Origin of the sequence: Neorhizobium galegae (assembly GCF_021391675.1) — a bacterium.
Lineage (GTDB): Bacteria > Pseudomonadota > Alphaproteobacteria > Rhizobiales > Rhizobiaceae > Neorhizobium > Neorhizobium galegae_B.
In genome coordinates this window covers 1,091,477-1,147,792 of the sequence record NZ_CP090096.1, presented here as the reverse complement: position 1 = coordinate 1,147,792, position 56,316 = coordinate 1,091,477, and the positions used below count along the sequence as shown (strand labels likewise).

Here is a 56,316-nt window from a genome sequence, read left to right as displayed (position 1 = left end):
GACCAGCTTCTTGTTGTAGTACATGGCAACCGTCGTCTGCTCGATGCCCGGCGAATAGACTTCGCCGTTATAGCTGTGCTCGGCCTTGGTGGCCGGCAGGATGTCGTCATCCCAACCCTTCTGGCAGGTATTTGGTGATCGGCAACAGGATGCCGGCAGCCGCGTAGGACTGGGTGTTCGGCCCGTCATAGACGATGATATCGGGCGGATTTGAGCTCGCTGCCTGAACCGAAATCGTGTCCGCGAGCTGCGGGAACGGGACTTCGTTGACTTCGAATTTGACGCAAGGATTATCCTTTTGCCAGGCCTCCATCGGCTTGGGATAGGGGTAGTTGCCAGGCGTGCGCAGGATGCGCAGGGTCACGGCTTCGCCGGTGCAGGAAGCCGCAGTCTGCGCCTGGGCGCCGGTCGCACTCAGCGCCGTGGCGCCGAGCAGGCCGGCAAAAACGATAGGATAGATCTTCATCAGCCGTTCTCCTTCTGGTGTTTTGTCCGGCGGCGTTTTCAGATGGTGCCGCCGGTATCGGGGTCGAAAAGCGACATGCGGTCATGTGCGATGCGGAGCGGCTGCTGACCTCCTTCGGGGAGCGCGTGCTGCGGCGCAAGCATGGCTGCGCAGGGCACGCCGGCAAGGGTGAAGTGAACCAGCGTCGTCGGCCCGAGCAGCTCGGCCATGTCCACGGGAACCGAAAAATCAGGCTCACCTTCGCCGGCCAGAAAGTGTTCCGGCCTCAACCCCACTTCGACGGTCTTCCCGACATACGGCAGAAGAGCATCTCTCCGGCCAGCTGGTGACGGCAGTGTAGTATCGTTGAATTTGAGCACGGGCTCCCCGCCTTCCAGCGCAACCTGTGCCGGCAGGAAATTCATCGAGGGGCTTCCGATGAAGCCGGCCACGAAGCGGGTGGCGGGACGTTCGTAGAGTTCCTGAGGCGTGCCCTGCTGCTCGATCTTGCCGTTGTTCAGCACCACGACGCGATCGGCGAGCGTCATTGCCTCGACCTGGTCGTGGGTCACGTAGACGGTGGTCGCCTTCAGGCGCTTGTGCAGCCGACGGATTTCCGTGCGCATCTGTCCGCGCAGTTTCGCATCCAGGTTGGAAAGCGGTTCGTCGAACAGGAAAACTGCCGGATCGCGAACCATGGCGCGCCCCATCGCGACACGCTGCCGCTGGCCGCCGGAAAGCTGCTTCGGTCGCCGATTGAGCAGCGCGGAAATCTCCAGCATCTTGGCGGCTTCTTCGACCTTGCGGCGAATTTCGGTCTTGTCCACCTTTGCCAGACGCAGGCCAAAGCTCATGTTCTGGGCGACTGTCATATGTGGATAGAGCGCGTAGTTCTGGAAAACCATGGCGATGTCGCGCTCGCGCGGATCGAGCTCGTCTACGCGGCGATCGCCGATCCAGATCTCGCCGCTGCTGACCTCTTCCAGGCCGGCGATCATGCGCAGCGTCGTGGACTTGCCGCAGCCCGAGGGGCCGACAAGCACCACGAATTCGCCGCTGCAAATATGCAGGTCAAGTCCATCGATCGTGGTTGCCGAAGCACTCTCGTAGGTCTTGCCCACCTTTTTAAGCTGAACATCTGCCATGCCGGCTTTGAGGCCTTTTGCTCTTGAAAATTCCAGAGACCTGCTGGTCCTGCCATCCGGACATTAAGGGACGGAACATGTATTCGTGCAAGAGATAAATGTATACGTATATTATTTTTTTATCGAGCGGCCCAATTCGCCTATTTAGTCGGCTGACTGCCTCTGCATTTTGCTTATATTGGCGGCATTTTGGAATAATGTAGCCATTAGTTCTCTTTCTGGGGTGGAAAATTTCGATATTCGGCAAAAATCCATGGACAGAGCGCAGAAATGGCGTATGCAAAAAAGAGAAATATGTATTCATCACAGGAGACGTAGGTGGAACTGAATCTTGCTGGCAAAACGGCCCTCATCACCGGAGCATCCCAGGGCATCGGCTACGCGATCGCCAAGGTTCTGGCCGCTGAAGGATGCCACCTCCACCTGGCCGCCCGCAACGGCGCGGCCATGCAGGCCCTTAAGAAGGAACTCGCCCAGTACCCGGTCAACGTCACGGTGCACGAGGCGGACCTGGGTACGACCGAAGCCATGGTCGCGCTCGACAAGGCCTGTGGCGACTATGATATCCTGATGAACAACGCGGGTGATATCCCCGCCGGTTCGATCGAGGATGTCACCGACGAAGCCATCCGCCGCGGTTTCGATCTCAAGGTCTTCGGCTACATTACCCTTTCCCGCGAATTCTGGAAGCGCCGCAAGGGCCGCGACGGTGTGATCATCAACGTCATCGGCAATTCCGGTGAAAACTGGGATGCCGCCTATTTTGCTGGCTCGACCGGTAACGCCGCCCTGATGAGCTTCACCAAGGCACTCGGCGGCCGCAGCCTCGATCAGGGCATCCGCGTTATCGGCGTCAATCCCGGGCCGGTCGATACCGCGCGCATGTTCAAGATCATGAAGCGCAAGGCGATCGACATGCTTGGTGATGAGAGCCGTTGGAAAGAACTCTACGACAAATATCCGGGCAAGCGTCCGGCCACGGCCGAAGAAGTCGCCGATCTCTGCGCCTTCCTCGCCTCGCCCAAGGCCGGCTACATCACCGGCACGGTCGTCACCATCGACGGCGGCATCGCCGCGCGTGGTTCGGTGATCTGACGATCATGAGCGACGCCCGTATTCGAAACCGCTATTTCGACGACCTGTTCTCGACGCCGGATCTGGCGTGGATGGGACAGAACACCAACCACATCCCCGCGCATCCCGCCGTGCGCGAGGCCATGATCTGCTCCATCGAGGCCGGCGAATTCAATGCCTATGCACCGCCGATGGGCTTCGAGGCGCTTCGAGCAGGGATCGTCGCCGATCTCGGCGTCCTGTCCGCAGAAGCGCTGGTGACGGAAGGCGGCGTCAATGCGCTGGCAATGATCTGCAAGGCGCGCGCCAAGCCCGGCACGACGCTGGTGACGACGGACCCGACCTGGAAATGGCCGTGCATGTTTGCCGAACAGGCCGGTGCCGAGGTCATCCAGATCCCGATCTATGACCCCGCGACCAAATACAAGCTGACGCCGGATGCCCTGCGGGCAGCCGTCGACGAGCGTTGCGCGATCATCTACATCGTCGATCCCAACAATCCGCTCGGCATCCGCTACGACCGCGAGGAAATCGAGGCCTTTGCCGAGATCGCCCGTTCGGTCGGCGCCTTGATGATCCACGATTGCACCTACAGGGATTTCGCCGACGGCCACACGCCTGTCCTGCAGGTCGCGCCGGAAGGCACCGTCGTTTCGCTGAGCTTTTCCAAGTGGTTGGGGCTGGCCGGCATGCGCATCGGCGCGCTTGTCGCATCCCCCGCACTGGTCGACGAGTTTTCGTCCGTCTCTACTTCGGTGCTCGGCGCTTCTGTCGTTGCGCAGCGCGCTGCCATGGCCGGACTTTCGGTCAAGGCCGAATGGATGAAGGACGTGCGCTCCATTGACCGTGCGAACAAGGCGATGATCGTCGCTGCCGCGGAAGCCGCCGGCATCACCGTGCCGGTCCAGCCGTCGCATGGCAATTTCCTTGTGCTGGAGACTGCGGCAACCGGCGTCTCGCCGGAAGCGATCGTTGAGGCTGCCCGCCGCGAGGGCGTGATGATCCGCCAGGGCCGCTACCACACGGCGCGTTTCGGCGACCGGTTCATCAAGGTCTCGACCTCGGTGCCATCAGCCTGGGCCGAACGCTTCTGCGAAGGGCTGCCCGGCTATATCGCGACCGCGCGCACGCTGAACGACGTGCCGGCCCTCTTCTAGGGCCGGCCCCAAGGGCCAAGTATATTACAGGGGAGAAGCCGATTCATGTTCGTGACCAGCAAGGATGGCATCAAGCTCTACTACGAAACGGCGGGCGAAACCGGAACGCCGATCCTGTTCATCCACGAGTTCGGCGGCAATTACGACGCCTGGGAGCCGCAGATGAGCTTTTTTCCCCGGCGCAACCGCTGCATCACCTATGCGGCCCGCGGTTATGCGCCGTCCGATATTCCGGCGGATGTCGAACAATATTCACAGGTGCTGGCAGCGGAAGATGCCCTGGCCGTACTTGACGGTCTCGGCATCGAGAAGGCGCATATCGTCGGCCTGTCGATGGGCGGCTTCGCGACGCTGCATTTCGGCCTGCGCTTCCCGGAGCGTGCGCTATCGCTGACGGTCGCCGGTGCCGGTTACGGCACGGAGCGCGCCACGGCCGATTATTTCCGCAATACGTCGCTGAAGGTCGCCGATAATTTCGAGAAGGATCCGGTCGGTTTCTCGAAGATCTATTCGCTCGGCGCAAGTCGCGTGCAGTTCCAGAACAAGGACCCACGCGGCTGGGCAGCTTTCGCGGAGCGGTTGTCGCGGCACTCTGCCGTGGGCGCCGCCAACACCATGCGCGGCGTACAGTGCCGCCGGCCGTCTTTCTGGGACCTGGAAGACGAACTGAAGAAGATGATGGTTCCGACCCTGATCATGTCGGGCGACGAGGACGATCATTGCCTCCAGCCGAGCATTTTCCTCAAGAAGACGCTTCCCGCCAGCGGCCTCGCGATCCTGCCGAAGACCGGCCATACGCTCAATCTCGAGGAGCCCGCTCTGTTCAATTCGCTGGTATCCGATTTTATCGCCCAGGTGGAAGCGGGTGCCTGGAACGTGCGCGATCCACGCGCCGATCCGGGACAGGTGATGCGGACGGAATAGCGCAATGACCGGCGTGGCCTCCATATCCCCGGAGCGGCTGTGGTCGCGGCTCATGGAACTTGGCAGGGATGGTGCCCTGCCCGAGAAGGGGGTCAATCGTCAGGCCCTCTCGGCCGAGGAAATTCTTAGCTGGCGGCGCATCATCGCATGGGGCGCCGAGGCAGGCTTGAAACCCTCCACGGACCCGGCCGGAAACCTTTTTCTGACACTCGAGGGTAAGTTTCCCCACCTGTCGCCCGTCGTCACTGGCAGTCATGTCGACAGCCAGCCGACGGGCGGTCTTTTTGATGGGGCATTCGGCACAGTGGCGGCGCTCGAAGCCGTAACGGCCATCGCCGAGGCGGGCATGATACCGGAGCGGCCGATCACGGTTGTCGCATGGATGAACGAAGAGGGCAGCCGGTTTGCGCCCGGAATGATGGGGTCCGAGCTTTTCGCCGGTAGGCGAACGATGGATGAGGTCATGGCGGTCAAGGACGCCGCCGGCATCTCCGTCGCCGAGGCGCTGGCCGCTGTGCATGCCGCCTTTCCGGATATAGAGCATCGGCCGCTCGGTTTTCCCGTCCACGCCTATATCGAACCGCATATCGAGCAGGCGGACGTGCTCGAACGCGCCGGTGCGGTAATCGGCGTGGTTTCCGGCATTCAGGGCAAGAAGACCTACGAGATCATCATATCCGGACGCGAAGCGCATGCCGGCACCGAGCCGATGGAGCGCCGGCAGGACGCGTTGCAGGCGTTTGTGCGCATGGCGTTGCGCATGCAGCAAGACATGGCGGTCGACGACGTGGTGAAATTCACCATCGGCCGGCTGGAAATCCGACCCAACGCGCCGTCGGTCGTGCCCTCCAGCGCAGTCTTCCGCATCGATCTCCGGCATCCGGACAATGCTGTGCTCGACCGGCTCGGCCTGCGCCTGGAAACGATCGTTACCGAAGAGGCGCATCCCTGCAGCTTCGATATCAAACGCCTGGTCGACGCCCCCTCGAACACGTTCGACGAAGGGCTTCGGGCAGCGATACGCCATTCCGCCGGCCGCCATGGCTATTCTGCGCTCGATTTGCTTTCGGCGGCAGGGCATGATGCCCGGCAGATGGCGCCGCTTGCTCCGAGTGCAATGATCTTTATCCCCTGTCGCGCTGGCCTCAGCCATCATCCCGACGAGTGGGCTGAACCGGAACACGTTGCGGCCGGCGCGGCTGTTCTTCTCGATCTGGTCCTGGAGCAGACAGGTCTTTCACGGAAATATGGAGACGCATCATGAGCACCGTCGACGACATGGCCGAAATGCCGGTCCAGCTGCCTCGCAATCCAGCCAATGCTGCCGAGGCGCGCAGCCGCTATTTCAACTCCGGCAATGCCTTCAACATCAAGCTTCCGCCGGTGCCGGGCAAGATCTTCACCGACGAACCGACCAGCGCTTTCGCGCTTGAAAAGACCGGTTTCATCAACTGCGATCTGTCCGCGGAAATGCAGTGCCCCTTTCCGGCGACAACCCCGTTGATGCTGGCCCGCTATGCGGTGATCAAGTCCGATGAAGTCCTGGATACGACGCTCACCAATACCGCGTCGATCTGGTACGTCATCAAGGGTAAGGCCACTCTCGTTGTAGGTGACGAAAAGGCTGTTCTGGGCAAGGCAGATGTCTTCCTTCTTCCCGGCGGCGTGCCTTCTGCCATCACTGCGAGCGAGGACAGCATCTTCTGGCTGGTAGGCAATGATCCGCAGCTGATGTTCGACGCGTCGGCACCGATCACCGGCGACAATGCGGCCGTCAACTTCGTGCACTACCCGGCAGGCGAGATCAGCCATCAGCTCGACGTGGTTTATGGGACCAACGCCAATGCCAGCACATCCGGCCATGCGCTGATCTTCTCGGCCGAAAAGACGCAAGCAAGCCGCAACATCGCAACGACGATGACCCTGTCGCTGAACACGCTGAAGCCGCGCAGTTTCCAGCCGCCGCACAAGCACAACTCCGCCGCGATCACGCTGGTGGTCAACGGTGATCCGGCCTATTCGATGGTGGCGGATGCCAAATGCGCATGGTCGCCATGGGCGACGCTGGTGACACCTCCGGCCGCCAAGCATAGCCACCACAATGACGGTGATAGCCGGGCCGAATTCCTGATCGTCCAGGACGGCGGTTTCCACTATCATGCCCGCACCATGGGTTTCGAGTTCTACTGATATGCGGCTGATCATAGACACCGATACGGCGGGCGACGACACCTATTCGCTCCTGCTCGCCATGCGCACGCCCGGCTCGACACTGGAGGCGGTTACTATCTGCGTCGGCAACGTGCCCTTCGACCAGCAGGTTGAAAACGCTCTGGCGACCATCGAGGCGGCCGGTTTCTCCGGAAAGGTGCCGGTCTATCTCGGTGCCCGCCGCCCCATGGTGAAACCCTGGGAAGCATCCACCATGCACGGCAACGATGGAATGAGCGGCGTTAACCTGCCGATCGCCCGTCAGCGGCCGGAAACCATGCATGCGGTCGATGCCATCATCGAACGGGTGATGGCTGAGCCGGGCGAGATCGATATCCTGGCCCAGGCGCCGCTCACCAATATCGCGCTGGCGGTCATGAAGGAGCCGCGGATCGCCAAGGCGGTGCGTCACCTCTGGATCATGGGCGGCACCGACAATGCGGTCGGCAACATCACGCCCTGCGCCGAATACAATTTCTTCATCGATCCGGAAGCCGCGCGCATCGTCTTCGAGGCGGGGTTCGACATCACGCTGTCCACCTGGACGCTGACCATGCGCTCCGGGCTTTTGGAGGGCGACCAGCTGGAAGAGATCTTCGCGATGCAGACCCCTCTTTCGGAGTTCTACCGGAAGGTTTCCGCCGTTCCGCGCGAAACGGCGGAAACGCGTTATGGCCGGCCGGTCAGCACCCACCCGGACTCGCTGACCTGCGCCTGCGCGCTCAATCCGGACCTGATCGAATCCTCGCGCGAGGCGGTGGTGCGCATCGAGACCGCCGGCGAAATTACCCGTGGTTTTTCCGCAATTCACCCGCCGAAGCTCGGCACGCGCTGGCCGGAGTTCAAGGTCAACGCCCGCGTCATCGAACAGGCGTCGACCGACGGCTTTCTCAAGATGATGAAACAGGCATTCGCCGAAAACTGAAGGCTTTCGGTTTCGGCGGGAGTGATCCCGCCGATCCGTTTCGATGTTGCGGCGTGGCTCAGGCCGCCGGCGCCAACACGCTGTCGAGTGCGTCGACATCGGCAGCCGTGGCATTCGATCGGATGATGACGATCGGCGGCATGTCCTTGCAGACCCTTTTGTAGCAGGCCGCCATAGCATCCAGCCAGACGCCCTGTTGGGGCAAATCTTCCACGGCAGCGATCACCACGTCATAGCCGTTCTTGCGGTAATCGATCAGGTCGCCTACGGAAACCTCGATCAGCCTTTCACAGCTTTCCGGGCTTGCCACATGCGGCGGCATCTTCATGATGCCCCAGCCGCGCTCCACCAGCGCATCCATGAAATCGGTCGGTGGGGCCTGTCGTTTGCCATAGAGTGCGGAGCCGGGATTGACGACGAAATCGGCGATGACCGCAATACGGCGGCTTCTCAGGTCTTCCCGGATCACGCGGCGTTCTCCTTGCCTTCGGTCAGAAACTGGTCGAGTTCGAGCATCGCCTTCTGGAGATCGAAATCCTGTGCATCCATCGCGACGCCCGTCGCGCGCGGGAATGCAAGGCTGCGTTCCTCGAACTCGAATTTCAGTTCTTCCATCCAGATGCCCATGCCGGGTCGGCGATCGCTCCCCCCGTGGACGGCGCCCTCCGGTCGGCCACCCCAGGATGCCTTGGTGCTGGTCAGACGGACGCCGCTTGACGGACTGCCGTCCAGGCCGATGATGACGACGTCGTAGCCGGCATCCTGATGCAGCATCACGAGATCCACGACGCTTTTCGCCAGGTTGCGGCAGTGGCGCCGGTAACCGGGTGTGTCGTACTGCTCGCGGGATGCCCACCACCGGACGGCTCCCATATGGCTCATCTCCGGACACGGTAATTGTTGGAGCTCGAAGCCGTTCTTGACCAAACGCTCGACCAGTGGAGAAAACACGCCGGCGCATTTGGCGAATTCGCTGACCTTGGCATTCTGGTTCATGAGACAGTGCGCCACATAGGCCACACGTCTTGGTTCATCCTGCATGATGTGGTTCTCCCGATGTTTCAAGCTGCCCGATAATAATTGAAGCCGCGCCGGCTTGCCGCGGCATGTTGGTGGGATATCGATGCAATCGCCATGCCACTATCCTTATGCCTGGTCGTTTCCAGCAAGCGGAACGCTGTGCCGGAATGCCTCCCCGCAAATTGCCGCAATAGCAGTCATTCTGCGTCCAAAATATGCGTGTTCTGTATTCATATTTCTGGTTATTGGATATCTTGGCTTCGATTTATCTCATGATAACATCTGGCAAGCCCGATACTGTCGGAAAAACCCAGAGATTGAAGGCATTCTTCTTCGAGGCAGAAAGGAAATGTATCTGGCACGATGCTTGCTTGCATCCTGAATGGTGATAATTGCATGCAAGGAGATGCCTACTCGATGACCGACATGTCGATCGCCTGGAGTGAGGACTACGCATGGGGACTGAATCCGGGAGCGCGCGGTCTCGCGGGCCTGTTGAGGCCGGTAAAGACCAAAGCCCTTGCAGCGCCCGTTGTGGAACCGGCCTGGACCGCATCGGGTGACAAGCCGCTCATCGAACTCCGCAAGGTGTCCAAGAGTTTTGGCCCCGTCATGGCGTTGGAGAACCTGGAGGCAACCATCCTTCCGGGTGAGCTGGTGACGGTGGTCGGCCCTTCCGGCTGCGGCAAGAGTACTCTTTTCAACATCCTCGCCGGCCTGGAAGAGCCGGATCCGGGCAATATCCTGCGTTTCCGCGGCAAGAGTTCCACGGCCTCGGAACTGCTCGGACAGGTTTCCTTCATGCCGCAAAGGGACCTGTTGCTGCCATGGCGAAACGTCATCGACAACGCAATCCTGGCGCTGGAGATCGAAGGAATGCCGCGGCCACAGGCCCGTGCGGAGGCACTGAAGATGCTGCCGGAATTTGGGCTTGCCGGGTTCGAAAAGCAATATCCCAACCAGCTTTCGGGCGGCATGCGCCAGCGCGTGGCTCTGATGCGCACTTTTCTCTTCACGCGCGATCTCATGCTGCTCGATGAACCGTTCGGGGCGCTGGACGCCCTGACGCGGACGATGATGCAGCGCTGGCTGCTCGACGTTTGGCAGAAACACCGGCGCACCGTGCTCTTCATCACCCACGACGTCGACGAGGCGATCTTCCTCGGCGACCGAGTGCTTGTCATGACCGCCCGGCCGGGCAAGGTGAAGCTTGAACAGAAGATCGACCTGCCGCGCCCCCGCAAGGCCGACATTGTCACGTCGCCCGAATTCATCGGGTTGAAGAAGACACTCCTCGACGCCATCGAGGAGGAAAGCATGAAGTCGTTCATGACTTCAGGACATTAGAATATGAGAGGAAACACGGTGGCCAGTGAATATTCCGAACGTCCCGCCCACATTCCCGAAGCCGAGTGGAAGGCGCGCGTCGATCTCGCCGCTTGCTACCGCATGGTCGCACGGCTGGGCCTGGATGACCTGATCTACAACCACATTTCCATGCGCGTACCGGGGCATGACGATCAGTTCCTGCTCAACCCCTACGGTTTCCTGTTTGGCGAGATAACTGCCTCCAGCCTTGTGCGCATCGATATCGACGGCAACAAGCTCGACGACACGCCCTATACGATCAACAAGGCCGCTTTCGTCATTCATGGCGCCATCCACAAGGCCGTGCATGATGCAGCCTGCGTTCTCCATACCCATTCCGATGCCAGCACCGCGATCTCCTGCCAGAAGGACGGACTTCTGCCACTGACGCAGTTTGCGATGCGCTTCTACCAACGCCAGGCCTTCCATGACTACGAAGGTGTGGCGATCGACATGGACGAACAGACCCGCCTCATCGCCGACATGGGCGACAACCGGGTGATGCTGATGCGCAACCACGGCATCATGACGCTCGGTCGCACGCCGGGCGAAGCCTTCATGCTGCTTTATTATTTCGAGCGCGCCGCGCGCATTCAGCTCGATCTGCAGGCTTCCGGCGCCGAGCTTCTGACCCCGCCGCACGAGGTCTGCGAAAAAGCGGCACGTCAGTTCTGGGAGAACAAGGGTGACATCCTGATTGCGGGGGAACGGGAATGGCCCGCCTTCCTTCGCCAGCTCGAACGGGAGGGATCGGATTACCGCCGATAGTCGGGAGGAGAACGACTAACGCTACCATAACCAACCAGGAATCGACAGAGAGGGACCATGCTTAAAAAACGACAGCTTCTGGCGGCGCTTGCCGCAACGTTCATCGGCATTCAGGGCTTGGGCTACAGCGCAACCCCGGCCGCTGCCCAGCAGACAGTCAACGCCAGCCTGCGTCTCAAATGGTTGACCCAGGCTCAGTTCGCCGGTTTCTACGTCGCGCTGGAGAAGGGGTATTACAAGGATGAGGGCATCAACCTCACTATCAACCCCGGCGGCCCTAATCTGCTGACGGAAAACCTGGTGGCCACCGGCGCCGACACGTTCGGCCTTTCGGGCGGTACCGACAGCGTCTTTAGCGCACGTGACAAGGGTCTGCCGATCGTCTGCATCGGTGTTGCCCATCAGGTGACGCCGTTCGTCTTCGTGACCTACAAGGACGGCCCGGTCAAAACCGTCCAGGATTTCAAAGGCAAGAAGGTGACGGCATGGTTCACCGGCGCAAACCACGTGCTCTCGGCCATGTTGGCAAAAGCGGGCATCAAGGCCGGCGAAGTCGATATACAGCCGCAGCAGGTCTCGATGACGCCGTTCATCGACAAGCAGGTCGATGTCGCGACCGCAACCCGCTACAACGAACTGCAGATCGTCGCACAGCGCGCCGGTATGGATAACCTGCGGATCTTCGTGCCCGAAGATAGCGGCGTTTCTTTCCCGCGAGACACATTGATCGTGTCGGAACAGACCGCCAAGGAAAAGCCGGAGCTGGTCGAGAAATTCCTGCGCGCCAGCATCAAGGGATGGAAATACGCCCTGACCAACGAAAAAGAAGCGATCGACATCGTCATGAAGGTGGCGCCGACTCTCGACCGCGCCCAGCAGGAAGTCATGCTCTCCGAGATCAAGAAGCTGATGGTCGCCGGCAAGGGCGGCACGGATGGCCTCTTCGCCATTGACAAAACAGCCGTCGGCTCTGCCAACAGCCTGCTCGCCGAATACAAGGTGATCTCCAAGCCCGTCGATCTCGACGCCGCGTTCAACGACAGCTTCCTGTCGAAGATCCCGGTCGCGGAAAAGCGCCTATGAGCCTCTCCGGCCTGTCCGGCGCATCCCTGTCCGCCGTAAAGGCGGGCAGATTTGTCTCGATCCTGAAGTCCCTGATCCGGATCGCCGCATTTCTGCTGGTGGTGGAGCTGATCGTCGTGGCGTTGGGAATCAGACCCTATTACCTGCCGCGGCCGAGCGCGATTGCGGCCGCGTTTCTGGCCACGCCGCAGGCTTATCTGCTGAGTATGTGGCGTACCCTGCTGGAAACCCTCATAGGCTTCCTCGCCGGCAGCCTGTTCGGCGTCGCCATGGGCGTGCTCTTTCATCGCTGGACTATCCTCCGCGAGCTGTTTTTCCCCCTCTTCGTGGTGTCCCAGACCATACCGGTCATCGCCTTCGGTGCGGTCGTCGTCCTTTGGTTCGGCAATACGCTGCTCGCCAAGGCCGTCATTTCCTTCTACATCAGCTTCCTGCCGGTCACGGTGAATGCCATTCTCGGCTTCGCGACGGTCGACCCGCGCCAGGTCGCGCTGCTGCGCAGCTTCGGGGCAAAAGAAGGCCAGATATTGCGCCGTCTCTACCTTCCGGCCGCGCTGCCGCAGATCTTCGTTGCCCTCAAGCTTGCCTCCTCGCTATCGCTGATCGGAGCCATCGTCGGCGAATGGTTCGGCGATACGACCGGCCTCGGTGTACTGCTGCTGCAGGCCATGTACAACGAAAACGTCGTCGGAATATGGGTCACCATCGTCGCCTCCGCCTGCCTGGGGATCGGCCTTTACGCTGCAGTCTCCGAGGCGGAACGGCGGATCGTCTTCTGGGGAGCGGAACAATGAGCCCCGTCACCGCAAGCAGTAACGCGCGCCGCATCAGCCGGGGCTTTGCCGGTGCATTCCTCCTTGCCGCAATCTGGGAACTGAGCGTCCGCGGGTTCAACCTGCCGGCCTATGTCCTGCCTTCCGTAAGCAGCATTATTGCCGGCATGTTCGCCGATGCGGGCAAGCTCGTCGCCGCCGCGGGCTTCACCGCAGCCGAAGCTCTCGCCGGTTATCTTCTGGGTTGCATCATCGGCATTGCCGCAGCCATCGCCGTCAGCATGGTCCCCCGCAGCCGCAGCACCGTGATGTCGGTTGCGACCGCCGTCAATTCCGTGCCGGTCGTCGCCTATTCGCCGCTTGTCCTGCTCTGGTTCGGCATCGGCATGACGTCCAAGATCGTCATGGTCGCCGTCGCGGTCAGCTTCACAATCTTCCTGAGCACCATCGCAGGGCTCGATCGCGTCGATCGGAAGTCGGTCGATCTGGTCCGCTCGTTCGGGGCAGGCCGCATGGCCGTTCTCTGGCGGCTCAGGCTCCCGACAGCGTTGCCGTTGATTATCGCCGGTATGCGGGTCTCCACCGTCCGCAGCGTCTTCGTCGCCATCGTTACGGAAATGCTGGGCGCTTATGGGGGGCTTGGCTGGGTAATCTACCAGGCCGTGCTGCAGATCGATTTCGTGCAGGTCTGGGCGGCCATCATCGTCGCGTCGGCGATCAGCCTCTGCTTCTTTGGTGTGATCAGCTTCATCGAGCAGCGTTACATTTTCTGGAGATGACCAATCTTATGACGCGCAGCATTCACTTCGGACTCTTTCTCCTTGGAACCGGCAGCCACGTAGCCGGATGGCGGGTACCGGGGGCGATAGACAGCTTTCAGGATATCGAGATGGTACGGCGCATTGCCGTGGAAGCGGAGCGTGGGCTATTCGATCTGATCTTCATGGGCGACAATCTCAATGCGGACCCCGGTGCGCATCCGTCCTACACGGCGCGGCTCGAACCGCTGACACTTCTCGCGGCGATTGCCGGCGCGACGCGCCATATCGGTCTCGGTGCCACGATGTCGACGACCTACAGCGATCCGTTCACGGTGGCCCGCGCATTTGCTTCACTCGACCATATCAGCGGTGGCCGCGCCGCCTGGAATGCGGTCACCACGGCCAATCCGGCGGCGGCGGCCAACTTCGGAACGATCCATCCGGACCATTCCAAACGATACGAGATCGCCGAGGAATTCCTGGCCGTGGTTCGCGGCCTGTGGGACTGTTGGGCCGATGATGCGATCCTCGCCGACCGGGAGAGCGGGGTCTATATCGACGCCGCAAAAGTCCGCGCGCTCGATCACGAAGGCACTCATTTTAAGGTCAAGGGACCGATCAACATCAGCCGCTCGCTCCAGGGGCAGCCGATCATCCTGCAGGCCGGCGGCTCCGGTCCGGGACAGGAACTCGCGGCCAAGTCCGCCGATGTGGTCTTCTCCGTCACCCAGGATCTCGATGAGGCGCGCTCTTTCTACGCCTCCGTCAAAGGGCGGCTTCCGAAATTTGGACGCTCCGCAGATTCGATGGTCATCCTGCCCGGCGTGATGCCGATCGTAGGGCGAACCGAGCGCGAGGCCCATGACAAGCTCGCGGAGTTGCAGGGCTTCATCAGCGAGACCAACGGGCTTTCCATTCTGAGCGACCGCTTCGGCGTGGACATGAGCCAGTTTGACCTCGATGGGCCGATCCCGGACATCGGCCCCTCAGACAATTATTATGCCTTTGCGCGGGTCATGCTGGACAAGGCAAGGCGGGAAAACATGCGCCTGCGTGATCTGTACAATCTGGTCGCTGCGGCACGCGGCCACTGGGTTCTCTGCGGCACGCCGGACTATGTGGCGGATACGCTGGAGACGTGGTTCACGACGGGTGCGGCGGATGGCTTCAACATCATGCCGTCCCACTTCCTGGGCGGATTGACGGATTTCATCGATATGGTGGTTCCGCTCCTGCAGGAGCGTGGACTGTACCGGACCAGCTACGAGGGGACGACATTGCGGGACATGATGGGCTTCGCAAGGCCGCCGCGGGTCGGGAGCGCGTGAGCGTCTATGTAAGCCAATGAGTAAATTTGCTGCTGGTTCGAATGTCCATAAGCGGCGAAAGCATTCCTTTTGTTGTTGGCAGGGAAACTGACGCCGCCAGGGGAGAGTATCGTAGTGCTCGGTGCTGGAACCCGCGCTCACAGATGGCCACCCTTAGGCGGCGGAAAGACGCTGCCATGCTTTTGGATCGAGATCACCGGCGATCTCCTGAGCTGTGCCGGCGACCGGAGGCTTGCCTGACCGGGAGCCGAAATGGTGGTCCGATTTAACCCCAAGAACGTAGCCTTTGCAGGCTCGGCGCAAGGTTCCTTCTGCGTCCCCGACGCCATACACCGCACATCTGCGGCCACCCATGAAAACGGCTCCTTGTAGGATTCGCAGTTTTCACCTGATCTCCCGCCGGTGTTTGCTCCACGGATTGGTCACTCGTCGCCAGGTACACCGTATGATGGAGCGGCCAGCGGGTTGAGTGCCCGTGTCACATAATCCATGGCCTGCGGCTTGTAGACGTCCCACGCCCGCGCCACCGCTGCGATCGGGCAGCCATCGTCCAGCCAGTCGATCCGCAGTTCGGCATAGGGCCAGGGCTCCTTGTTGACAATCAACAGCCCCGCCGACCGAACCGGGCCGGCTTCGCCGCCCGCATCAACAGCCGCTCGGAGCGCGGCGATGAGGCGGTCACCCAAAGTACCCGAAGTGGCCTCGAATGAGTCGATCATCACCTTCGGCACGCCGTCATTGGCCAGAAGGTTGCCGGCGGCAACACATTGATGACCGATGGCCGAGGTCCAGGTTCCAAGAGCGTTGCGGCCGGAATGGATAGCCGTCCCGCCGTGCGCATCCACCGCCAGCAACTGGCGATAGTCTGGAAAATCATCGCTCTGTTGCGCCACTGTCACGGCCTCTGCTGCGCTCGCTCCGCTTCCGAGTTCGCCAAGCATTTTGGGACCGAGTGCCGGATTGGTAACGTTCTGCGTTGCAACAGCGCCGATGCCGGCTCGAGCCCAGGCGCAACGTGCGGCCACTGCGGGAGAGGAAGACGAAATCGCCACACCGAACTGGCCGGTCTGCTCACAGCGAGCGACGATGGAGAAGGTCATGAGAGCTCCTGTGTCAGGACCGTGGATAAGTCCTCGGTCTGCAGCTTGCGCCGGTTGGTGAATGCCTGCCGAACGCTCGGAAATAATATCAGTCCGGAATGACGGCTGTCGCGTCGATCTCCACAAGCCATTCCGGCCGTGCCAACGCCACGACGACAAGCCCAGTGCAGACCGGGAAGACGCCTTGGATATATTCGCCCATAGTCCGGTAGACGGCCTCGCGGTGGCGAACGTCGGTCAGATAGACAACTAGCTTCGTCACATGTTCCATTTGGCCGCCGGATTCCTGCACCAGTTGGCGAATGTTCTGCATCACCTTGTGCGTCTGCTCCACCGGATCATGGCTCTCGATGTTCTTGGCGGTATCAAGATCCTGCGGGCACTGGCCACGCAGAAAGATCATCGTGCCGCGAGCGACAACCGCCTGGCAGAGGTCGTTGTCGAGCTTCTGCTCGGGATAGGTTTCCTTGGTGTTGAACTTGCGAATGCGCCTATGTGCCATTCTCTTCTCCATCGGATTGTTCATGCAGGATGCCGGCAGGTCTATGCCCGTCGATCAGGATTTCGGTGCGTAGGCGAGGTAATTGTCCTGGATGGCGATGTGGTCGGCCACGTGTTTGGCGTCGTGCCAGACACCCCAGATGAAGCTGGAGCCGCGGCCGGAGAGCCATGGAAGGCCGAGGAAATAGATGCCTTTTTCTGCCGAGACGCCGCGCTGGTGTTTGGGGCGACCGGCCACGTCGAAGGCATTGACCTTCAGCCAGCTATAGTCCGAGACAAAGCCCGTCGCCCAGATGATGGTGGTGACGCCGGCGTCGTGCAGGTTCAGTTCGCGCAGCGGGTTGATGACACAGTCGACCTCAGGCCCGAGGATACGCGCAGCCGGCTCCTGCGGAAGATCGAGACCGTTGCGGGCGACAAATGCGTCTGCCTCGTCGAGCAGCGACAGGTAATTCTGGTCGCCGCGATCGAGGTTGCGTGCAAGATCGTCGGCAAAGGAAACCGATCCCTCACGGTATGCGGCGGTCATGCCGGCAAGCACCATGCCCTGCGATGCCAGGCGGCGGAAGTCGATCGTCTTGCCGCCGTGTGCGCCGCTGACGGCAATGGTCACATGCTCCGAGCCAGAAGCCTGCGCCTGTGCGTCCCATTTGCCGAGAACACCGAGCCACCAGACGAAATCGCGGCTGCGATAGGCGCGGGGAGGGCGGTCATGCGGGCCGACGGATAGGTAGACCTTGCGGCCGGAAAGCAACAGCTCCTCGGCAATCTGGACGCCAGACGAACCGGCGCCGACGACCAGCACGGCGCCGTCTGCAAGCTGGGAGGGATTGTGGTACTCGCTCGAGTGTATCTGCGCGACCCTGGCATCCGCGGGCACGATCGGGGGAATGCTCGGGCTCTGGAACGGTCCGGTGGCGACGACGACATTGAGGGCTTCGATCGCGCCATCGGACGTTTCGACGCGGAAGCCGGGGCGGTCTTCAAGCCGTTCGACCTTGGTGACTTCGACACCGCAGCGGATCGGTGCCTTGTGCATGTCGGCATAGGCTTCGAAATAATCGGCGACGCCATCCTTGGACACGAACGCATCCGGATGGCCGGGAAATTCCATGCCGGGAAAACGGTCGTGCCAGGCGGGACCGTTGGCAACGAGCGAATCCCAGCGCATCGAACGCCAGCGTTCGGCAATGCGGCCGCGCTCCAGCACGATGTAGTCGACGCCGTTGCGGCTCAAGTGTTCGCTCATTGCCACACCTGCCTGGCCGGCTCCGACAACCAGCGTGTGGATTTTCTCGACTGACATGCACTCGCCCTTTTCTGTTTCGCCAGACCTGCCGATCGGCGTCAGCTATGGTTCCGCTCTAGCGAACGGTTGGCATTCGGAAAATTACGATTTGCTGCAGCACTGGTTAGGATTGCCGAAAGTAGTCAAGGCGGCGCGTTGAAACGCTGTCGCCAGGACCGGCAGCAGGAGAACATTTACATTTTGGAAAACCGCAAATAATAAGCTGGTCTCCATCCCTTCGCATTGGCATGGGCTTACCCGTCGGCCGTCGGGCGTGACATTTGGCATCGGGGCCTCAAATGCGCTTCACACTGCGTCAGCTCGAATATTTTATCGCCACCGCCGAGGCCGGTTCCATCACGCTCGCATCGGATCGCATCCGTGTTTCGCAACCCTCCATCTCCACCGCAATCTCTCAGCTGGAAATCGAGCTCAACACCCAGCTTTTCCTGAGGCGCCACGCGCAGGGTCTGTCGCTGACACCGGCCGGCCAGAAACTGCTGCTGCAGGCCAAGGCAGTGATCGAGCAGGCCCAGAACCTCTATACGGCAGCGTCCGAAGCGACGGATCAGATTCGCGGAACATTGTCGCTTGGGTGCCTTTTGACCTTTGCGCCTATGTTGCTGCCGGAAGTAAGCCAGAGCTTCAAGGCTGCCTATCCCGGCGTAACGGTCCGGCCGACTGTCGCGGATCATCGTACGCTGCTGACGCGGCTGGAGCGCGCCGAACTGGATATTGCACTCTCCTACGATCTGTCGGTCCCCGAGGGCTTCGAGTTTACGCCGCTTGCCGAACTGCCGCCTTATGTCCAGGTAGCCGAGACCGATCCACTGGCGGAGCGTTCAGCGATCTCGCTTGCCGAATTGGAAGAATACGAATTCATCTTGCTCGATCTGCCGCTGTCACGGGATTATTTCCTAGGGCTTTTTGCTGCTGCCGGTGCCAACCCGAATATTGTTGCTCAGATCCAGCATCAGGAAGTCATCCGCACGATGGTCGCCAGCCGGTATGGTTACACGCTCGCTAACGTCCGGCCCAAGAACAAGGCGGCGCTGGACGGCCGGGGGCTTGTCGGCCTCCGTCTGTCGGGTGATCACAAGCCGATGCGCATTGGTCTGATCCGCGTAGGCCAGCAGGTCTCCACCCGGCTAGTGCGGACCTTCGAAGAGCATTGCAGCCATCTGATTTCCGACAGTTACGTGCCCGGCATGGAAGCTCCGATCCTCAACCTGCGTCGGACGGGGCAGAGCTAGGCTCGCTTTTTTCAAAGCACCAGTTCCGAATATCCTATTTTTCTTTTTGACCGTCGGCTGACAGTGTGCGCGCCAAACGCCGCATGACCAGTGCGGTGGGTGCCGCATCACGGAGTCCAGCATGCCCGAGAAGAGCCAGTCCGCAGACCAGACGATAGCTTCCATTGTCGATAGGATGACCAACCAGGAAAAGGTCGATCTGCTTTCCGGCTTCGGAATGTGGAAAACTGCGGCGGTTCCCGCTTACGGCATCAAGCCGATCGTCATGACCGATGGCACCTATGGCGTACGTTATTCGATCCCGCAGATTGACAGTGATGAGCGCGGCGGCATGGATCTCGATGCCTTCCTGTCGGTAGTCAACCAGCGCGCCAGCGACGTCGCCATCGCCTGGGGCGAAATGAAGCCGGCGACCTGCTTCCCCAACGGTTCCGCCATGGGCAACAGCTGGGATGAGGATCTGATGCAGCGGCTTGGCGTGTTGCTCGGCCAGGAATGCCGCGCCATGGGCGTCCATATGCTGCTCGGCCCCGGCATCAACCTGCGCCGTACGCCGCTTGCCGGCCGTTCCTATGAATATTACTCGGAAGATCCACTGGTCACCGGCAAACTGTCGGCGGCGGTCATCGAGGGCATCCAGTCGCAGGGTGTCGGGACCTCGCTCAAACATTTCGCCTGCAACAATTCCGAAGTCGAGCGCACCACGATGGACAGCGTCGTTGAAGAACGGGCGCTGCGGGAAATCTACCTCAAGGGTTTCGAGATCGCCATCAGGCAGTCCAAACCCTGGACGATCATGTCCTCCTATAACCGCCTGAATGGTGTGCAGGCCTCGCAGGACCCCTGGCTCCTCAATGGGGTCCTGCGCGACGAATGGGGCTTTGACGGCGTGGTCGTTTCGGACTGGCACGGCATCAAGGACCGTCCGGTCTCGTTGATGGCTGGTGGTGATCTCGATATGCCGGAAAGCCCGCGTCGCAAGGCGGATCTTCTCGCGGCGCTCGACTGCGGCGCCGTTCCGGTCGAGGTGGCGAACCTGTCGTGCCGGCGCATGCTGGAGATGATCGAGCGCTGCAACGCAGGCGCAAGCCAACCGCTGCCGGTCTATACTGCCGAGGAACACCATGCCGAAGCGCGCGCGATGGCCGCGGCCTCGATGGTTCTCGTGCGCAACGAAGGTCTGCTGCCGATCCAGCCCGACATGATGAACATTCTGGTTGTCGGCCGCGATGCCGGCATTCCGGTCATCCAGGGTTCGGGTTGCGCCACGACGATCCCGACCATGGTCGACCAGCCGCTGGAGCAGCTGGAACAGGCTCTGGGAACGGACCACGTCCTGACGTTCCGCCAGGAAGCCGATGCCGAAACGCTGGCGCTCGCGGCCAAGGCGGATCTGGTTCTGGTCTACACCTCGACCGAAGGCGCATATGACGGTGAAGGCTCCGACCGCACCACGCTGGCGCTCGGCCCCGGTCAGGATGCGATGATCGCAGCCCTCGCGGCGGCCTCGGAAAAAGTGGCGGTGGTGATCGCCTGCCCGGATGCGGTGGAAATGCCGTGGGTCGATCAGGTCGGCGCGGTGCTCGTGACCTTCTATTCCGGACAGGCTATGGGTGGGGCGGTTGCCGACATTCTGACAGGCACGGTCAACCCGTCCGGTAAGCTCTCCGTCACCTTCCCGAAGCGTCTGGCAGACGTGCCCGGCTTCCTGCATTATCCAGGTGAAAACGGCCGGCACATCTATGGCGAGGGCATTCATGTCGGCTATCGCGCCTACGATCTGCGCGAAATCGAGCCGCTGTTCGCCTTCGGCCATGGCCTTAGCTATACCAGCTTTGCCTATTCCGACCTGGCGGTTTCATCGGCACAGATTGGGCTTCACGATGCAATCACCGTCGCCTTCACCATTACCAATACGGGTCACCGGACCGGTGCTGAAGTCGCACAGCTTTATCTGCAGGCGCCCGGCAAGCGGCTGAAGCGTTCACCGCAGGAACTCAAGGGTTTTGCCAAGCCGGTGCTGGCGCCGGGCGAAAGCAAGCGGGTCGAAATCACCATCACGGGTTCGGATCTGGCGATTTGGGACCCGGCGCTCGCGCGCTGGGTGCTGGAGGGTGTCGAAGCCCGGCTGGTCGTCGGCGCCTCTTCGCGTGATCCAAAGCTCTCGGCCGATCTGATGATCAAGCCTTCGGTTCTGCCGTTCCGTCGTATCGCCTACGATACCCAGCCGGCCTACGTCCTGCCGAATGCCATCGCCTGCGAACACATCTGCGCCTATTTGACGAACCGCTACAATATTTCGCAAGAGGATGCGATGCGTATGCTCAATCACTGCGCGAACTCATTCTTCGGCATCTTCACTTCACTCGAACGCCGCCTTCGTGTTTCCATTCCGGAGGCCGAGGTTGCCGGACTGATCTTCGAAATCAACGCGGCGATGGGCGGGGCGGAGTCAGAACTGTGACCGCGACTGAGGATTGGCTGGAGCGCCTGGTCGCTCATCCGACGGTCAGTTCCGAGACGAACCTGCCGCTGATCGAGGAGATCGAGGCGAAGCTGGCGAATACCGGTGCCGTCTGCGAGCGCTTCTACGATACCAGCGGGCAAAAGGCCGCACTTCTGGTGCGTCTGGGGCCTGATGTGCCAGGAGGGCTGATGCTCTCGGGACATGTCGACGTGGTGCCGGCCGCTGGGCAGGACTGGACGGTTCCCCCTTTCAGCCTGATCCGGAAAGATGGCAGGCTTTACGGGCGCGGCACGACTGACATGAAGGGCTTTGTTGCTTCCGCCGTGGCGCTGGCCGAGGCGATCGATGCCAGAAGCCTGGCCGCTCCGCTATGGCTCGCCATCTCCTATGATGAGGAGATCGGCTGCGTCGGCGTCAGGCCGATGCTTGAAGAAATTGTGGGGCGGGACATCCTGCCCGACCTGATCGTCGTCGGTGAGCCGACATCGATGCAGCTTGGTCTCGGCCACAAGGGTAAGATGGCTTTTCACGTCAGGGCCCGGGGCGTTCCGCGCCATTCCGCCGAAGCGCCGCTTGCACTCAATGCGCTGCATATCGCCACCGACTTCGTATCCGGCCTGCGGAAATTACAGGACGAGATCGAAGCCCGAGGTTCGCGTGAACCCGGCTACTCGGTGCCCTACGCAACGGTGCATGTCGGCAAGTTGTCGGGTGGAACCGCGGTCAATCTGGTGCCGGATCAAGCGGAACTGCTGATGGAATGCCGCATGATGGCGGCCGACGATCCGCTTGCTCTTGCCGAGCAGGTCCGCAAGGCCGGCGCGGCAGCCGTGGCCCCGCACAAGGATCGCTTCAAGGAGGCATCGATCGACATCGAGATCACCGGCAACTATCCGGGCCATTCTGTTGATCGCAGCCATCCGATGGTGCAGGCATTTGCCTCGTGCCTGCCGAAGGGAGCCAGGGAGTGCCGTGTCAGCTTCGGCACGGAGGCGGGTCTGTTTGCCCAGGCGCTGGATGTTCCCGTGGTGATCTGCGGCCCCGGCAACATGGATCAGGGGCACCGCCCGGACGAATTCATCGAGGAAACGCAGCTTGCCATGTGCGATGCAGTGCTTGCTGAGGCCGTCATTCGGTTTTGCGCAAGCCGTCGGCCGCTTGCTTCGCATGAGCCAAAGCAGATGCACGGAAAAATGTAATTTACCGAAGCCGCCGCGACGGGAAGAGTAAAGCTGACGAAGGTCAAATAAACGCCGGAGGGTAAAAATGAATAACAATGTATCACGCCGTGGTTTCATGAAGACGACGACCGGGCTTGCCGCCGTGGCGCTTGCAGCTCCGGTCATTCTGAAGGGCAACCGCGTATTTGCCGGCGAAACGCTGGTCGTACGCGACATGGGCGGCGCCTTCTACGAAGGTTTCAAGGTTGCCTTCTACGACACCTTTGCCGCCGAGACGGGTGTTGCCATACAGACCAATACCAACGAGCCAGATCCGATCCCGCAGTACAAGATGGCGATCGATACCGACACCAAGCTGTTCGACGTCGCCCTGATGACGCCGGAACACGTGCTGCGCATCCGCAAGCTCGGCAACAACTATATGTTGCCCCTTAACATCGAGGTCCCCAACAAGGCCGACTTCGCCCCACACACGTTCGAACCCGATTTCGCCGGCGTCGCGATCTTCGCGCTCGCCATGGCTTACCGCAAGGACACCATGAAGACGGTTCCGACTAGCTGGGCCGATTTCTGGAACGCCAAAGCTTTCAAAGGCCGCCGTGGCATGTGGCGCAGCCCGGTCACGACGCTGGAAATGGCATTGCTCGCTGATGGCGTTCCGCTCGACAAGCTTTATCCGCTCGACGTCGATCGCGCCTTCAAGAGCCTCGACAAGGTCAAGTCCAGCATCGACATCTGGTGGACTTCGGGTGCTCATGCAACCCAGCTTCTTCAGAATGGCGAACTGGACATGATGTCGACCTGGTCGACCCGCGCACAAGCAGCCATCAATGCCGGCGCACCGGCAGGCATCGTCTGGAATGGCGGCCTGTTCAACATCGATGGGTGGACCATTGCTGGCAACACAAAAAAGGCCGATCTTGCCCGCAAGTTCATCGAATGGTGCCTGGATGCAAAACGTCAGGCAGCTTATACGGGCATCCTGGCTTGCGGCCCGACCAACATGAAGGCCTACGAGCATCTGAGCGCCGAAAAGGCTCAGCTTCTGCCGACGGCACCCGCCAACATCAAGGGCCTGGCTGTTCTTAATGCTGCCTATTGGGCAGAGCATCAGGACGAACTAACCCAGCGCTTCGAACAGTGGATTCTGAGCTGATTTTCAGCGGAAACGACCACCTGAGCTTCAGGCCTCGCCGTTCGGCGAGGCGGCTTATCTGACAATGGATGGCCGGTTCTGCGCAAAGCTGAACGGGCCATTTCAACAAACGGGACATCCATGGCTGAACTTTCCGCCAAAGACACCTTCTCACGGAAGCGCCTGAGAGCGGATAGCCTCTGGCTTACCATGCCGGGACTTGTCTACATGGCTCTGTTGCTGATCCTGCCGGCTGGCGCGCTGATCTGGCAGTCCTTCATTGAGCCGAAGTCCGGTGCTTTCGATCTGACCGTCTATCGGCAGATGTTCTCGGCCGGCGTCTACGTGAAGGTGCTCGCCAACACGTTCGCCATCTCTGCCCAAGTCACCATCGTCTGCCTTCTGGTCGGCTATCCCATCGCCGTCTGGCTGGCCGGCATGCCGGAACGTCGCCGGCGCATGGCTATGTGGCTGGTCCTGCTACCATTCTGGGTCAGCCCGCTTCTGAAAAACTTCGCCTGGATCGTGCTGCTCGCTCGCAAGGGCATTGTCGCGCAGATGTTGACTGGCATGGGTTTCGATACCCAACTCGACCTGCTCTACGGCCGCGGTGCGGTTATCTTCGGCATGGCGCATGCCATGCTGCCTCTCGCGATCCTCACAATGCTGCCGACCATGCTGTCGATCGACGGTCGCCTCATCCCCGCCGCCATGACCATGGGCGCGAGCCGTAGCCAGTCCTTCTGGCGCATCTTCATGCCGCTTTCCATGCCGGGCGTTGCCGCTGCCGGCCTGCTCATCTTCGTGATGGGCCTCGGCTTCTTCATCACGCCGGCTCTTCTGGGCTCGCCACGGGAAACGGTCATCGGCCAGATGATGATTACCCAGGTTCAGCAGTTGTTCAACCTGCGGCTTGGCGGCGCTCTTGCAACCCTCCTCCTCGCCGTGACGCTGATTACCATCGCCGTTTACGATCGTTTCTTCGGCATGTCGGCCGTCTCGGGCAATAGTGCTGCAGCCAGGCGCGGCGGCGTTATCGGCGCCATCGGCAGCGCAATGATCGAGATCGGTGCGTTTGTCAGCGACTTCGTTGCCAGCCTGTTCCCGGCACGTCTTGGACGTCGCGTCTTCACCGCGTTCGTTTGGATTGTTATTGCAATCATGATCGTGCCGGTTCTGGCATTCCCACCGATGGCTTTTTCCGGCTCGAGTTTTCTTGAGTTCCCACCGAAAAGCTTCTCGTTGCGCTGGTTCCAGACCTATCTCAGTTCCGATCAGTGGATGGGTGCAACCGCGCGTTCAGCCGTGGTCGCGATCGTGACAGGTGTTGTCGCCACCATCATTTCGGGCATGGCGGCCTATGGACTGGCGCGCACGCAACGCAAGGCCGGTGGCCTGATCTTCCTGTCGTTCATGCTGCCGATGATTGTACCCAATATCGTCATCGGCGTATCGCTGTTCTATGTGCTTGCCAAAATCGGTCTGATCGCGACCAATACCGGCATCATCCTCGGCCACACGCTGTCGGCCATGCCGATCGTCTTCGTCATCCTGCTGACTACGTTCCGGAGTTTTGACTGGCGCCTTCTGCAGGCGGCCGGAACACTCGGCGCAAACGGCTGGCAGCAGATCCGTCTCGTCCTTCTTCCACTGATCAAGGGTGGTGCCATTGCGGCCTTCCTGTTCGGACTGCTGCACTCCTTCGAAGAACTCACCATAGCGCTGTTCGTAGGTGCGGGCGTCAAGCAGACACTCCCAAAGCAGATGTGGGACGATATCATTCTCAGCATTTCTCCGACCCTGGCTGCTGCCTCGGTCTTCATCGTGGCGGTGGTGACAGTGCTCTTCGTCATCGCCGAAAAGGCAAGGCCGCGCTGACATGCGAAACCCCGCCGATCCCATCACGACCAAAGGAACCACATTCGACATGTCAGCCGCCTCTGCGAACACGCCGGAAATCAAGCTTCAGGTGAACGGCCTTGCCAAACTCTACGGCCAGACCACCGCACTCGATCATGTCGATCTCGAAGTCCGCAAGGGCGAGCTTCTCACGCTTCTCGGACCGTCCGGTTCCGGCAAGACGACGCTTCTGCAGCTCATCTGCGGCCTGCAGGAACCGACGTCGGGCACCGTCATCATCGACGGCAAGGATCAGACCCACGCACCGGTCAACAAGCGCGACATTGGCGTCGTATTCCAGAACTATGCGCTCTTCCCGCATATGACGGTGGCCGAAAATGTCGGCTTCGCGCTGAAAATGCGCAGCCTGCCGAAGGTGGAGATCCACGCAAAGGTGACCAGCGCGCTGGAAACGGTCGGCCTCGCGCATGCAGCATCACGCTCTCCCTCGCAGCTTTCCGGCGGCCAGCAGCAGCGCGTCGCCTTGGCCCGTTGCCTCGTCTACGATCCGGCGATCATCTTGATGGACGAGCCGCTCGGCGCGCTCGATGCCAAGCTGCGCGAAGTCATGCAGATCGAGATCAAGCGCATCCACCGCGAGACGGGGGCGACGATCATCTTCGTCACCCACGACCAGCAGGAAGCGCTGGCACTGTCGGACCGCATCTGCCTGATGAACGACGGCAAGATTGCCCAGCTCGGCACGCCGCGCCAGATGTATGACGAGCCGCAGAACCTGTTCGTTGCAGATTTCATCGGCGTCTCGTCGATCATCCGTGGCACCGTGAAGGCCGGCGCGCTCGAAACTGCCATCGGGACGCTGCCGATCGCCGGCGAGGTTCCAGCCGACGGCACGAAGGGTGCAATCGTCGTTCGACCGGAAGTCATCACGCTCGGTCAAGGCTTCTGCGAGGGCCGGGTGCGCGAAACCGTCTATGGCGGTTCGGAACTGCGCGTGATCATCGATGCTGGCAAACAGGAAATCATCGCCCTGGCTCCCGCTCGGGCCGGCGATGTGGCGGTTGGCTCAATGATGCGCTTCGGCTGGGCGCCGGACACCGCCCGCTTTCTCGCCGACAAGGGCTGAGCTTCAGGGAACCGAGACATGGCCGCTTTGCGTTTCCTCCATGACTGCGATCCCGGCGCCGATGCCGCGCTGGCCATGCTTCTAGCGCTCGGCCGACCCGACCGCTGGACATGATCGCGCTCACCTGCGTTGCCGGCAATGTTGGGCTGGAGCCCGTAGTCAACAATGCAAGGCGTGTCCTCGAACTGTGCGGCCGGCAGGATATTCCGGTCTATTCGGGTGCGGCACGACCGATCATGGCCTCGCGTGGCCGCGTCTCCATCATGCACGGCGCAGATGGGCTTGCCGGCACACGCTGCCTTTCCCGGCAATGCCGCTGGCGGATGGGCATGCGGCAAACCAGATTTCCCGCATTGCCCGGGAGGAGGGGAGGTTGCATATTTGCGCCACCGGCCCGCTGACCACCGATTTCCACCGAGACCGCCGAACCGGAAATGCCCGTAAACCGTTCGGAAGTCCTACTCAGCGCCGGGGAGGGTCCAGCGTTGGAAGAGACTTCGCGTGAGCGGCCGCTTCGCCGAAGTAGGGGAAATCCTCACCGAGCTGGCAGTCGCCGTCATAAACCTTGAAGGTCGGTCCATCGAGCTCAACAATCCTATAACCGTTGACGTACTCGACCTTTGGAGTTTTCCATCCCATTATCAGCTTCCCTTTTAGAATCTCTAGAGCTGCAGCTCGCGCTCGCAGGCATACTACAGCATTCTTTGTCCCGGAAAGAATCGAAGCGAGCGAATTTGGCGATGATCTCCGGTGTCGCGTAGGCCAGCGCCAAGACCCCTGCCATGGTGCCGCCGAACCAGACGACGACCGCAGCGATATCCGCGACAGTTCGCTGCTATCGCCATGGTCGAGAAAGGACATAGAGGTACGTGCGGTCCTGCGGCTGTAGACGTCGGCCTCTCGGTGCCGTCCGCCAAGTCGCCGCTCTTTCACATCGAGCAACCACCGGTGGCTGGCAAAGCGATGGAACGTTCGACCTCTCTACGACTTGGGCGAGTATGGAAAACTCTGAATTCGCAGAACTCAAGAGGCCCATCGCTCTGGTCGTTGATGATGAACCGCTGATCCTTATGGACACGTCCGGGATCATCTCTGATGAGGGGTATGCCGTGATCGGGGTTGCGTCGGCCGACCAGGCGTTCGAGTTTCTCGCAAAGCACTCTTCCCTCGAATTGCTGTTCACCGACGTCCAAACGCCTGGCTTCCTCAACGGCTTCGACCTGGCCAGGAAAGTCGCGGTGAGGCGGCCGCATATCTGTGTAGTCATTGCGTCGGGGGCTGCAAGACCCAGTCCTGCGGACATGCCCGCCAGCGCTCGTTTCATTGCGAAGCCCATTTCGGCACAACTCGTCCACGACGTGCTGCAGGATCACTGCAATCCGCCAAAACGTTAAACCAGGTGCGAGCTCCCAACCCCTGATGAGTCAGACTCAAAAAAATGCCGCCGAAAGCGCAGATGACCAGCGCCCTAATGTCGGCGGTTCGCCGCCGCCAGTAACACTGCCGACCTGGCTTCTTCCGCGGGCAATCGTCCCTCATGCACCGCCCGACAGGTCTGCCAAGCGTGCTGCCAGGCTTGATTCGCCTGGCCTGGCTCATGAGCAAGCCAGTTCACGCCCTCTTCGGCACTGGTAATGGTGACCCGCAGGCCGTCACGCTCTAAAACGAGCGGCTTTTCCCAGCGATTTACGAGCATGGTTCTAGTCCTCCATGGATTGCGCTTCAGACTCAATTCGGCAGGTGGGAGAACGTTCCCATCCCTTCAGCTGACCGCAGCATAGGGTAAATAGGTTCAGCCGCACGCTTCGGCACCCACTATGCCAGCTCCGTCAAACTAACCGCCCAAGCGACGTCCGCCTTCGACTGACGATCTCGTCCTTCTGACGCCACTACCCCTACGACCTGCAGCGGTCAGGCCGCGGGCAGTGGATTCTGGAACGTGATCGCTACTGTTCTTGCAATGTCCTCGCTTGCTCCGTCTGCTCCTTAGGGGGCTCAGCTTAAGGAAATTCTTGAAAATAACCACTTGTGTGGATCAGAAAAAATCACCCGCCAAAGGGCTCAATCCCCTCTGATGTCGAGGTAGGCTTCCCTTGCAGCTCGCATGAACGAGGCGCGGGCTTCCGCTATAGGGCCGGCTGCCGCTCATGGCATCGTGGAAGATTTCGCGAGCCCTCACCAGCTCCTTCCCACAGCGACCGGCCACGAGGACACAGCTTTCGCGCAGATTTGGTGACGCCGTTGGCGACCAATGGGCAAAACACCACATGCACCTGAGGTGGAGTTTAAGCCGCCGCAAGCGCCTTTTCGATATCCTGCAGCGAATGGCCTGTCAGATCCTTATCCAACTCGCCGACGAGAATATCCGATAGGGATTTGTGATAGCTCTTGCGCATGTCGCCCAACGTGCCCAGTGCCGCCACGACCACGAGGCTCTTGATCTTGCCGTCGCGTACCAGCTTATTCAGGATATCGGCCACGCCGCTGCTGAAGGCGTCTTCGTTCTGCTGGTTGTCGTGTGGGTTCACAGAACCGCTGGAATGGTGACCACCGGAGAAGATTTCGGAGCTATAGGTTTCTGCGGAAGGCATCGCCTTAAGCTTCACATTCACCGCATCGCCCTCGGTCTGAAAAAGGCTAAGCTTTTTGCCGTCAGCAACAGCTATAACCGTATTCTGGGGAACCTGCATGTCGTAATCTCCATGCTGAGCAATGCGGGTTTCACCGTTGGGTGGAACCAACGCTTGTTTCAGCGGCTACGGTAACCCTACCAGCAGGAGATTTGTTCCTCATCCGGAACCAACTGGCGCACCGGGCATTCTCATGAAGTCGCGAGGGCAATTTTCCCGTCCCCTCAGGAATTGTTCGTTACCCCCACGAACAGGCTCTCGCGCCACCTCCCCCAACGCCAGGTTACGTAGAACCAACGAGCGCCGACCTCGATATTGAGTGTGTTCCGGCGTGGCATTTGACCCCACCATCGGCTTCGAAGAGTGACCCCTGCTGGCTCCGCAAATTGCATCCGGACTTCTGGCCACCCGTCTATCCCTTCAATCAGCCCGTGCGCTTGTTGGGCGTGACGCTATCGTCGCTGACCAACGATCAGCCTGCCGCCGTGACCGATGGGCCGCCGCAACTCGATCTCAACCTGTAGCCCGTGACGGAGTAAGATCGATTGGAGTTGCTGCCGCACTCACAATCGACCCAAACTTCGTGCGGCGGTCGTGCATGATACAAAAATCTGCTCTGACGCCGTGGCTGCCGGATGTCAGCACGTTCTGTATTATTCCTTCCGCACTCGCAGCTTCCGCTTGACTAGCCTCTGTATGTCCACTATTCAGACATTATGTTCGCATAATGGAGGAAGCGATGGTCGCAGCGCCGCAGTTCTTTGGCATCATACCGCCAACCACAACCCCCTTCGACGCCAATGGCGATATCATTTTCGATCCGTTCAAGACCCAGATTCGCTTCATGCTGGATGCCGGCGTCCATGGCATCTGCGTCGGCGGTTCGTCGGCAGAAGGCCATACGCTGGAAATGTCCGAGTTACAGGCGCTGCTCGAGACGGCAGCGGAAACCCTGAACGGCAAGGCGCCGCTGATCGCCGGCGTCATCATCAATTCCACCCGCCAGGCGGTCGATCGCTGCAAGATGGCGGCAAAAGCGGGTTCCGTTGCACTGCAGGTGACCCCGCCGCATTACGTCTTCCGTCCCTCCGATGACGCGATCGTCGACCACTTCAAGGCGATCGCCGGCGAAAGCGGCCTGCCGGTCTTGATCTACAACGTCGTGCCATGGTGCTATCTGAGCCCCACGCTCCTGATCCGCATCATGAAGGACGTGCCGGGCGTCATCGGCGTCAAGCAGAGCAATGGCGACCTGAAGCTTCTGGCCGATCTCCTGCAGGAGGTTCCGGAAGGCAAGCTGGTGTTCACCGCAGTCGACGCGCTACTGTATCCGAGTTTTGCGCTTGGCGCGCATGGCACGATCGCGGCCAATCCGGCAGCGGCCCCTGCCGCCGTCGTCAAGCTGTGGGATCTCGTCCAGGCCGGCAACCATGTCGAGGCGCTGGCTCTGCATCGCAAGTTGCTGACCTTCTGGAACGCGCTGATCTGCGACGATCTGCCGGCCTGCATCAAATATGCCCAGTCGCTGCAGGGCGTGCCGCTCGCTCTGCCGCGTGCGCCCATGCGCATGCCTGACGAAGCCCGCAAGCGTCGCATCGCAGACGCATTCGCAGGTCTCGACGTTCCGTTCAAAATGGCGGCATAGCGCCAATCGGTCGGTACCGGCGGCATGGAGGTATGCCGCTGGTACTTCAGTCGGAGAATTATCGCGGCACGACACCCCATTTTGTGTGGGGCGACAGATATTTTGCAACTGGCTCAATCTACGTTTCTGGGAGGGAAACAATGCTTCATCTGCGTAATCTTAAATTCGTCGCATCCGTTGCGATTATTGTCACCGCCATGGCGGGCACGGCTCTTTCGGCAGATCTCAGGGCCGGCACCAGCATGGCTGCGAACCATCCATCGGCGATGGTCCTCAAGAAGCTTTCCGATCTCGTGAAGGAAAGGAGTGCCGGCAAGCTGAACATCAACGTCTATACGGACGGTACCCTCGGCAACGACGGGCAGATGCAGCAGCAAGTGCAATCCGGCACCCAGGATATCTCGACCGCCAACGCCGCAGGCCTTGCTGCACAAGTCAAGGAGATGGCAGTCGTTGAATTCCCGTTCATCTACCGCAATTCTGGTGAGTTTTACAGCGTGTTAGGCGGGGACATGGGGAAGGAGTTGGCTGGGAAACTCTACGAAAAGGGCTGGGTCGCGCTTGGCTTCTCCCATAACGGCTTCCGTCAGGCGACAAACAACAAGCAGCCGATCCAGAAGTGGGAAAATTTCAAGGGGTTGAAGGTGCGGGTTATCCCGAACGCGATGTATATCGACATGTTCGCGGCACTCGGCGCCAACCCGACGCCAATGCCGGTTTCCGAAGTTTATGCGGCTTTAGAAACGGGCACGGTTGATGCGCAGGAAGCGCCGTTGGCCCAGATCAGCGCCATGCGTGTGTACGAAGTGCAGAAGTTTGTCAGCATGACCGGTCACTCCGTCAATTCGGAAGTCATCATCATGAGCCGCAAGACCTATGATGCAATGTCGCCGGAAGATCAGAAGCTCGTGGTCGCCGCCGGCAAGGACGCTGTCGAGTGGAAGCGGAAGCAGTTCGCCGAAATGGAAGCAGGCCTCCTGAAAACGATCGAGGAGGGCGGCATGAAAGCCAACAAGGTCGAGGATGTCGAACTTGCTCGTATGGCCGAGCAGATGAAGCCGGTTATCGCCAAGCATTCGGAGCTGGCCGGCAAGGATTTCGCTGACCGCTACATTAAAGCGATCGAAGCATCGCGAACCGGCAAATGATGGCACTGAGGAGCCAGGGTACCTCTCTGGCTCCACATCCGGGAGATCAACTTGATGCGCTATGTCGACTGGCTTTTCCGCCTGTTTGAAATCATTCTTGTCGCCCTGCTGGCATGCATGGTCGTCATGGTATTCGGTAATGTCGTTCTGCGGTACGGCTTCAATTCCGGCCTGACTGTTTCCGAAGAGCTCTCCCGTTTCGCCTTCATCTGGCTGGCCTTCCTGGGCACGGTCGTTGGCATGCGGGACAGGGCGCATCTCGGAGCTGACTTTCTTGTCAGCGCCCTACCGCCGATGGGCAGGAAGATCTGCTTCGTCCTTTGCTCGCTGCTGATTATCTGGAGCTGCTCGCTGATCTTCCTCGGCACGGTCCGCGGCCACTCGATCAACATGCAGAACTATTCGCCGGTCATGGGTATTCCGATGGAATACGTCTATGCCTCCGCCTACGTGCTCAGCATCGGCATCATCGCCCTGACGGTGGCCCGCCTCTACCAGTTCGCGAGAGGCCGGTTCGCCAATGACGACCTGTTCTCGGCCGTCGATGCGGAAGAGGCGCTGGCGATCGAACCCAAACCGCTCAGGACCGTCACGAAATCCGAAGAGAAGAATTCATGACCGTCGTCGTTTTCGTATCTGCCCTGCTCGGGTCCATGGCGATCGGGCTGCCGATCGCATTCGCCCTGTTGGTTACCGGCATCACGTTGATGGTCTATCTCAACAATTTCGATGCCCAGATCATCGCCCAGAACCTATTCACCGGCGCCGACAGCTTTCCGTTGATGGCTGTGCCCTTCTTCATGCTTGCCGGCGAGCTGATGAATGCCGGCGGCCTGTCGCGGCGCATTGTCGAAGCGGCCATGGCCTGGGTCGGTCATTGGCGCGGCGGCCTTGGTTATGTCGCCATCATCGCATCGGTCATCATGGCGTCGCTTTCGGGCTCGGCCGTGGCCGATACTGCCGCGATTGCGGCGCTGCTCATTCCGATGATGCGCAAGGCGAATTACAACATTCCCCGCTCTGCAGGCCTGATCTCGGCCGGTGGCGTCATCGCGCCGGTCATTCCGCCGTCGATCGGCCTGGTGCTTTACGGCGTGTCCGGCAATGTTTCCATCCGCCAGCTTTTCCTTGCCGGGATCGTGCCCGGGATACTGATGGGCATTGCCCTGATGACGACATGGTGGCTGGTTGCGCGCCGCGACAAGGTTGTCACCACTCCGAAAGCGAGCTGGGCGCAGCGCCGGAAGACCATTGTCGATGGCGTCTGGGCCTTCCTTCTGCCTGTCGTCATCATCGGCGGCCTGAAACTGGGTGTCTTCACGCCGACGGAAGCGGCGGTCGTCGCCGCAGTCTATGCCCTGATCGTCGGCATGTTCGTGTATCGCGAGCTGAAGATCAGCCAGTTGTACCACGTGTTCCTGTCGGCCGCGAAAACGACGTCGGTGGTGATGTTCCTCGCGGCGACCGCCGTGGTCTCGGCCTGGCTGATCACGATCGCCAACGTGCCGGCGGAAGTCGGCAGTCTTCTGGAGCCCTTCATGGACAACAAGATGCTGTTGATGTTCGTCATCATGGTTCTCGTGGTGATCATCGGAACCGCGCTGGACTTCGTGCCGACGATCCTCATTCTCACACCGGTGCTCGTGCCGGTCATCAAGATGGCGGGCATCGATCCGGTCTATTTCGGCGTGCTGTTCATCATGAACAACGCCATCGGCTTGATCACGCCGCCGGTCGGTACGGTTTTGAACGTTGCGGCGGGTGTCGCGAAAGTTCCGCTCGGGTCGGTCATACGCGGGGTGACGCCGTTCCTGATCGCCGAAATCCTCGTGCTGTTCCTGCTGGTTCTTTTCCCGGAGCTCGTGACCGTGCCGCTCCAATACCTGCGCTGAGGTGATGTCATGCAGCCGTTGATCCAATCTTCGTCCGATTTCGACGCCATCGCCCTGCCCAGGCTGGTCGCCCTCCTGGGCGATCGGATCGTCAATTCGCGGGTCGTGCGTGAACAGCACGGCCACGGCGAGGGCCTGCCCGACAGCGCCATGCCGGATGCCGTCGCGTTCGCCGAGACGACCGAAGAGGTTTCAGCGATCGCGGCGATCTGCAACGAGACCCGCACGCCTCTCATCCCATTCGGAGCCGGATCCTCCCTGGAGGGCCACGTCGTACCGCTTTATGGCGGCGTGGCCCTCGACCTTTCCGGAATGACGAGGATCATCGAGATCAATGCGGAGAGCATGGATTGCCGCGTCGAGGCCGGCGTGACGAAGGAACAACTCAACACCGAACTGCGCTCGAGCGGACTGTTCTTCCCCGTGGATCCCGGCGCCCATGCAACGCTCGGCGGAATGGCTGCGACGCGAGCATCCGGCACCAACGCAGTCCGCTACGGAACCATGCGCGAGGTGACGCTTGGCCTGACGGTGGTCACACCGGAGGGGCGCATCATCCGCACCGGCGGCCGTGCACGCAAATCCTCCGCCGGGCTCGACCTCACCCGCCTTTATGTTGGTAGCGAAGGCACGCTCGGCGTCATCACCGAGATCGCGCTGAAGCTGAGCGGCATTCCGGAAACGATCGCCTCGGCGGTCTGCCAGTTTCCGGATATGGAGAGCGCGGTCGGCACCGTCATCGCCGCGCTGCAGATCGGCATCTCCGTCGCGCGCATCGAGCTTGCCGACCAGATGCAGATGCGCGCCTGTATCCGTTATTCCAAGCTCGACGAATTCCAGGAACTGCCGACGCTGTTCTTCGAGTTTCATGGAACGCCGGCAGTGGTGGCCGAGCAGACGGAAACCATGCAGTCGCTCGCCTCCGATTTCGGCGGCAGCGGCTTCCAGTTCGCCAACAGGCCGGAGGAGCGTTCGCGCCTCTGGACCGCAAGGCACAATGCTTATTTCGCCAATGTGGCGTTGATCCCAGGCTACAAGCTAATCGGCACCGATGCCTGCGTGCCGATCTCGGAACTCGCCGCCTGTATCGAGGCGACCCGGAAGGACATCGCGGAAAGCGGCATGGTGGCGCCGCTCGTCGGCCATGTCGGCGACGGCAATTTTCATCTGGCGATCCTTTTCGATCCCGACAGACCCGAGGAGCGGAAGAAGGCCGAGGCGCTTGCAAGCCGCGTGAGCCTGCGCGCCATCGAGTTCGGTGGCACCTGCACCGGCGAGCACGGGATTGGCATCGGCAAGATGCGTTACATGGAAACGGAGCATGGCGATGCGCTCGACGTGATGCGCACGATCAAGGCCGCACTCGACCCTAATGGGATCATGAATCCCGGCAAGATGTTACCTTCGGGCATGGGAGAGCACTGACATGAAGAAACTGATGAATGCCCCCGGCGATTTCGTCGACCAGGCACTGGACGGCCTGACCATGGCCAACCCCTCGATCGTTCGCGATGGCGAGAACGGCCGAGTTGTCCGGCGGGCGGAAGGCGCCCGCAAGGGCAAGGTCGGTGTCGCGTCCGGCGGTGGTTCTGGCCATCTGCCACTCTTCACAGGCTATGTCGGCAAGGGCCTTCTCGACACCTGCTCGATCGGCAATGTTTTCGAAGGGCCGAACGTCGGCTCATGCATGGATGCGATCAAACTCGCCGACGGCGACCGCGGCGTCCTTCGCCTTTACGGCAACTACGGCGGCGACCGGATGAATTTCGACATGGCCGGCGAAATGCTGGAGGATGAGATCCGCACGACGACGGTGCTCGGCACCGATGACATCGCCAGTGCCTCGCCGGAGGAAAGCGCCAAGCGCCGCGGCGTGGCCGGCATCGTTTATGCCTACAAGATCGCCGGTGCCAAGGCCGAGACCGGCGCCGATCTCGACGAAGTGACGGCGGCTGCCGCGAAGGCGGTTGCCGCGACCCGTACGATCGGTGTGGCGCTAGCGCCCTGCCAGGTGCCGGGGTCGGCCAAGCCAACGTTCACGCTCGGCGAGGACGAGATCGAGATGGGCATGGGCATCCACGGAGAGCCCGGAATCTGGCGCAACAAGCTGCGCTCTGCAGACGAGATCGCCGGCGAGATGCTGGAGCGGCTTCTCGCCGAAACGCCGAACGGCGCTGGTTCAGAGGTGTCGATCCTGGTCAACGGACTGGGCGCGACGCCGCTGGAGGAGCTTTTCATCCTCTTCCGCCACGCGTCGCAGAAGCTTTCGACCGCCGGGTTCTCTATCGTGCAGCCGCTTGTCGGCAATTACGTGACCTCTATGGAAATGGCGGGAGCCTCGATCAGCCTCTGCTTCCTCGACGAGGAGCTTAAATCGATGCTTGCGGCCCCTGCCAATTGCCCGTTCTGGAGGGTCGGATGAGCGATTTCAGCGTATCGGACGTCAAGGCCGTTGCCTCGAAGGGCGCGGCTGCCATGGTCCACCTCGAGCAGGAACTGAACGATGCCGACGCCAAGCTTGGCGACGGCGATACCGGCGGCATGCTTGCGCGCGTCATCAACGCGATCGATGGGGCCACGATCGCTTCGCAGGACGATGTCGGCGCGTGTTTCTCGGCCTATGCGCGGGCGGCTGCGACGGCGACCGGCTCCAGCCTCGGCACATTGTTTGCGACGGCATTGATGACCTTCGCCAAGGAAACCAAGGGCAAACCGGCCGTGCCCGTCGCGGAACTGGGCCGGTTGCTGGAGCTGGCGCGGGACGCCATGATGGTGCGGGGCGGGGCGAACCTTGGCGACAAGACGGTACTCGATGCGATCGACGCTGTCGCGCAGGCGCTGGAGGGGGTCAGCGATCCCGCAGAAGCAAAGGTTAGAGCGGTCAAGGCGACTGCGGACGTCCTGACAGAATTTCGCGGCAGGCCGAACAAGATCGGCCGCGCCCGCATGTTCGCCGACCAGACGATCGGTCTCGATGATCCGGGCATGCTCGCCTTCGCCAAACTCTGCGAAGCAGTGACGTAACCGGGTGTCAAGCCACGCCCGGTAACGTTTCAACCACCGACAAACCATGGTAACCGAGGGTTTCAAGGCGATGTTGATCAGGAGCGGGAATGTCAAAGCAAATCGATAATTTTGAAGTGGAGAGCGAACGTAACTCCAGCCAGATGCTATCCTTTTCGAAGATGCTCGCCGTTCTAGACTGTTTTTCGCGTGACGACCGCTCGCTTTCGGTTCTGGAGATAGCCAAGCGCACCAAGCTGCCGCGCACCACCGTGCATCGCATCGTCGGGTCACTGCGTGCACTCGGCCTGATCGACCAAGATCGTGACCGCGAAAAATATCGCCTCGGCCTCAAGCTTTTCGAGCTGGGCAATACCGTTCTGGCAAACATGGATGTCCAGCGCGAAGCAAGCGAGAGCATTACAACACTCGTCAACAAGACCGGTCAGTCGGTCCATCTCGGCGTCTTCGACGGCTTCGAAATCGTGATGGTGGAGAGGGCGGATTCGAAGGTCGGCCAGATGAACCGCGTGGTCACACTGGAAAGCGCTGCTGCATATTGTAGTGCCACCGGCAAGGCCGCACTTGCCTTTCAGCCGCAATCGGTCATTGACCGCATCATTTCCCACGGCTTCACCGCACTGACGCCCAAGACGATCACAACGGGCAAGCAGCTGATGGAGGATCTGGCGGCGATCCGGGAGCGAGGATATTCGGTCGATGACGCCGAATACGAGGACTGGCGCCGCTGTGTCGCCGCGCCGATCCGCAATGCCAGCGGCAGGGTCTTCGCGGCGATTAGCGTAACCGGCAAAAAAGAGAATTTCACTGACCAGACCATCCCGGAATACGGCAGTCTGGTCGTTGCGCAGGCGGAGAAGATTTCGCGTCGCCTGGGATATGAGCGAAACGGCGATTGAGGCCTGGGTGGGTCGGATAAAAGGCTTCGTCGGATGAAGCGGGCGCTGTGCCGCTGTAGCTGAGTCAGAATCCCGCGCCAAAAACGTTGAATTTATTCGGTGTACCAATGTCATTCGGCGCGCTCACCCGCGCATCGTCGGTCGATCATGTCTCGTTTTCAGGCCGGTTCATCAAAGAGCTACCATCCGTTCGTTTTGTCCTTGACGCCTCGAAGTATGTCCACTATTCAGACATTATGTTCGCATAATGGAGGAAGCGATGGTCGCAGCGCCGCAGTTCTTTGGCATCATACCGCCAACCACAACCCCCTTCGACGCCAATGGCGATATCATTTTCGATCCGTTCAAGACCCAGATTCGCTTCATGCTGGATGCCGGCGTCCATGGCATCTGCGTCGGCGGTTCGTCGGCCGAAGGCCATACGCTGGAAATGTCCGAGTTGCAGGCACTGCTCGAGACCGCAGCGGAAACCCTGAACGGCAAGGCGCCGCTGATCGCCGGCGTCATCATCAATTCCACCCGCCAGGCGGTCGATCGCTGCAAGATGGCGGCAAAAGCGGGTTCCGTTGCACTGCAGGTGACCCCGCCGCATTACGTCTTCCGTCCCTCCGATGACGCGATCGTCGACCACTTCAAGGCGATCGCCGGCGAAAGCGGCCTGCCGGTCTTGATCTACAACGTCGTGCCATGGTGCTATCTGAGCCCCACGCTCCTGATCCGCATCATGAAGGACGTGCCGGGCGTCATCGGCGTCAAGCAGAGCAATGGCGACCTGAAGCTTCTGGCCGATCTCCTGCAGGAGGTTCCGGAAGGCAAGCTGGTGTTCACCGCAGTCGACGCGCTACTGTATCCGAGTTTTGCGCTTGGCGCGCATGGCACGATCGCGGCCAATCCGGCAGCGGCCCCTGCCGCCGTCGTCAAGCTGTGGGATCTCGTCCAGGCCGGCAACCATGTCGAGGCGCTGGCTCTGCATCGCAAGCTGCTGACCTTCTGGAACGCGCTGATCTGCGACGATCTGCCGGCCTGCATCAAATATGCCCAGTCGCTGCAGGGCGTGCCGCTCGCTCTGCCGCGTGCGCCCATGCGCATGCCTGACGAAGCCCGCAAGCGTCGCATCGCAGACGCTTTCGCAGGTCTCGACGTTCCGTTCAAAATAGCGGCATAGCGCCAATCGGTCAGTTCCGGCGGCATGGAGGTATGTCGCTGGTACTTCAGTCGGAGAATTATCGCGGCACGACACCCGCAAGTTTTCAAAGGGAGGAATTCATGACCACTCGTTCCACAGTATTTTCGCGTTTTGCCGGCGGCCTCGCACTCGCCGGCATCACGCTGACCGCATCCGGCGCCATGGCGGAATGGCCTGAGCGCCCCGTCACCCTGATCGTGGTCGCAGGTGCTGGCGGCGGCAGCGACTACACGATGCGCCTTCTCGGCGCAGAGCTCGAGGCTGCCCTCGGTAAGCCGTTCACGATCGTAAACCAGGCTCAGGCCTCGGGTATCGTCGGCTACACGACCTATTCGAATGCCGCGAAAGACGGCTATACGCTCGGTCAGCTCTCTCCTATCGCCCAGTTCAAACTGCTTGGACAGGCCAATTTTACGCCCGAGACCTTCACGGCCATTGCCCAGTTCAACGCCGACCCTTCGGCTATCCATGTGGCAAAGGACTCTCCCTTCAAGGACATGAAGGAGCTGGTCGCTTCGATCAAGGCGGATCCCGGGAAGCTCAAGATTCATTGCGGCGGAGCCTGCAATGCGAGCTGGGATATTCCCTTCGTCGCCATGCTGCTCGATCAGGGCGTCGACGTCACCAAGCTCAACCTCATCCCCGGCCCGGGCTCTTCGGCCGCGCTTCAGGAACTGGCGGCCGGCGGCGTTGATGTCGTCCTGTGCTCCATCCCTGAGACCACCGCGCTTGCCCAGGCCGGCGTCGTGCGCACCGTGGCCGTCATGAGCGAGGAACGCGTCGCGATCGACACGAAGGTGCCGACGGTGAAGGAACAGCTCGGCAAGCCCTATGTGGGCGGGACCTGGCGCGGCATCGGGGGTCCGGCAAAGATGGATCCGGCGCTCGTCTCGCGCATCGAAGGCTCGATCAAGAAAGTCGTGGAGGGCGACAAGTTCAAGAAGGGGATGGATGCACGCGGCTTCGGCGTCGCCTGGCTCAACCATGCGGACTTCACGACCTTCCTCGGCAAACACTTCGACGAGACGACGAAGGTCATCAACGCCCTCAAGGGCAAGTGACGCCCAAGGTCGGGAGTAGTTCCATGACGAATCTCGGAGACAGGGGGCTTGGCCTCCTGATCGCGGCATTCGGCATTGCCGTCATCTACATGGCGCTGCAATTGCCGGAGCCAATGGCCGGGTCTCACATCGCCTACGGGCCGGGTTTCTTCCCGGTCCTGCTCGGGATAGCGGCCGTCGCGGCGGGAGTGGCGCTCGCGGTTATCCGGCCGGGTTCCGTCGAGGATGAGGACACCGTTGCCTCGCCGCATGCCGGCCGGCCGCGGCTCGCCGGGCCTCTCCTGGTTCTGCTGGCGATGCTGGCCTATGTTTATCTCAGCGAGCTGATCGGCTTCATTCCGCTCGCAGCCGTCACGCTTGCCATCCTGCTGATCTTCGGCGGCATGCGGTTCCTGTTCGCGGTCGCGCTTTCGGTGGTGGCAAGCGTCCTCATCTATCTCATGTTCTCGAAGGGCCTGCTCGTGCCCTTGCCGCGCGGCCTCCTTCAACCTTGGGCAATATGGCTATGACGGCTCATCTCCTTGCGGCGGCTGCCGAACTCTTCTCCCCCTATGTCCTGATGGTCATCGTCGGCAGTGCCGTGTTCGGGCTGTTCATCGGCGCGATCCCGGGGCTGACCGCCACGATGGCGACGGCATTGCTGGTTCCGGTGACGTTCTACATGGATCCCGTGCCGGCGGTAGCGGCGATGGTGACCGCGTCGGCGATGGCCATGTTTGCGGGCGACATCCCTTCTGGCTCTGCTTCGCATGCCGGGAACGCCGGCCTCAGCGGCCTATACGGACGATGCCTATGCGCTGACCAAGAAGGGACGGGCGCATGTCGCGCTTGGCATATGCCTGCTCACGTCGGCGATCGGCGGCATTTTCGGCGCCATCGTGCTGTCCGTCTTTGCTCCGCCTCTGGCGATGATCGCCCTCAAGTTCAGCAGCTTCGAATATTTCTGGCTCTGCTTACTCGGCCTGACGACATCGGCCTTCATCATGCAGGGGTCGCCGATCAAGGGCATCATCTCGCTGGCGCTCGGCCTGTTGGTCTCGACCATCGGCATCGACCCGGTCAGCGGCGTGCCGCGCTTCACCTTCGGCAGCTCCGCGCTGATCGGTGGCGTATCGCTCGTCCCGGTCATGATTGGCGTCTTCGCCATCGCCGAGATTCTTCGTTTCTATGCCCACCGCGATCCGAAGCTGGCGCTCGAACAGGCGGAATTGAAAGGCGTATTTTCCGGGCAGGCCAGCATTCTCTGGCGCCAACGCAAGGCGATCGCGCAGGGAAATATCCTCGGAACGATCATCGGTATTGTACCGGGCGCCGGCGCGGATATCGCTGCGTGGGTTTCCTATTCGCTGGCCAAAAAGTTCTCCAAGAACCCCCAGGAATACGGTCGCGGATCGGAGGAGGGGCTTGCAGCCGCCGGCGCGGCCAACAATGCCGCGGTCAGCGGGGCTTATGTGCCGGCGTTGGTGTTCGGCATCCCGGGCGACGCGATCACCGCGATCGTCATCGGCGTTCTGTTCATGAAGGGCGTCAATCCGGGACCCATGATCTTTCTCAATAACCCGGCGACGGTCTACGGCATCTTCATGGCGTTCATCCTGGCCAACCTGCTGATGATCCCGCTCGGCTGGGTAGCGATCCGCTGCGGCCGCTCGATCCTGAAGGTGAAGCTTTCAATTCTCATGCCGATCATCCTGATGTTCTGCATGGTCGGTTCGTTCGCCGTCGACAACACGATCACCGCGGTCGGCGTGGCGCTCGCCTTCGGTGTCCTCGGTTATTTCATGGAAGAGAACGGCATTCCGATCGCGCCCTTCGTGCTCGGAATCGTTCTCGGCCCCCTGGTGGAACAAAACTTCCTGACCTCGATGATGAAATCCGGCGGATCGTTGATTGCATTTTTCGACCGACCCATTGCCGCGGTTCTCGGTGTTATCACACTGCTTATCTGGGCATCGCCAATTATCGCAATGCTCAGGCGACAGAATTCGAGGTCACACCGGGTATGACCTTGGTGATTAACAGTCCGATCCGATTACAGGTGCCGCCGCGCTGGCAATGAGTATGAAAGCTTCCGATGAGTGCCACCCAAATGCAGAACGGGAATCGATGGCATTCGACGTTGTGATCGTTGGGGCCGGCCCTGCAGGGTTTCGGCTGGCGATCCGTTCCAAACAGGTCAACCGGATCTGTCAATCGTCGTCCTCGAAAAGGGCCCAGAATGCGAACCCGATATTGAATTGAATTAGCATCGTTTTGCAATTTCGAGGGCCCCTAAGACAGCGTAAAATTCAGCACAGCGTCTACGCCCAATTGGACGGATACCTCGCAGGGATCGCTAACATCTACTGCACCACAAAGGCTTCCCGTCGTGATGATCGCGCCAGCTCTGAGCGACGAGGCGGGCCTGGATCGGTCATTCGCGTAATCGCAGAGCCAGGTCAGAACGTCTTTCGTCGGATGCTGAGCAGCATCGTCGAAAGCGACCTGCTTGTTGAGCCAAAGCATGAGGGGAATATTCGAACCGGGCTTTACTGCGTCCTCGAGCGCTAAAGGCGGTGATACCAGCTGATCTGTCCGAATCTGGCTTCCCTCATGACGGAGGCCGCGTAGTTGATGAGCCAAAGCGACTACATCATGTGTGGCTAGCATATGGATCATGTCTGCCTCTTGAAAGGTTACTCGAACGCCGGATCTTGAAAGATGACAGTTTCAGAATCGTGCGCCCGTTACCGTACCAAGAGGCGACGCGCTCGGCGGATGTTGCCGTTCTTGAAGGCGTGGTTCCCACTGCACGCCCTTTCAGAAGCACCGAAATCTCACGGTGATTGTTTGCTAGGACACGTGCTTGATCCGCTCGCGAAACCTCGCAGTCCCTTGCTGAATATGGTCCAGCAGATCCAAGACTGCCCAGTGGCGCTCGGCAATGTCATAATCTGTGACACGAGATTGGACGCTCTCAAAGGTGCCAAGACGCTTGTGCCAAACCTTGGCAAGACCCGGATAGCCCATCGGCTCAGCCATCGCCGCGAGCGCCAGGAAAATTTCAAGTTCGTGGCGCAGATCGCTGTCTTCGGAAGCGTGTTTGTAAAGCCAAGCGTACAGGTCGGGGTGGATATTGGTAAACACGCCAGAGAAGCCTTTCGAGCCAGCGCGCATAGCGGCTGCGGCGATGGCTGCATTGGCGTTGACGATCGCAAAGCCAGAATCGCCGGAGAGCGCGACGCGTCGCTTGACCGTCTCGAGGTCGCAGGAGACATCCTTCAACGTTACGAAGCGGCCGGTGTCGCGGCAAAGTTTAAACTCGTCATCGCTCAAGAGACGGCGATAGGGAGCCGGGCATTCGTACAGACCGAGGGCCAAATCGCTCGGGAGCCAACACAGGATGGCATCGAGGCTGGAACGAAATGCTTCGGTTCCGGCATTCCCAGTGTCGAGCCTGTTGCTGACCAGGACAAGTGCATCGATGCCTGTTTCGGCCATCGCCACCAGTTCGGCACGCTGGTCATCGCGGCTCTCGCTGATATGACCTGAAGAGATCACCGGCACCCGCCCGCCAGCCAGCGAGACCACCTTTTTGGAAAGCTCAACTCGCTCTTCCAGGGACAACTTCTGCATCTCGCTCGACTGGCAGACGGCGAAGAGCGTATCTGCACCATTGGCGATATACCACTCCACAAGTCGCTCGAGACCTTCCCAATCGATCCGGTTGTCCGGGGTGAAAGGGGTAAGCATAACGGGAACGATCCCCTGGGCTTTGATCTTCATGATGTAATCTTTCGTTTTTTTGATCGTTAAAGTGCTGTTCCTGCCGGCAAGCCTGCGGCAAAACCTGCCATCAGGCGAATCTGCGCGAGCAGCATGTCATTCCCATCAGACACCGATGCACCGGCTGCCTTGGCGGCGCGCAAAAGTGCCGTCTCGCCGCTTAAGCTGGCGATATCAGCGATGAGCATTTCAGACCGTATCGCGGCAGCTGGCATAGGAAAGACGCTGTCTCCCTTGACGCCGATCGGAGACGCGTTGACGACGATATCGTAGTCCCACCCTGTCGATCCATCGACCGAAACGGCGCATTCTTCGCCACGAAAGGTGTTGACCATATTCGCGGTGAAAGCGGCGGATTCGGCCGAAAGATCCATAAGATCGATCTTCCCTACGCCTTCTTCAGCTAGCGCAAAGGCGATCGCGCGGCCTGCGCCGCCTGCTCCGACAATAAGCACACGGGCGCCGCGCAGTCGCGATTTTGCCTCTCCGAGTCCTTTAACGAAGCCCACACCATCAAAAAGCGCGCCGTTCATCTGGCCGTCCTCTCCACGCTGGACGCAGTTGACGGCACCGACTGCCTTTGCTGTCGGCGTGAGGGTTGAACACCTCTTTGCGGCCGCGACTTTGTGGGGAATCGTGGTGCTGATACCGCAAAGGTTGGGAATGGCGGAGAAGATATCCCACGCCGCCGCGAAATGTTCGGCGGTTATCAGGAATGGCACTGCATAGATGTTAACTTCGGCAGCCGCAAAGATGGGGTTAATCAGGCGCGGCGTTTGTACCTGGTGGATCGGATCACCAAACACAGCGTAGATACGCGAATTGCCATCAAGGTTGGGAATATTCACTCGCATAGTTTTATTCCTCGGTGAATAGGCAACGGCAGCGATCGATCGCAATATCCATCACCTCCGCTGGGTCGCGAGACCACCAGTCGGTGGAGAAGATCTCTACCTCGACCGCTCCCTCGAACCCGGCATCTCGCACCATTGAGTGGATGCCGCGCAGGTCGATGATCCCATCCCCCATCATGCCTCGATCGGTCAGGAGATGCCGCGTAGGGATCAGCCAGTCGTTGACATGAAATCCAAAGAGCCGGCCGGCCTCGCCCGCACGCTCGATTTCGGCTCCCAGTCGCTCGTCCCACCAACAGTGATAGACATCGACAACCACTCCGATGCCCGGTCCTAATGCTTCGCACAAAGAATTTGCATGGGAGAGGCTGGAGATGACGGTGCGATCACCCGTAAGCATAGGATGAAGTGGCTCAATGGCCAGCTTCACTCCAATCTTGCGTGCGTGCTCGAGGACTTTGCCAACTAGATCCTCGATCCGTCGCCTTGCTGAACCCAAATCCTTTTCATTGTCTCGCAAGCCTCCCGTAAACAGGAAAACATGATCAGCCTCAAATCTGGCTGCCCGCTCAAGCTCCGCCTCAGCCCGGTCAAGGCAATCCGCTGCTAGCGGCCCAATGCGATTATATCCTGAGACCGTCATCCCGAAATCACGCAAAACAGAGAGAGCATCACTTTCGCCGACCTTGGCAATTTCGTCTCCCCAGATGGATACGGTCTCCAGTCCTCGCTCTGAGCAGAGTCGAAGAAAGGTCAACATATCTGCTCTCTCGCGCACTGTGGCGTGGTTGAAGACAATGTTTGTCATCGGCTCCCTCTTAATGTTTGAATACCAAAGTTCCTGCGCGGCTGGGCCGCAGCCGCAGTATCTGGATCGTGTTGTTTGTTTGGGAACCGACGGACTTCTGACCTGACGACCACGCTCCGTCTTAGTCGGCTTAGCCGACCTTCCCCACGTAGCGACGAACTTCCGGCGTGAGCCATGGAGAAACATAGCCACGGTCAGCTTCTTCGATCAGCGCTCCCGGCGGGACAAGTTCGTCAATTTGGTCGAGTGTCGGCGCTTTAAGAACTGCTTCGAACCCGGCCTCCATGCCCTTGAACTGTTCGAGCGTGCGCGGCCCGAGGATAACAGAGGTTACAGCGGCGTGTGCGAGCGGGAACGCCTGGGCCATATGCATGAGGGACAAACCTGCCTCCGTCGCGATGCGGTCAAGTTCCGGAAGCAGTTCCAGCTTGCGCCTGTTGCCTTCGCGCTGCATATCGAAGCGGGATTGTAGGATGGGGTAGTGCTGCCCCCATTGCCCTTTTACGCGCTCGGCCCTGGATCCCGACGGCGCTGAACCATCGGCTCTGTACTTGCCGGTTAACCAGCCGCCATTCAATGGGCTCCAGGCGGTAAAGCCCATGCGGTAGTGTTGAACCGCGGGAAGGGTTTCTCTCTCTACGGCGCGTTGAAAGATCGAGTAGGGCGAGCTTTCATTGATGAACCGTGCCGTCTTATTCAATCGACTAACCGATTGAGTCTCTGCCAGGTACCAGCTCGGAAGTGTCGAGGACCCGATGTACCGAACTTTGCCTTGGGCCACGAGGTCGCTAAGAGCGCCCAGTGTCTCGTCAAGATCGGTCTGAAGGTCGGGCCGATGCATTTGATAGAGATCAATATGATCAGTGTTAAGCCGTCGCAGGCTGTTTTCGACCTGCTTCATAATCCAGTAGCGGGACCCGCCCTGTTCGTTTCGTCCTTCACCGGCCGTCAGACGAAACTTGGTTGCGAGCACCACTTTGTCCCGACGGTCTGCGATCGCTTTGCCGACGATCTCTTCGGCCTCTCCATGGGAATAAGTGTCAGCAGTGTCGATGAAGTTGATGCCGCGGTCCAAGGCACGGTGCACGATGTCGATGCACTCTTTTTCGTCGGTATTCCCATCTGATCCGTAGCTCATGGTCCCCAGCATGTATTCGCTGACCTGAACTCCAGTTCTCCCAAGGTAACGATACCTCATAGCCGATGTCTCTCTGTTAGTTTGACCGCGGCCCGGTCCGAACGGGGTTCGCGTACGATCTACGATCACAGGGCACAATGATGCCGCCGGCTTTTCAGCCGTAGTGCAGCGAGAACTCGGAAGCCGCCGAAACCACTGATTTTCGCGTCGACTTTTTGACGACGTTTGTAGATGGTCGTATCGTGGCAGGGAACTGGATGGAGGTGACTAGCCACCATCCATCCAGCCTCTTATTCGAGGTATGCTGGCTTACTGCGCCTTCGCGAGTGCCGCTCCATACCGTTCGATCAGCTCATCGTAGGCGTCCGCCGGCGATCCGTCTTTCAGGATCATTCTCTGGAAAGCTTCGCCCAAGATGGTGTGATACGTGGAGAGGATCGGGGTATAGGCCACGGTTTGGCCACGCTGGCCTACCAGATCAGCCCATTGCTTTTGATCCTTCCCTGCGTCGGTCTGGAAGTATGGAGCAGTGTATGCCGATTTACGCGATACCACCTCACCGCCCTCGGCTGCGAAAGCTTGCGCCTCCGGCGACACCATGAACTTCACGAATGTCCAAGCGGCATCCTGATTGGCGGTCTTCTTATTGATCGCGATGTTGTAACTATAGACCGTCTGTTTGTCGTTTGCCGTATACCCCGGCGCCGGAGCCCAGGCCAAGTCATCGCCGCCACCTTGCTGCCGCACTGTCTTGTAGCGATAAAGGCCGAACACCGCCATCGCTGCACTACCAGACCGGATCGCGTCGTGCACTTCATTGAAACCCATCTGCGCGCTACGCAGCGGAGTCACCTTGCACTTCGTGTAGAAGTCTTTGATCGTTTGCGCCGCCTTGATGAACGACTCTTTTGAAAAGGCAATTTTGCCGTCAGGGGTGAAGTATTCACCGCCATTCCCAGGCAGCATTGTACTCAGGAAGAACTCTCCGAGGCTCTGGGCACCGCCAAGCCCGCCTGTCGCTCCGAGCGGAACGGCGAACGGGATCGTATCCGACTGGCCGAATTTGGCGCCTGTCGCACACACTTCATCCCAGGTCGTCGGCGGCTTGACCCCGGCCTTCTCCAACATGCTCTTGCGATAGAAGAGGATCGGAATGCGGAAATCTTGGGGTAGTGCATAAAGCTTTCCGGCGACCTTCGTGCCGGAAAGCGGCAAGAGCCAATCCTCATCCGGAATGCCGTCCTTCTTCACCAAATCATCGAGCTGGAGAAGATTTCCAGTGGCAGCGAATTCGGAAACAGCAAAGCCGACGACGCGGATCACGTCTGGTGTCTGGCTGCCGGACTTGATCGCGCGGGATGCTGTTTGGCCGGTCGGGTCAACAAGGACATTGACCTTGATGTCAGGGTTTTTCGCGTGGAAAGCGTCGATCATCTTGGTTTGAGCAGCCGAGCGGGGATCCTTCGAATTGTTTGGATCCAGGAACGTCTGGTAGACGATTTCCTTGCTCTGAGCAAAGGCTTGCGGGGCAAGGAAAGCAAAGGTGGCAGTACTAATTCCGAGTGCCGCGACCGCTTTGATAAGTTGGCGTTTTGATGTGGTTTGCATGCGTCTTCCTCCCAGTTTGAACAAGGTGCCGTGTGGATGCTGTGTGTAGGCCATCAGCCTTTGACGGCGCCTGCCGTAAGCCCGGAGATGAACCACTTTTGAACGAAGCCGAACATGAGGATGACTGGCATCGATGCGATCATGACAAAGGCCATCATGTAGGACCATGAGATGCCGATGGCGTCGAAAACCTGATTGACGAGGGCGACCTGCAGGGTCCGCTTTGCTACCTCGGGCGCAAAAACTGCGACAGTAATGTAGTCGTTCCAGGTAGTCACAATGCCGATCGTCGCGACGGCCGCTATACCTGGACGTATCAGCGGCAAAATCAGGCTCCAGATGATTTGGAAGCGGGACGCTCCATCGATCATCGCCGAGTCCTCGATCTCCACTGGTACCGCTTCGACGAAATTTGCGATGAACCAAACGGTCTGCGGGATGATTCTCGCGGAAAGGATGATCGTCACGACGATACCGCTATTGAGCAAACCGACCGATTCCAGCAGATAATAGGTGGGAACCAGCAAAGCGACGCCAGGCACCATCGAGGTCGCAAGAACCACGAGCATCAACGTTCGCTTACCTTTGAAAGAAAAGCGAGCAGCAGCGTAGCCTGCTGGGATCCCTACGATGAGGGCAATGACTACGGCCCCGACGGAGTAGGCAACCGAGTTCCATAGATCGGTCAAGAATGCCGCGTCCTGGAAGACCTTGATGTAGTTCTCCAGAGTTGCTGAACTTGGCAAGATGGTCGGGGGAACAGCAACCGCTTCTACTTCTGTCTTGAAAGAGGTTGCAAAAGCCCAGAGCACTGGCCCAAGGACGATAATCCCGATCACCAGGGATCCCAGGATCGCGGGAATCTGTCCCGTTGGGCGGTTTGAAAGCGCGTTGCTCATATTACATTCCTATCCCGTAACGCGGCCGGTGAGCCGGCTGTAAAGAGCACCAAGGGCGACGTTGATAAGAAGCACGACGATCGAGACGACTGCGGTCGGTCCGATGTTGACCGCCTGCACGGTTCCACGAAACGCTTCGAAGCTAAGCGTGGTCGTCGATCCCAGTGGTCCGCCGCCAGTCATGACAATGATCAACGTCATCAAGGTCAGGTACATGATGGAAAGTGTCAGCGCGGTACTGCCCAGGGTAGGAAGGATTTCAGTGAGCGTGACGTAACGGAATTTCACGAATGCCCCTCCTCCATCAATCTCTACGGCTTCGTAGAGTTCTTTCGGAATGGACTGCATGGCCGCTGTCGCCATCACCATCACATATGGGAACGACCACCAGGCTGTAACGATAATGATGAGGGGCAAGGCCATTCCTGGGTCCCCCAACATCAATCCGGGATCAATACCCAGCTTCTGGATCACGTAGGGTATCGGCCCAAACGAGGGGTTGAGGAGCCAGAGCCAGATGCTTCCGACGACGGACATGGACAGCGTCCAGGGAAAAAGGATGAAAACGCGCAGTGCGGAACCTGTTACGCCCGCCCGGTTCAAAACCAGCGCCGAGGCCATTCCAAGTGTTATGGCACCCACTAGAGATCCGCCGACGTAGGTCAGGGAAATTACCGTCGTGTCCCAGAATTCGGATGAGCTCAGAACCTCAACGTAATTGGCGAGACCCGCAAAGCCTACGAGCTCGTAATATTTCGTTTTCTGGAAGCTCAACCAGATCACAAAGATCGTAGGATAGAGGGTCACAAGAAACAGGATCAAGATTGCGGGGGTAAACCACAGAAATGGAGCCCAACTAAAGCGGTTTGCGTTGTCGGTGGCGTCCACGACGTCGCTCGCGAGGTTCGTCCCGCTCTGGTTAGTGCTGACTTGTAGCGGAGGTATCGACATCGATTACTAATCCCGTGTGGCGTCTCAGGCAGAGTGGGTTTCGTCGTGTGCTCAGGACAAGCGCCGGCCGCTGCTCTCGCTGAAGAGATGGACGCGTGATAGATCAGGGGCCACGGTGATGGTCTCGCCGACTTTCGGTAGAACGCGATCTCGGAAGATGCAGACAATGGTTTGAGAGCCATGGCGAGCAATGATCTGCGTCTCCGACCCTGTTGGTTCGACGACCGTGACGGTGAGGGGCAGTCCCTCGTCACTGAGAATGAGATGCTCAGGACGAACGCCGTAAATCAGCTTCCCCGATGTATCGGATACCCCCGCAGGCAGAGGAAGCGTGTGTCCGTCCTCAAGAACGAACCGGTCGTGCTCGACTTTGCCTTTGAGGAAATTCATCGACGGCGATCCGATAAAACCGGCGACGAAGACGTTGGTGGGGTAATCATACAGGTCAAGCGGCGCACCGACTTGCTCAACATGACCGTCGTGCATGACAACGATCTTGTCGGCCATAGTCATTGCCTCGACCTGGTCATGGGTCACGTAAACGGTAGTGGTTTTGAGCCGCTGATGCAGTTCCTTGATCTCAGCGCGCATTTGCACGCGCAACTTCGCATCGAGGTTCGAAAGCGGCTCGTCGAACAGGAAGACTTGCGGATCACGCACAATTGCGCGGCCCATCGCAACCCGCTGACGCTGACCGCCCGAGAGTTCGCGAGGATAGCGATCGAGGAGCTTCGTGAGGCTGAGGATTTCAGCTGCTCGTTGAACGCGCGTTGTCCGCTCCTCGCGCGAAGCCTTTTTCAGCTTCAACGAGAAGCCCATGTTTTCCGCAACGGTCATATGCGGATAAAGAGCGTAGTTTTGGAAGACCATCGCGATGTCTCTGGCCTTCGGAGGAACGTCGTTGACGGTGCGTCCGCCGATCTGGATCTCGCCGCCTGAAATATTTTCGAGGCCCGCGATCATCCGTAGCAGGGTTGACTTTCCGCAACCCGAGGGCCCGACCAGTGTTACAAATTCCCCTTCATGGATATCGACAGACACGCCATGAAGCACGGATACGGCGCCGTAAGCTTTGCGAACGGCCTTTAGCTCAACACTAGCCAATTGTTTCCTCCTGCCGGCCACCGAGGCGGCCACCTATCCCAAGGCGATCTCCACAATCGCTATTGGAACGTTATTCCATTAAGAACGGCGAGTGTCAACAGAGGTCAGCAATGCGTCAAGCATGCTGTTGGCTAACGAAGTATTTTAGATAATATTTCCAACCACTTGTGAACTTCTCGAAGTGTTGGCTTGTGGGGTAGGCGAAGCAATCCGATAAGGCCAGAGTTGCGAAAGTTCCTCGGCAGTGGCCTTAACCTGTTCCGCTAACTGCGGGAGTACGAGCGAAGAAAAGTGGTGGATGGGTCCGGCGATGCTCACCGTTCCAACAACCTGACCTCCAACGCGAATGACAGCGGCGACAGCGGCGACGCCGGGTTCAGCTTCCTCGATCGCGGTGGCCCATCCGCGTTCCTCGGTCTCATCCAAAGCAGCTGAAAATGTCTGCCTAGAGGTAATAACCCGCGGACCGCCCAAGTCCATGCGCCCCAGTCCACTGGCTACGGCCCTGGCCAAAGCCTCCTCCCGATCGAGGGTCGCTAGCCAAGCTTTTCCGTTGGCGGTCGTGTGCAATGGGACTTTTGCTACCAGCTCCGGCTGGTAGATCAGGCCGGACCGCATGCCTTGTGAATGGGATATCCACGTCAAACCATCACGATCAAGGATCGCAATCCTGCCGAGCCCCTTCGTATTGCTCGCTAACCGGTCCAAAATCGGTTGGCAGATGTCCGGGATCCGTGTGCCGGCTAGCAGGCGCTGGCCCATCACGGCAAGGCGCAATGTAAGTCTATAGAACCCGTTCTCGGGATCCTGTTCGGCCCAGCCTAAGTCACACAGACTGTTGAGCAGGCGATGCGCTGCGCTCTTCGGGACGTCCAGCCGGCGACTGATTTCGCCTAATGACAGTCCACTGGCGTTTTCACTCAACAGGGTGATGAGGTCAAAACAACGGTCTAGAAGGGATTTGACAAGTCGCATGATACCACGATATTCGATTTATCGGAACGCTATTCCAATAGCATTGCGAGAGGCGTTTCACAAGGAGCCGCTAGAACGGCAGTTAGACCATTGGTCCGCAGGTCGTCGGCGCCACCCGGTCGGTCCTAGATTCGTTTAACCATGGCTTCTCGCCTTGATAAACCCGCAATGAACGGAGTCGTGATGAAGATCGCAGTATTCGACGTCAGCCACTGGCATTTTCCGCTTTACATCGCTGCGCTGAAGGATCCGGGTATTGAGATAATCGGCATATCCGACAGCGCGTCATTTGCCGGGGCTCGTTTTTCCGACCTGCTTAATTGTAAGCTCTATGGCTCAGACGATGAGCTTATGAGCCAGGATTTCGACTTCGCACTCGTTTTTAGCCGTCACTCGGATATGGCCGCACTCGCTGAGCGGCTGATCGCTAAAGGCAAGCCCTTTCTCATCGAGAAGCCATGCGGGGTTAATCTCGAGGAAGTTCGTCGTATTCGCAAACTCTCTGAGAAACACGGCGTCTTTGTAAGCGTGCCTTTCATCATGCGCGTGAGCGACCTAGCGGATCGCCTCTCGCCGGCTGCAGGGTTCACGCCAGACGGTTTCCAGCATCTCACCTTCAGGTTTATTGTAGGGTCAGTGGCTCGTTATGAGCGAAACGGGTGTGCATGGATGCTTGACAAGGCGTTCGCAGGAGGTGGGTCGATGCTGAACGTGGGCGTTCACTTCATCGACTTGATTTCAAACTTGACGCAATCCCCCATCACTCAGGTCTCAGGCCAGGTCCAGATCTATCGACCTGATGTCACTGTCGACGAACAGGCTGTGTTCACCTGCCGAAATGGCGCAGGACAGATCGGCGTAATCGAGACAGGCTATTTGTATCCCTCCACGGCCGAGGATCAGCGGGATTTCGCCTTTTCGCTCTCGCACCGTCAATCTTACATTCGAGGCTACGCCGATCAGTTCTACGCCAAGTCGCGAGAACACGAGAGGGCTTACGCTACGACCATCGCGTATAACACGGACGAGTATTACCCGGTTTTGCTCCGCCGCAGCTGGGCGGATTTCATAGATGGTCGCCCTCCCGTTGCAGGCCTGCTCGAAGCGGAGCACGCGCTGGCCGTTGTTGAGGCGGGCTACCGTTCGGCGGCAAACGGCGGAACGCCTGAGCAGGTCGAACCCACTAGCTAGTCCGGCGCCAAACCTTCGTTTAGCGGCGCGCGATGAGTGGAGACTCGCGCTTGAAATCAAATCGTGACGTTGTTCATTGCGACAGCGGCCTGATGCGCAGACACGGCGAGTTTCGTCATAAGATGCCATAGTGCTTGCAGTTCTCGATTGATGGCTTCACCTACCCTTCATTCAGGAGGATGTCTCACGACGAACGCGAAATGTTCACGTATTGCCGGGCGTCGGCCGCCTTGAAGGACGACTGCCAACGCCAGGCGAAGGACTCCGCTGCTGTGTTGATGAGCGTTCGGCTGTCGGACGCGTTGTCGTCTCCTAGGCATTCCGAATCCCCGTCGCCGGCCTCCAGCCAGTCTCTCCGGCCCAAACCGGTGATGACGAAGTCGGCCGTGCGTGATCGTGGCTCCGATGATTTCAGTGAGCCTGCCTGCCGCCCACAGCGGGAGGTGATCGAGCCAGATGATCTCACGCTCACGCCCAAGCAGCCGGCTCTCTGCGCGTTACACCTGCCTCAATCCCGGGACTTTTCAAGGCTAAGCCGGCCAGGCTTGAGCCGCATCATTCGGTGATCTCGACAGGATTGCCGTCGGGATACGAGATCACTGCCTCGTAGAACCCGTCACCGGTCATGCGGGCCGGAGAGAGAAGGATGCCCATGGCTACCGCCTTGGTCGCCATCTCCCGAACCGTCGCCACCTGTCTCTCGTCAACGCAGCCTCGGTCCCGAGCGAATAGACACATCTATGCTATCCCTGGTAGTGCCGTTAAACATATCCTCAGCATTTTCCGCAATCCTTAACCATAGCGGGCCAACAGGATTTGGTCATGACCTCCAATGCAGCAATGGATCTCTTCGATGACCATTAAATTGAAACTTGTCGCCAGCGTCGTCGGCCTCGCGCTCGCGCTTGCCGCAACCACGACTGTCGCATTCATCGGAATGGATACGCTGTCGGCACGCACCCGCTCGATCGTTGAGGATCGGCTCGAGCCCGTGGCGCATATCAAGACGGTCTCCGACGCCTATGCGGTCACCATAGTCGACACCGCCCACAAGACGCGCAGCGGTGCGTTCAGCTGGGAACTGGGCGAGCGGACAGTCCGCGCAGCACTCGTTACCGCCGACCGCGACTGGGCGGCCTACCAGGCAACCCACCTGACCGACCAGGAGAAAAGTCTCGTCCAGCGTTACCTCGGCGCTCGTACGGAGACCACCAAGGCGGTCGACGAGCTTCTGGCGATCATGGGCAAGCGCGATCAGGCGACCCTCGATATCTATGTGACGAAGCGGCTCTACCCGGCGATCGAGCCGCTCGCTGAACCGCTGAACGCGCTAACCAAGCTGCAGCTCGATGTCGCCCACAAGAGTTTCGAGGATGGGTTGGAGGACAAGGCCGATCTCTCCGTTTGGATGACCGTGATCGGCGTGATTTCGCTGATCGTGGTCGGCTTCTCGATCCGGGTCGTGCTGTCAGGTGTTGTCGGTCCGCTGCAACGCCTGCAGGACTGCATGCGGCGCCTCGCCGGCGGCGAACTGACGCTGACCATCTTCGGCATGGATCGCAAGGACGAGATCGGCGGGATGGCAGCGGCAGTGGAGATTTTCCGCCAGGCGGCACTCGACAACAAACGGCTGGAAGGCGAGGCGATCGAAGCCCGCAACCGGTCGGAAGCCGAGCGCATCGCTGCGCAGGAACAAGCCGAAGCCGATGCGTCCCAACGGCTCCGCGTCGCGACCTCCGGCCTTGGCGGCGGCCTGCGCCGGCTCGCCGCAGGCGATCTCTCCTTCCAGCTTGACGAGACCTTCTCGGCGGACTTCGAAGCTCTGCGCCACGACTTCAACACCTCGATCGCCCAACTCGCCAGCACGTTGACACAGATCGCCGGCAGCGCCGAGGCAATCGATGGCGGGACCCAGGAAATCAGTCAGTCCGCCGGCGACCTGTCGCGCCGCTCGGAGCAGCAGGCAGCTTCGCTCGAAGAGACAGCCGCCGCACTCGATCAGATCACTGCAAATGTCAGCTCCGCATCCAAGAAGGTCGATGAGACCCGGAAGATCGCAGCGGAGGCCAATTCGTCCGCCGCCCGTTCCGGAGAAGTTGTAGCCAATGCCGTCGAGGCAATGCGCCGCATCGAGGAAAGCTCCAACCAGATCTCCAACATCATCGGGGTCATCGACGAGATCGCCTTCCAGACCAACCTTCTGGCGCTGAACGCCGGCGTCGAAGCGGCGCGGGCGGGCGAGGCCGGCAAGGGCTTTGCGGTCGTTGCTCAGGAGGTGCGCGAACTCGCCCAGCGTTCAGCCAATGCGGCGAAGGAAATCAAGTCGCTGATCCAGAACTCGACCGTCGAAGTCGGCCACGGCGTGAAATATGTCCGCGATGCCGGCGAATCGCTGAAGTCGATCGAGGGCTATATCGTCACGATCAACAGCCATGTGGACGATATCGCCCGCTCGGCCCGCGAACAGTCGACCGGCCTTTCGGAGATCAATTCGGCAGTCAACCAGATGGACCAGGTGACCCAGCAGAATGCGGCAATGGTCGAGGAGACGACGGCGGCGAGCTCCGGTCTCGCCGACGAGGCCTCGAAACTGCGCCAGATGGTCGGCCAGTTCCAGCTCGGCGCAGGCTCCTCCCAGCCCCAGC

General features: G+C 59.9%; 54 protein-coding genes and 5 pseudogenes (2 of these 59 only partly in view). 37 read left to right on the top strand and 22 right to left on the bottom strand.

Annotated elements, in window-relative coordinates:
• The 3 genes in view from LZK81_RS28130 to LZK81_RS28120 are tightly spaced (at most 38 nt apart) and all read right to left on the bottom strand, a layout consistent with a single transcriptional unit that may run on beyond the window.
• A protein-coding gene (locus LZK81_RS28130; protein ID WP_233957302.1) for an extracellular solute-binding protein crosses the window boundary here: on the bottom strand, positions 1-189 show its start. 738 nt of this gene lie to the left of the window's left edge; only the first 189 of its 927 coding nucleotides appear in the window; its start codon is at positions 187-189; its stop codon lies beyond the left edge, outside the window.
• Complete coding sequence (locus tag LZK81_RS28125) at positions 107-466, bottom strand: extracellular solute-binding protein (RefSeq protein WP_233957301.1); 360 nt, start codon at positions 464-466, stop codon at positions 107-109. The genes LZK81_RS28130 and LZK81_RS28125 overlap by 83 nt, the downstream gene beginning before the upstream one ends.
• A gap of 38 nt (positions 467-504) precedes the next feature.
• On the bottom strand, positions 505-1,590 hold the full coding sequence (locus tag LZK81_RS28120) for an ABC transporter ATP-binding protein (protein WP_233957300.1): 1,086 nt from the start codon (positions 1,588-1,590) through the stop codon (positions 505-507).
• 318 nt (positions 1,591-1,908) lie between these two features.
• Here LZK81_RS28120 and LZK81_RS28115 point away from each other — a divergent pair, with 318 nt between their 5' ends.
• The 6 genes from LZK81_RS28115 to LZK81_RS28090 are packed head-to-tail and all read left to right on the top strand — an operon-like array spanning position 1,909 to position 7,881.
• Entirely contained in the window at positions 1,909-2,685 is a 777-nt protein-coding gene (locus LZK81_RS28115; RefSeq protein ID WP_041364839.1) for an SDR family oxidoreductase, read from the top strand.
• A gap of 5 nt (positions 2,686-2,690) precedes the next feature.
• Positions 2,691-3,821, top strand: coding sequence for a pyridoxal phosphate-dependent aminotransferase (locus LZK81_RS28110; RefSeq protein ID WP_233957299.1), 1,131 nt, complete (start codon positions 2,691-2,693; stop codon positions 3,819-3,821).
• Positions 3,822-3,866: 45 nt separating this feature from the next.
• Entirely contained in the window at positions 3,867-4,745 is an 879-nt protein-coding gene (locus tag LZK81_RS28105; protein WP_046606028.1) for an alpha/beta fold hydrolase, read from the top strand.
• Positions 4,746-4,749: 4 nt separating this feature from the next.
• Entirely contained in the window at positions 4,750-6,009 is a 1,260-nt protein-coding gene (locus LZK81_RS28100; protein ID WP_233957298.1) for a hydantoinase/carbamoylase family amidase, read from the top strand.
• Positions 6,006-6,935: a hypothetical protein gene (locus LZK81_RS28095; RefSeq protein ID WP_233957297.1), complete on the top strand. Its 930-nt coding sequence runs from the start codon at positions 6,006-6,008 to the stop codon at positions 6,933-6,935. Before LZK81_RS28100 ends, LZK81_RS28095 begins: the two co-directional genes overlap by 4 nt.
• A 1-nt stretch (position 6,936) precedes the next feature.
• The gene (locus LZK81_RS28090; protein WP_233957296.1) at positions 6,937-7,881 is read left to right on the top strand and encodes a nucleoside hydrolase; all 945 of its coding nucleotides are present in this window, start codon (positions 6,937-6,939) and stop codon (positions 7,879-7,881) included.
• 58 nt (positions 7,882-7,939) lie between these two features.
• Here LZK81_RS28090 and LZK81_RS28085 read toward each other — a convergent pair whose 3' ends face one another.
• Together LZK81_RS28085 and LZK81_RS28080 are read right to left on the bottom strand one after the other, a co-directional pair.
• Positions 7,940-8,350, bottom strand: a complete 411-nt coding sequence (locus tag LZK81_RS28085) for a hypothetical protein (protein ID WP_233957295.1) — start codon at positions 8,348-8,350, stop codon at positions 7,940-7,942.
• Positions 8,347-8,922 carry a hypothetical protein gene (locus LZK81_RS28080; protein WP_052756842.1) on the bottom strand — a complete coding sequence of 192 codons (576 nt, stop codon included), beginning with the start codon at positions 8,920-8,922 and terminating at the stop codon, positions 8,347-8,349. Before LZK81_RS28080 ends, LZK81_RS28085 begins: the two co-directional genes overlap by 4 nt.
• Before the next feature lie 396 nt (positions 8,923-9,318).
• Here LZK81_RS28080 and LZK81_RS28075 point away from each other — a divergent pair, with 396 nt between their 5' ends.
• Genes LZK81_RS28075 through LZK81_RS28050 form a run of 6 tightly spaced genes read left to right on the top strand, consistent with a single transcriptional unit; the run spans position 9,319 to position 14,982 of the window.
• Positions 9,319-10,248 carry an ABC transporter ATP-binding protein gene (locus tag LZK81_RS28075; RefSeq protein ID WP_233957294.1) on the top strand — a complete coding sequence of 310 codons (930 nt, stop codon included), beginning with the start codon at positions 9,319-9,321 and terminating at the stop codon, positions 10,246-10,248.
• An 18-nt stretch (positions 10,249-10,266) separates the two neighbouring features.
• Positions 10,267-11,037, top strand: coding sequence for a class II aldolase/adducin family protein (locus LZK81_RS28070; RefSeq protein ID WP_233957293.1), 771 nt, complete (start codon positions 10,267-10,269; stop codon positions 11,035-11,037).
• 57 nt (positions 11,038-11,094) lie between these two features.
• Entirely contained in the window at positions 11,095-12,120 is a 1,026-nt protein-coding gene (locus tag LZK81_RS28065; RefSeq protein ID WP_233957292.1) for an ABC transporter substrate-binding protein, read from the top strand.
• Complete coding sequence (locus tag LZK81_RS28060; protein ID WP_046610397.1) at positions 12,117-12,914, top strand: ABC transporter permease; 798 nt, start codon at positions 12,117-12,119, stop codon at positions 12,912-12,914. Before LZK81_RS28065 ends, LZK81_RS28060 begins: the two co-directional genes overlap by 4 nt.
• A complete protein-coding gene (locus LZK81_RS28055) occupies positions 12,911-13,672 on the top strand; it encodes an ABC transporter permease (protein ID WP_233957291.1) in 762 nt (253 codons plus the stop codon). Before LZK81_RS28060 ends, LZK81_RS28055 begins: the two co-directional genes overlap by 4 nt.
• An 8-nt stretch (positions 13,673-13,680) precedes the next feature.
• Positions 13,681-14,982 (top strand): LLM class flavin-dependent oxidoreductase, encoded by a 1,302-nt coding sequence (locus tag LZK81_RS28050; RefSeq protein WP_233957290.1) that lies wholly within the window; start codon positions 13,681-13,683, stop codon positions 14,980-14,982.
• A 159-nt stretch (positions 14,983-15,141) separates the two neighbouring features.
• On the opposite strand, the pseudogene LZK81_RS28045 reads toward LZK81_RS28050, so the two are convergent.
• The 4 genes and pseudogenes from LZK81_RS28045 to LZK81_RS28030 form a co-directional block, all read right to left on the bottom strand.
• A pseudogene (locus LZK81_RS28045) lies at positions 15,142-15,344 on the bottom strand (IS701 family transposase); the annotation flags it as partial.
• A 60-nt stretch (positions 15,345-15,404) separates the two neighbouring features.
• On the bottom strand, positions 15,405-16,082 hold the full coding sequence (locus LZK81_RS28040; protein ID WP_233957289.1) for a DUF1028 domain-containing protein: 678 nt from the start codon (positions 16,080-16,082) through the stop codon (positions 15,405-15,407).
• Positions 16,083-16,170: 88 nt separating this feature from the next.
• A complete protein-coding gene (locus LZK81_RS28035) occupies positions 16,171-16,584 on the bottom strand; it encodes a RidA family protein (protein WP_233957288.1) in 414 nt (137 codons plus the stop codon).
• A gap of 54 nt (positions 16,585-16,638) precedes the next feature.
• A complete protein-coding gene (locus LZK81_RS28030; RefSeq protein ID WP_233957287.1) occupies positions 16,639-17,889 on the bottom strand; it encodes a flavin-containing monooxygenase in 1,251 nt (416 codons plus the stop codon).
• Between the two features lie 281 nt (positions 17,890-18,170).
• On the opposite strand from LZK81_RS28030, the gene LZK81_RS28025 reads away from it, so the two are divergent.
• The 7 genes from LZK81_RS28025 (at position 18,171) to LZK81_RS29515 (ending at position 27,294) form a co-directional block, all read left to right on the top strand.
• Positions 18,171-19,124, top strand: a complete 954-nt coding sequence (locus tag LZK81_RS28025) for a LysR family transcriptional regulator (protein WP_046606041.1) — start codon at positions 18,171-18,173, stop codon at positions 19,122-19,124.
• Positions 19,125-19,245: 121 nt separating this feature from the next.
• Positions 19,246-21,588, top strand: a complete 2,343-nt coding sequence (locus LZK81_RS28020; protein WP_233957286.1) for a glycoside hydrolase family 3 C-terminal domain-containing protein — start codon at positions 19,246-19,248, stop codon at positions 21,586-21,588.
• On the top strand, positions 21,585-22,790 hold the full coding sequence (argE, locus tag LZK81_RS28015) for an acetylornithine deacetylase (protein WP_233957285.1): 1,206 nt from the start codon (positions 21,585-21,587) through the stop codon (positions 22,788-22,790). Before LZK81_RS28020 ends, argE begins: the two co-directional genes overlap by 4 nt.
• A 67-nt stretch (positions 22,791-22,857) precedes the next feature.
• Entirely contained in the window at positions 22,858-23,928 is a 1,071-nt protein-coding gene (locus LZK81_RS28010) for an ABC transporter substrate-binding protein (protein ID WP_046606043.1), read from the top strand.
• A gap of 120 nt (positions 23,929-24,048) precedes the next feature.
• A complete protein-coding gene (locus LZK81_RS28005) occupies positions 24,049-25,785 on the top strand; it encodes an ABC transporter permease subunit (RefSeq protein ID WP_233957284.1) in 1,737 nt (578 codons plus the stop codon).
• Positions 25,786-25,834: 49 nt separating this feature from the next.
• Positions 25,835-26,893 (top strand): ABC transporter ATP-binding protein, encoded by a 1,059-nt coding sequence (locus tag LZK81_RS28000; protein WP_233957283.1) that lies wholly within the window; start codon positions 25,835-25,837, stop codon positions 26,891-26,893.
• Between the two features lie 110 nt (positions 26,894-27,003).
• Positions 27,004-27,294: a nucleoside hydrolase gene (locus LZK81_RS29515; RefSeq protein ID WP_418936514.1), complete on the top strand. Its 291-nt coding sequence runs from the start codon at positions 27,004-27,006 to the stop codon at positions 27,292-27,294.
• Between the two features lie 61 nt (positions 27,295-27,355).
• On the opposite strand, the gene LZK81_RS27995 is transcribed toward LZK81_RS29515, so the two are convergent.
• On the bottom strand, positions 27,356-27,532 hold the full coding sequence (locus LZK81_RS27995) for a hypothetical protein (RefSeq protein ID WP_233957282.1): 177 nt from the start codon (positions 27,530-27,532) through the stop codon (positions 27,356-27,358).
• 359 nt (positions 27,533-27,891) lie between these two features.
• On the opposite strand from LZK81_RS27995, the gene LZK81_RS27990 reads away from it, so the two are divergent.
• Positions 27,892-28,287 carry a response regulator gene (locus LZK81_RS27990; RefSeq protein ID WP_233957281.1) on the top strand — a complete coding sequence of 132 codons (396 nt, stop codon included), beginning with the start codon at positions 27,892-27,894 and terminating at the stop codon, positions 28,285-28,287.
• Between the two features lie 74 nt (positions 28,288-28,361).
• On the opposite strand, the gene LZK81_RS27985 is transcribed toward LZK81_RS27990, so the two are convergent.
• Entirely contained in the window at positions 28,362-28,589 is a 228-nt protein-coding gene (locus LZK81_RS27985; protein ID WP_046606046.1) for a DUF982 domain-containing protein, read from the bottom strand.
• Between the two features lie 589 nt (positions 28,590-29,178).
• Positions 29,179-29,583: a host attachment family protein gene (locus LZK81_RS27980; RefSeq protein ID WP_233957280.1), complete on the bottom strand. Its 405-nt coding sequence runs from the start codon at positions 29,581-29,583 to the stop codon at positions 29,179-29,181.
• 328 nt (positions 29,584-29,911) lie between these two features.
• On the opposite strand from LZK81_RS27980, the pseudogene LZK81_RS29510 reads away from it, so the two are divergent.
• From LZK81_RS29510 to LZK81_RS27915, 15 genes and pseudogenes are all read left to right on the top strand, one after another.
• Positions 29,912-30,047, top strand: a pseudogene (locus tag LZK81_RS29510) (DNA polymerase IV); the annotation flags it as partial.
• Positions 30,048-30,262: 215 nt separating this feature from the next.
• Positions 30,263-31,168 carry a dihydrodipicolinate synthase family protein gene (locus LZK81_RS27975; RefSeq protein ID WP_233957279.1) on the top strand — a complete coding sequence of 302 codons (906 nt, stop codon included), beginning with the start codon at positions 30,263-30,265 and terminating at the stop codon, positions 31,166-31,168.
• A gap of 32 nt (positions 31,169-31,200) precedes the next feature.
• Positions 31,201-32,316, top strand: coding sequence for a DctP family TRAP transporter solute-binding subunit (locus LZK81_RS27970; RefSeq protein WP_233957278.1), 1,116 nt, complete (start codon positions 31,201-31,203; stop codon positions 32,314-32,316).
• Positions 32,317-32,370: 54 nt separating this feature from the next.
• Positions 32,371-32,934 carry a TRAP transporter small permease gene (locus LZK81_RS27965; RefSeq protein WP_233957277.1) on the top strand — a complete coding sequence of 188 codons (564 nt, stop codon included), beginning with the start codon at positions 32,371-32,373 and terminating at the stop codon, positions 32,932-32,934.
• Complete coding sequence (locus tag LZK81_RS27960; protein ID WP_046608169.1) at positions 32,931-34,208, top strand: TRAP transporter large permease subunit; 1,278 nt, start codon at positions 32,931-32,933, stop codon at positions 34,206-34,208. Before LZK81_RS27965 ends, LZK81_RS27960 begins: the two co-directional genes overlap by 4 nt.
• A gap of 9 nt (positions 34,209-34,217) precedes the next feature.
• The gene (locus LZK81_RS27955) at positions 34,218-35,633 is read left to right on the top strand and encodes an FAD-binding oxidoreductase (protein ID WP_233957276.1); all 1,416 of its coding nucleotides are present in this window, start codon (positions 34,218-34,220) and stop codon (positions 35,631-35,633) included.
• A gap of 1 nt (position 35,634) precedes the next feature.
• Entirely contained in the window at positions 35,635-36,630 is a 996-nt protein-coding gene (locus LZK81_RS27950; RefSeq protein WP_046608167.1) for a dihydroxyacetone kinase subunit DhaK, read from the top strand.
• Positions 36,627-37,232 carry a dihydroxyacetone kinase subunit L gene (locus tag LZK81_RS27945; protein ID WP_233957275.1) on the top strand — a complete coding sequence of 202 codons (606 nt, stop codon included), beginning with the start codon at positions 36,627-36,629 and terminating at the stop codon, positions 37,230-37,232. Before LZK81_RS27950 ends, LZK81_RS27945 begins: the two co-directional genes overlap by 4 nt.
• 89 nt (positions 37,233-37,321) lie before the next feature.
• Positions 37,322-38,131 carry an IclR family transcriptional regulator gene (locus tag LZK81_RS27940; RefSeq protein ID WP_046608166.1) on the top strand — a complete coding sequence of 270 codons (810 nt, stop codon included), beginning with the start codon at positions 37,322-37,324 and terminating at the stop codon, positions 38,129-38,131.
• A gap of 259 nt (positions 38,132-38,390) precedes the next feature.
• Positions 38,391-39,296 (top strand): dihydrodipicolinate synthase family protein, encoded by a 906-nt coding sequence (locus tag LZK81_RS27935; protein WP_233957274.1) that lies wholly within the window; start codon positions 38,391-38,393, stop codon positions 39,294-39,296.
• 101 nt (positions 39,297-39,397) lie between these two features.
• Positions 39,398-40,378, top strand: a complete 981-nt coding sequence (locus LZK81_RS27930) for a Bug family tripartite tricarboxylate transporter substrate binding protein (protein ID WP_233957273.1) — start codon at positions 39,398-39,400, stop codon at positions 40,376-40,378.
• A gap of 23 nt (positions 40,379-40,401) precedes the next feature.
• The gene (locus LZK81_RS27925) at positions 40,402-40,887 is read left to right on the top strand and encodes a tripartite tricarboxylate transporter TctB family protein (RefSeq protein ID WP_233957272.1); all 486 of its coding nucleotides are present in this window, start codon (positions 40,402-40,404) and stop codon (positions 40,885-40,887) included.
• A pseudogene (locus LZK81_RS29380) lies at positions 40,878-41,054 on the top strand (tripartite tricarboxylate transporter permease); the annotation flags it as partial. The gene LZK81_RS27925 and the pseudogene LZK81_RS29380, both read left to right, overlap by 10 nt.
• 40 nt (positions 41,055-41,094) lie before the next feature.
• On the top strand, positions 41,095-42,384 hold the full coding sequence (locus LZK81_RS27920; RefSeq protein WP_326491524.1) for a tripartite tricarboxylate transporter permease: 1,290 nt from the start codon (positions 41,095-41,097) through the stop codon (positions 42,382-42,384).
• A 55-nt stretch (positions 42,385-42,439) separates the two neighbouring features.
• Positions 42,440-42,597, top strand: a pseudogene (locus LZK81_RS27915) (lycopene cyclase family protein); the annotation flags it as partial.
• A gap of 613 nt (positions 42,598-43,210) precedes the next feature.
• On the opposite strand, the gene LZK81_RS27910 reads toward LZK81_RS27915, so the two are convergent.
• From LZK81_RS27910 to LZK81_RS27870, 9 genes are all read right to left on the bottom strand, one after another.
• Entirely contained in the window at positions 43,211-44,143 is a 933-nt protein-coding gene (locus LZK81_RS27910) for a dihydrodipicolinate synthase family protein (RefSeq protein ID WP_233957271.1), read from the bottom strand.
• Between the two features lie 26 nt (positions 44,144-44,169).
• The gene (locus LZK81_RS27905; RefSeq protein ID WP_233957270.1) at positions 44,170-44,997 is read right to left on the bottom strand and encodes a shikimate dehydrogenase family protein; all 828 of its coding nucleotides are present in this window, start codon (positions 44,995-44,997) and stop codon (positions 44,170-44,172) included.
• Positions 44,998-45,001: 4 nt separating this feature from the next.
• On the bottom strand, positions 45,002-45,805 hold the full coding sequence (locus tag LZK81_RS27900; RefSeq protein ID WP_046607617.1) for a sugar phosphate isomerase/epimerase family protein: 804 nt from the start codon (positions 45,803-45,805) through the stop codon (positions 45,002-45,004).
• A gap of 130 nt (positions 45,806-45,935) precedes the next feature.
• Complete coding sequence (locus LZK81_RS27895) at positions 45,936-46,955, bottom strand: aldo/keto reductase (RefSeq protein WP_233957269.1); 1,020 nt, start codon at positions 46,953-46,955, stop codon at positions 45,936-45,938.
• Positions 46,956-47,252: 297 nt separating this feature from the next.
• Positions 47,253-48,551 (bottom strand): ABC transporter substrate-binding protein, encoded by a 1,299-nt coding sequence (locus tag LZK81_RS27890; RefSeq protein WP_233957268.1) that lies wholly within the window; start codon positions 48,549-48,551, stop codon positions 47,253-47,255.
• A 53-nt stretch (positions 48,552-48,604) separates the two neighbouring features.
• Positions 48,605-49,450: a carbohydrate ABC transporter permease gene (locus LZK81_RS27885; protein ID WP_080952504.1), complete on the bottom strand. Its 846-nt coding sequence runs from the start codon at positions 49,448-49,450 to the stop codon at positions 48,605-48,607.
• A 9-nt stretch (positions 49,451-49,459) separates the two neighbouring features.
• Entirely contained in the window at positions 49,460-50,338 is an 879-nt protein-coding gene (locus tag LZK81_RS27880) for a carbohydrate ABC transporter permease (RefSeq protein ID WP_233957267.1), read from the bottom strand.
• 114 nt (positions 50,339-50,452) lie between these two features.
• The gene (locus LZK81_RS27875; RefSeq protein WP_046607612.1) at positions 50,453-51,505 is read right to left on the bottom strand and encodes an ABC transporter ATP-binding protein; all 1,053 of its coding nucleotides are present in this window, start codon (positions 51,503-51,505) and stop codon (positions 50,453-50,455) included.
• Positions 51,506-51,649: 144 nt separating this feature from the next.
• Positions 51,650-52,480: an IclR family transcriptional regulator gene (locus tag LZK81_RS27870; protein ID WP_052753684.1), complete on the bottom strand. Its 831-nt coding sequence runs from the start codon at positions 52,478-52,480 to the stop codon at positions 51,650-51,652.
• Positions 52,481-52,663: 183 nt separating this feature from the next.
• Here LZK81_RS27870 and LZK81_RS27865 point away from each other — a divergent pair, with 183 nt between their 5' ends.
• Positions 52,664-53,671, top strand: coding sequence for a Gfo/Idh/MocA family protein (locus tag LZK81_RS27865; RefSeq protein ID WP_233957266.1), 1,008 nt, complete (start codon positions 52,664-52,666; stop codon positions 53,669-53,671).
• A 555-nt stretch (positions 53,672-54,226) separates the two neighbouring features.
• Here LZK81_RS27865 and LZK81_RS27860 read toward each other — a convergent pair.
• A pseudogene (locus LZK81_RS27860) lies at positions 54,227-54,361 on the bottom strand (glyoxalase/bleomycin resistance/extradiol dioxygenase family protein); the annotation flags it as partial.
• A gap of 163 nt (positions 54,362-54,524) precedes the next feature.
• Between LZK81_RS27860 and LZK81_RS27855 the strand changes: the two are divergent.
• Positions 54,525-56,316: the 5' portion of a HAMP domain-containing methyl-accepting chemotaxis protein gene (locus LZK81_RS27855; RefSeq protein WP_233957265.1), read on the top strand. It continues 20 nt past the right edge of the window; 1,792 of the gene's 1,812 nt are visible here — the first part of the coding sequence; the start codon lies at positions 54,525-54,527; its stop codon lies off the right edge, out of view.

Excerpts from the sequence above, each read along its gene's own strand:
- LZK81_RS28125 (WP_233957301.1), bottom strand. The coding sequence starts at position 466 with ATGAAGATCTATCCTATCGTTTTTGCCGGCCTGCTCGGCGCCACGGCG.
- LZK81_RS28120 (WP_233957300.1), bottom strand. The coding sequence starts at position 1,590 with ATGGCAGATGTTCAGCTTAAAAAGGTGGGCAAGACCTACGAGAGTGCT.
- LZK81_RS28110 (WP_233957299.1), top strand. The coding sequence starts at position 2,691 with ATGAGCGACGCCCGTATTCGAAACCGCTATTTCGACGACCTGTTCTCG.
- LZK81_RS28105 (WP_046606028.1), top strand. The coding sequence starts at position 3,867 with ATGTTCGTGACCAGCAAGGATGGCATCAAGCTCTACTACGAAACGGCG.
- LZK81_RS28100 (WP_233957298.1), top strand. The coding sequence starts at position 4,750 with ATGACCGGCGTGGCCTCCATATCCCCGGAGCGGCTGTGGTCGCGGCTC.
- LZK81_RS28095 (WP_233957297.1), top strand. The coding sequence starts at position 6,006 with ATGAGCACCGTCGACGACATGGCCGAAATGCCGGTCCAGCTGCCTCGC.
- LZK81_RS28090 (WP_233957296.1), top strand. The coding sequence starts at position 6,937 with ATGCGGCTGATCATAGACACCGATACGGCGGGCGACGACACCTATTCG.
- LZK81_RS28080 (WP_052756842.1), bottom strand. The coding sequence starts at position 8,922 with ATGCAGGATGAACCAAGACGTGTGGCCTATGTGGCGCACTGTCTCATG.
- LZK81_RS28075 (WP_233957294.1), top strand. The coding sequence starts at position 9,319 with ATGACCGACATGTCGATCGCCTGGAGTGAGGACTACGCATGGGGACTG.
- LZK81_RS28065 (WP_233957292.1), top strand. The coding sequence starts at position 11,095 with ATGCTTAAAAAACGACAGCTTCTGGCGGCGCTTGCCGCAACGTTCATC.
- LZK81_RS28060 (WP_046610397.1), top strand. The coding sequence starts at position 12,117 with ATGAGCCTCTCCGGCCTGTCCGGCGCATCCCTGTCCGCCGTAAAGGCG.
- LZK81_RS28055 (WP_233957291.1), top strand. The coding sequence starts at position 12,911 with ATGAGCCCCGTCACCGCAAGCAGTAACGCGCGCCGCATCAGCCGGGGC.
- LZK81_RS28050 (WP_233957290.1), top strand. The coding sequence starts at position 13,681 with ATGACGCGCAGCATTCACTTCGGACTCTTTCTCCTTGGAACCGGCAGC.
- LZK81_RS28040 (WP_233957289.1), bottom strand. The coding sequence starts at position 16,082 with ATGACCTTCTCCATCGTCGCTCGCTGTGAGCAGACCGGCCAGTTCGGT.
- LZK81_RS28035 (WP_233957288.1), bottom strand. The coding sequence starts at position 16,584 with ATGGCACATAGGCGCATTCGCAAGTTCAACACCAAGGAAACCTATCCC.
- LZK81_RS28030 (WP_233957287.1), bottom strand. The coding sequence starts at position 17,889 with ATGTCAGTCGAGAAAATCCACACGCTGGTTGTCGGAGCCGGCCAGGCA.
- LZK81_RS28025 (WP_046606041.1), top strand. The coding sequence starts at position 18,171 with ATGCGCTTCACACTGCGTCAGCTCGAATATTTTATCGCCACCGCCGAG.
- LZK81_RS28020 (WP_233957286.1), top strand. The coding sequence starts at position 19,246 with ATGCCCGAGAAGAGCCAGTCCGCAGACCAGACGATAGCTTCCATTGTC.
- LZK81_RS28010 (WP_046606043.1), top strand. The coding sequence starts at position 22,858 with ATGAATAACAATGTATCACGCCGTGGTTTCATGAAGACGACGACCGGG.
- LZK81_RS28005 (WP_233957284.1), top strand. The coding sequence starts at position 24,049 with ATGGCTGAACTTTCCGCCAAAGACACCTTCTCACGGAAGCGCCTGAGA.
- LZK81_RS28000 (WP_233957283.1), top strand. The coding sequence starts at position 25,835 with ATGTCAGCCGCCTCTGCGAACACGCCGGAAATCAAGCTTCAGGTGAAC.
- LZK81_RS29515 (WP_418936514.1), top strand. The coding sequence starts at position 27,004 with ATGATCGCGCTCACCTGCGTTGCCGGCAATGTTGGGCTGGAGCCCGTA.
- LZK81_RS27995 (WP_233957282.1), bottom strand. The coding sequence starts at position 27,532 with ATGGGATGGAAAACTCCAAAGGTCGAGTACGTCAACGGTTATAGGATT.
- LZK81_RS27990 (WP_233957281.1), top strand. The coding sequence starts at position 27,892 with ATGGAAAACTCTGAATTCGCAGAACTCAAGAGGCCCATCGCTCTGGTC.
- LZK81_RS27985 (WP_046606046.1), bottom strand. The coding sequence starts at position 28,589 with ATGCTCGTAAATCGCTGGGAAAAGCCGCTCGTTTTAGAGCGTGACGGC.
- LZK81_RS27980 (WP_233957280.1), bottom strand. The coding sequence starts at position 29,583 with ATGCAGGTTCCCCAGAATACGGTTATAGCTGTTGCTGACGGCAAAAAG.
- LZK81_RS27975 (WP_233957279.1), top strand. The coding sequence starts at position 30,263 with ATGGTCGCAGCGCCGCAGTTCTTTGGCATCATACCGCCAACCACAACC.
- LZK81_RS27970 (WP_233957278.1), top strand. The coding sequence starts at position 31,201 with ATGCCGCTGGTACTTCAGTCGGAGAATTATCGCGGCACGACACCCCAT.
- LZK81_RS27965 (WP_233957277.1), top strand. The coding sequence starts at position 32,371 with ATGCGCTATGTCGACTGGCTTTTCCGCCTGTTTGAAATCATTCTTGTC.
- LZK81_RS27960 (WP_046608169.1), top strand. The coding sequence starts at position 32,931 with ATGACCGTCGTCGTTTTCGTATCTGCCCTGCTCGGGTCCATGGCGATC.
- LZK81_RS27955 (WP_233957276.1), top strand. The coding sequence starts at position 34,218 with ATGCAGCCGTTGATCCAATCTTCGTCCGATTTCGACGCCATCGCCCTG.
- LZK81_RS27950 (WP_046608167.1), top strand. The coding sequence starts at position 35,635 with ATGAAGAAACTGATGAATGCCCCCGGCGATTTCGTCGACCAGGCACTG.
- LZK81_RS27945 (WP_233957275.1), top strand. The coding sequence starts at position 36,627 with ATGAGCGATTTCAGCGTATCGGACGTCAAGGCCGTTGCCTCGAAGGGC.
- LZK81_RS27940 (WP_046608166.1), top strand. The coding sequence starts at position 37,322 with ATGTCAAAGCAAATCGATAATTTTGAAGTGGAGAGCGAACGTAACTCC.
- LZK81_RS27935 (WP_233957274.1), top strand. The coding sequence starts at position 38,391 with ATGGTCGCAGCGCCGCAGTTCTTTGGCATCATACCGCCAACCACAACC.
- LZK81_RS27930 (WP_233957273.1), top strand. The coding sequence starts at position 39,398 with ATGACCACTCGTTCCACAGTATTTTCGCGTTTTGCCGGCGGCCTCGCA.
- LZK81_RS27925 (WP_233957272.1), top strand. The coding sequence starts at position 40,402 with ATGACGAATCTCGGAGACAGGGGGCTTGGCCTCCTGATCGCGGCATTC.
- LZK81_RS27910 (WP_233957271.1), bottom strand. The coding sequence starts at position 44,143 with ATGAAGATCAAAGCCCAGGGGATCGTTCCCGTTATGCTTACCCCTTTC.
- LZK81_RS27905 (WP_233957270.1), bottom strand. The coding sequence starts at position 44,997 with ATGCGAGTGAATATTCCCAACCTTGATGGCAATTCGCGTATCTACGCT.
- LZK81_RS27900 (WP_046607617.1), bottom strand. The coding sequence starts at position 45,805 with ATGACAAACATTGTCTTCAACCACGCCACAGTGCGCGAGAGAGCAGAT.
- LZK81_RS27895 (WP_233957269.1), bottom strand. The coding sequence starts at position 46,955 with ATGCTGGGGACCATGAGCTACGGATCAGATGGGAATACCGACGAAAAA.
- LZK81_RS27890 (WP_233957268.1), bottom strand. The coding sequence starts at position 48,551 with ATGCAAACCACATCAAAACGCCAACTTATCAAAGCGGTCGCGGCACTC.
- LZK81_RS27885 (WP_080952504.1), bottom strand. The coding sequence starts at position 49,450 with ATGAGCAACGCGCTTTCAAACCGCCCAACGGGACAGATTCCCGCGATC.
- LZK81_RS27870 (WP_052753684.1), bottom strand. The coding sequence starts at position 52,480 with ATGCGACTTGTCAAATCCCTTCTAGACCGTTGTTTTGACCTCATCACC.
- LZK81_RS27865 (WP_233957266.1), top strand. The coding sequence starts at position 52,664 with ATGAAGATCGCAGTATTCGACGTCAGCCACTGGCATTTTCCGCTTTAC.